Source organism: Bradyrhizobium sp. 31Argb (assembly GCF_043638955.1).
In the GTDB taxonomy this organism is placed as follows: Bacteria; Pseudomonadota; Alphaproteobacteria; order Rhizobiales; family Xanthobacteraceae; genus Bradyrhizobium.
Genome location: NZ_JBEGDB010000035.1, coordinates 1 through 47330, shown reverse-complemented (window position 1 = coordinate 47330; position 47330 = coordinate 1). Strand labels below are relative to the sequence as shown.

Annotated in this window: 42 protein-coding genes, 1 tRNA gene and 1 pseudogene; 27 read left to right on the top strand and 17 right to left on the bottom strand. The window is 63.3% G+C overall.

Annotation, left to right across the window (positions count from 1 at the left end; genetic code table 11):
- From AAFX91_RS09910 to AAFX91_RS09895, 4 genes are all read right to left on the bottom strand, one after another.
- A partial coding sequence (locus tag AAFX91_RS09910; protein WP_394566324.1) for a molybdopterin-dependent oxidoreductase occupies positions 1-1236 on the bottom strand: 1236 nt, incomplete at its 3' end.
- An 11-nt stretch (positions 1237-1247) separates the two neighbouring features.
- Complete coding sequence (locus AAFX91_RS09905; RefSeq protein ID WP_130580499.1) at positions 1248-1475, bottom strand: formate dehydrogenase; 228 nt, start codon at positions 1473-1475, stop codon at positions 1248-1250.
- 199 nt (positions 1476-1674) lie between these two features.
- On the bottom strand, positions 1675-2841 hold the full coding sequence (locus tag AAFX91_RS09900; RefSeq protein ID WP_130580498.1) for a cytochrome P450: 1167 nt from the start codon (positions 2839-2841) through the stop codon (positions 1675-1677).
- An 85-nt stretch (positions 2842-2926) separates the two neighbouring features.
- Positions 2927-3703 (bottom strand): helix-turn-helix transcriptional regulator, encoded by a 777-nt coding sequence (locus tag AAFX91_RS09895; RefSeq protein ID WP_394566323.1) that lies wholly within the window; start codon positions 3701-3703, stop codon positions 2927-2929.
- 231 nt (positions 3704-3934) lie between these two features.
- On the opposite strand from AAFX91_RS09895, the gene AAFX91_RS09890 reads away from it, so the two are divergent.
- From AAFX91_RS09890 to AAFX91_RS09875, 4 genes are read left to right on the top strand one after another with little or no spacing between them, the layout of a single operon-like run.
- The gene (locus AAFX91_RS09890; protein WP_130580496.1) at positions 3935-5083 is read left to right on the top strand and encodes an ABC transporter substrate-binding protein; all 1149 of its coding nucleotides are present in this window, start codon (positions 3935-3937) and stop codon (positions 5081-5083) included.
- A gap of 23 nt (positions 5084-5106) precedes the next feature.
- Positions 5107-6321, top strand: a complete 1215-nt coding sequence (locus AAFX91_RS09885; protein WP_394566322.1) for a cytochrome P450 — start codon at positions 5107-5109, stop codon at positions 6319-6321.
- An 11-nt stretch (positions 6322-6332) separates the two neighbouring features.
- The gene (locus tag AAFX91_RS09880) at positions 6333-6656 is read left to right on the top strand and encodes a 2Fe-2S iron-sulfur cluster-binding protein (protein ID WP_394566321.1); all 324 of its coding nucleotides are present in this window, start codon (positions 6333-6335) and stop codon (positions 6654-6656) included.
- Between the two features lie 39 nt (positions 6657-6695).
- Positions 6696-7907: an ABC transporter substrate-binding protein gene (locus AAFX91_RS09875; protein ID WP_394566320.1), complete on the top strand. Its 1212-nt coding sequence runs from the start codon at positions 6696-6698 to the stop codon at positions 7905-7907.
- An 80-nt stretch (positions 7908-7987) separates the two neighbouring features.
- On the opposite strand, the gene AAFX91_RS09870 is transcribed toward AAFX91_RS09875, so the two are convergent.
- A tRNA-Arg gene (locus AAFX91_RS09870) sits at positions 7988-8064 on the bottom strand.
- Positions 8065-8363: 299 nt separating this feature from the next.
- Here AAFX91_RS09870 and AAFX91_RS09865 point away from each other — a divergent pair.
- Together AAFX91_RS09865 and AAFX91_RS09860 are read left to right on the top strand one after the other, a co-directional pair.
- Positions 8364-9713, top strand: coding sequence for a protoglobin domain-containing protein (locus tag AAFX91_RS09865; RefSeq protein WP_394566319.1), 1350 nt, complete (start codon positions 8364-8366; stop codon positions 9711-9713).
- Positions 9714-10075: 362 nt separating this feature from the next.
- Positions 10076-10693, top strand: a complete 618-nt coding sequence (locus tag AAFX91_RS09860; protein WP_282530515.1) for a hypothetical protein — start codon at positions 10076-10078, stop codon at positions 10691-10693.
- 115 nt (positions 10694-10808) lie between these two features.
- Here the strand turns inward: AAFX91_RS09860 and AAFX91_RS09855 are convergent, their stop codons facing one another.
- Both AAFX91_RS09855 and AAFX91_RS09850 read right to left on the bottom strand, forming a co-directional pair.
- Positions 10809-11027, bottom strand: a complete 219-nt coding sequence (locus tag AAFX91_RS09855; protein WP_282530516.1) for a hypothetical protein — start codon at positions 11025-11027, stop codon at positions 10809-10811.
- A 60-nt stretch (positions 11028-11087) separates the two neighbouring features.
- A complete protein-coding gene (locus tag AAFX91_RS09850; protein WP_394566318.1) occupies positions 11088-12092 on the bottom strand; it encodes a 2-dehydropantoate 2-reductase in 1005 nt (334 codons plus the stop codon).
- 146 nt (positions 12093-12238) lie between these two features.
- On the opposite strand from AAFX91_RS09850, the gene AAFX91_RS09845 reads away from it, so the two are divergent.
- Together AAFX91_RS09845 and AAFX91_RS09840 are read left to right on the top strand one after the other, a co-directional pair.
- A complete protein-coding gene (locus AAFX91_RS09845; RefSeq protein WP_394566317.1) occupies positions 12239-12844 on the top strand; it encodes a YidB family protein in 606 nt (201 codons plus the stop codon).
- A 50-nt stretch (positions 12845-12894) separates the two neighbouring features.
- Complete coding sequence (locus tag AAFX91_RS09840; RefSeq protein ID WP_394566316.1) at positions 12895-13173, top strand: GlsB/YeaQ/YmgE family stress response membrane protein; 279 nt, start codon at positions 12895-12897, stop codon at positions 13171-13173.
- Positions 13174-13302: 129 nt separating this feature from the next.
- On the opposite strand, the gene AAFX91_RS09835 is transcribed toward AAFX91_RS09840, so the two are convergent.
- Positions 13303-14085 carry an SDR family NAD(P)-dependent oxidoreductase gene (locus AAFX91_RS09835; protein WP_394566315.1) on the bottom strand — a complete coding sequence of 261 codons (783 nt, stop codon included), beginning with the start codon at positions 14083-14085 and terminating at the stop codon, positions 13303-13305.
- Positions 14086-14350: 265 nt separating this feature from the next.
- Here AAFX91_RS09835 and AAFX91_RS09830 point away from each other — a divergent pair, with 265 nt between their 5' ends.
- The 3 genes from AAFX91_RS09830 to AAFX91_RS09820 are packed head-to-tail and all read left to right on the top strand — an operon-like array spanning position 14351 to position 17434.
- A complete protein-coding gene (locus tag AAFX91_RS09830; protein WP_394566314.1) occupies positions 14351-15418 on the top strand; it encodes an acyl-CoA dehydrogenase family protein in 1068 nt (355 codons plus the stop codon).
- A 15-nt stretch (positions 15419-15433) separates the two neighbouring features.
- Positions 15434-16594 (top strand): acyl-CoA dehydrogenase family protein, encoded by a 1161-nt coding sequence (locus AAFX91_RS09825; protein WP_282530521.1) that lies wholly within the window; start codon positions 15434-15436, stop codon positions 16592-16594.
- 39 nt (positions 16595-16633) lie between these two features.
- Positions 16634-17434 (top strand): enoyl-CoA hydratase/isomerase family protein, encoded by an 801-nt coding sequence (locus tag AAFX91_RS09820; protein WP_394566313.1) that lies wholly within the window; start codon positions 16634-16636, stop codon positions 17432-17434.
- A gap of 104 nt (positions 17435-17538) precedes the next feature.
- On the opposite strand, the gene AAFX91_RS09815 is transcribed toward AAFX91_RS09820, so the two are convergent.
- From AAFX91_RS09815 to AAFX91_RS09805, 3 genes are all read right to left on the bottom strand, one after another.
- On the bottom strand, positions 17539-18291 hold the full coding sequence (locus tag AAFX91_RS09815; RefSeq protein WP_394566312.1) for a hypothetical protein: 753 nt from the start codon (positions 18289-18291) through the stop codon (positions 17539-17541).
- Between the two features lie 2 nt (positions 18292-18293).
- A complete protein-coding gene (locus tag AAFX91_RS09810) occupies positions 18294-19088 on the bottom strand; it encodes an enoyl-CoA hydratase (RefSeq protein WP_394566311.1) in 795 nt (264 codons plus the stop codon).
- Positions 19089-19233: 145 nt separating this feature from the next.
- The gene (locus AAFX91_RS09805; RefSeq protein ID WP_394566310.1) at positions 19234-20442 is read right to left on the bottom strand and encodes an ABC transporter substrate-binding protein; all 1209 of its coding nucleotides are present in this window, start codon (positions 20440-20442) and stop codon (positions 19234-19236) included.
- A 518-nt stretch (positions 20443-20960) separates the two neighbouring features.
- On the opposite strand from AAFX91_RS09805, the gene AAFX91_RS09800 reads away from it, so the two are divergent.
- Both AAFX91_RS09800 and AAFX91_RS09795 read left to right on the top strand, forming a co-directional pair.
- Positions 20961-21701, top strand: coding sequence for a hypothetical protein (locus AAFX91_RS09800; RefSeq protein ID WP_130579260.1), 741 nt, complete (start codon positions 20961-20963; stop codon positions 21699-21701).
- 145 nt (positions 21702-21846) lie between these two features.
- Positions 21847-22881: a LysM peptidoglycan-binding domain-containing protein gene (locus tag AAFX91_RS09795; RefSeq protein ID WP_394566309.1), complete on the top strand. Its 1035-nt coding sequence runs from the start codon at positions 21847-21849 to the stop codon at positions 22879-22881.
- Between the two features lie 138 nt (positions 22882-23019).
- Here AAFX91_RS09795 and AAFX91_RS09790 read toward each other — a convergent pair whose 3' ends face one another.
- Genes AAFX91_RS09790 through AAFX91_RS09780 form a run of 3 tightly spaced genes read right to left on the bottom strand, consistent with a single transcriptional unit; the run spans position 23020 to position 25265 of the window.
- The gene (locus AAFX91_RS09790) at positions 23020-23646 is read right to left on the bottom strand and encodes an isoprenylcysteine carboxylmethyltransferase family protein (protein ID WP_130579256.1); all 627 of its coding nucleotides are present in this window, start codon (positions 23644-23646) and stop codon (positions 23020-23022) included.
- Between the two features lie 25 nt (positions 23647-23671).
- The gene (locus tag AAFX91_RS09785; RefSeq protein ID WP_394566308.1) at positions 23672-24721 is read right to left on the bottom strand and encodes an NAD-dependent epimerase/dehydratase family protein; all 1050 of its coding nucleotides are present in this window, start codon (positions 24719-24721) and stop codon (positions 23672-23674) included.
- Between the two features lie 25 nt (positions 24722-24746).
- A complete protein-coding gene (locus AAFX91_RS09780) occupies positions 24747-25265 on the bottom strand; it encodes a DUF962 domain-containing protein (protein ID WP_130579252.1) in 519 nt (172 codons plus the stop codon).
- 212 nt (positions 25266-25477) lie between these two features.
- Here AAFX91_RS09780 and AAFX91_RS09775 point away from each other — a divergent pair, with 212 nt between their 5' ends.
- Complete coding sequence (locus AAFX91_RS09775) at positions 25478-26272, top strand: thermonuclease family protein (protein ID WP_394566307.1); 795 nt, start codon at positions 25478-25480, stop codon at positions 26270-26272.
- Positions 26273-26456: 184 nt separating this feature from the next.
- Positions 26457-27953: a M48 family metalloprotease gene (locus tag AAFX91_RS09770; protein ID WP_245476150.1), complete on the top strand. Its 1497-nt coding sequence runs from the start codon at positions 26457-26459 to the stop codon at positions 27951-27953.
- A gap of 171 nt (positions 27954-28124) precedes the next feature.
- On the opposite strand, the gene AAFX91_RS09765 is transcribed toward AAFX91_RS09770, so the two are convergent.
- Positions 28125-29441, bottom strand: coding sequence for an MFS transporter (locus tag AAFX91_RS09765; protein ID WP_394566306.1), 1317 nt, complete (start codon positions 29439-29441; stop codon positions 28125-28127).
- Positions 29442-29627: 186 nt separating this feature from the next.
- Between AAFX91_RS09765 and cyoA the strand changes: the two genes are divergently transcribed.
- From cyoA to AAFX91_RS09705, 12 genes and pseudogenes are all read left to right on the top strand, one after another.
- Positions 29628-30794 (top strand): ubiquinol oxidase subunit II, encoded by a 1167-nt coding sequence (cyoA, locus tag AAFX91_RS09760; RefSeq protein WP_394566305.1) that lies wholly within the window; start codon positions 29628-29630, stop codon positions 30792-30794.
- 10 nt (positions 30795-30804) lie between these two features.
- Positions 30805-32814 (top strand): cytochrome o ubiquinol oxidase subunit I, encoded by a 2010-nt coding sequence (gene cyoB, locus AAFX91_RS09755; protein ID WP_394566304.1) that lies wholly within the window; start codon positions 30805-30807, stop codon positions 32812-32814.
- The gene (gene cyoC, locus AAFX91_RS09750) at positions 32811-33440 is read left to right on the top strand and encodes a cytochrome o ubiquinol oxidase subunit III (RefSeq protein WP_394566303.1); all 630 of its coding nucleotides are present in this window, start codon (positions 32811-32813) and stop codon (positions 33438-33440) included. Before cyoB ends, cyoC begins: the two co-directional genes overlap by 4 nt.
- Positions 33437-33832, top strand: a complete 396-nt coding sequence (gene cyoD / locus AAFX91_RS09745) for a cytochrome o ubiquinol oxidase subunit IV (RefSeq protein ID WP_394566302.1) — start codon at positions 33437-33439, stop codon at positions 33830-33832. Before cyoC ends, cyoD begins: the two co-directional genes overlap by 4 nt.
- Positions 33829-34653: an SURF1 family protein gene (locus tag AAFX91_RS09740; protein ID WP_394566301.1), complete on the top strand. Its 825-nt coding sequence runs from the start codon at positions 33829-33831 to the stop codon at positions 34651-34653. Before cyoD ends, AAFX91_RS09740 begins: the two co-directional genes overlap by 4 nt.
- A complete protein-coding gene (locus AAFX91_RS09735; RefSeq protein WP_394566300.1) occupies positions 34625-36016 on the top strand; it encodes an ATP-binding protein in 1392 nt (463 codons plus the stop codon). Before AAFX91_RS09740 ends, AAFX91_RS09735 begins: the two co-directional genes overlap by 29 nt.
- The gene (locus tag AAFX91_RS09730; RefSeq protein ID WP_394566299.1) at positions 36006-36539 is read left to right on the top strand and encodes a response regulator transcription factor; all 534 of its coding nucleotides are present in this window, start codon (positions 36006-36008) and stop codon (positions 36537-36539) included. Before AAFX91_RS09735 ends, AAFX91_RS09730 begins: the two co-directional genes overlap by 11 nt.
- 148 nt (positions 36540-36687) lie before the next feature.
- Positions 36688-39192: pseudogene (locus AAFX91_RS09725) on the top strand (GAF domain-containing protein).
- Between the two features lie 2 nt (positions 39193-39194).
- Complete coding sequence (locus AAFX91_RS09720; protein WP_394566298.1) at positions 39195-39584, top strand: response regulator; 390 nt, start codon at positions 39195-39197, stop codon at positions 39582-39584.
- The gene (locus AAFX91_RS09715) at positions 39581-40831 is read left to right on the top strand and encodes an adenylate/guanylate cyclase domain-containing protein (RefSeq protein ID WP_394566297.1); all 1251 of its coding nucleotides are present in this window, start codon (positions 39581-39583) and stop codon (positions 40829-40831) included. Before AAFX91_RS09720 ends, AAFX91_RS09715 begins: the two co-directional genes overlap by 4 nt.
- Positions 40832-41091: 260 nt before the next feature.
- On the top strand, positions 41092-42759 hold the full coding sequence (locus AAFX91_RS09710; RefSeq protein ID WP_394566296.1) for a GMC family oxidoreductase: 1668 nt from the start codon (positions 41092-41094) through the stop codon (positions 42757-42759).
- A gap of 377 nt (positions 42760-43136) precedes the next feature.
- Positions 43137-44474, top strand: a complete 1338-nt coding sequence (locus tag AAFX91_RS09705) for an ABC transporter substrate-binding protein (protein WP_394566295.1) — start codon at positions 43137-43139, stop codon at positions 44472-44474.
- Positions 44475-44539: 65 nt separating this feature from the next.
- On the opposite strand, the gene AAFX91_RS09700 is transcribed toward AAFX91_RS09705, so the two are convergent.
- Positions 44540-45874: a TAXI family TRAP transporter solute-binding subunit gene (locus AAFX91_RS09700; RefSeq protein WP_394566325.1), complete on the bottom strand. Its 1335-nt coding sequence runs from the start codon at positions 45872-45874 to the stop codon at positions 44540-44542.
- A 251-nt stretch (positions 45875-46125) separates the two neighbouring features.
- Positions 46126-46884: an outer membrane beta-barrel protein gene (locus AAFX91_RS09695; protein WP_394566294.1), complete on the bottom strand. Its 759-nt coding sequence runs from the start codon at positions 46882-46884 to the stop codon at positions 46126-46128.
- Between the last annotated feature and the right edge of the window lie 446 nt (positions 46885-47330).

Genomic DNA, 47330 nt, shown 5'->3' with positions numbered 1-47330 from the left:
CGTCGTCACATCGAGGCCGAGATCGGTCGCGCCCTGCACGTTGGTGTGGCCGCGGAAGATGTTGGCGCCGGCGCCGGGCATGCCGACATTGCCGGTGGCAAGCAGCAACAGGCAACTGGCGCGGACATTGGCGGTGCCGGTGGCGAACTGGGTCTGCCCCATCGCCCAGATCAGCGTCGCCGGCTTCTGCTTGGCGAACAGTTCGGCGATATGCTTGACCTGCGCCTCGGGCAGGCCGGTGACCCGCTCGACCTCCTTCGGATTCCACTTCGCCGCCGCCTTGCGGATTTCATCGTCGCCGTAGACGCGCTGGCTGATGAATTCCTTGTCCTCCCAGCCGTTCTCGAAAATGTGCCACAGCATGCCGTAGATGGTGGCGATGTGGGTGCCCGGGCGCACCCGGACATATTCGGTCGCATGCGCCGCGGTCCGCGTCATCCTTGGATCGACCACGATCATGTTGGCGCGGTTGAGCTCCTTGCCCTCGAGGATGTGCTGCAACGAGACCGGATGCGCCTCGGCCGGATTGCCGCCCATCAGCAGGATGGTCCTGGCGTTGCGGATGTCGTTGTAGCTGTTGGTCATCGCGCCGTAGCCCCAGGTATTGGCTACGCCGGTGACGGTCGTCGAATGGCAGATGCGGGCCTGGTGGTCGGAATTGTTGGTGCCCCAGAACGCCGCCAGCTTGCGGTTGAGATAGGCGGCCTCGTTGGTGAACTTGGCCGAGCCGAGCCAATAGACTGAATCGGGACCCGCCTTCTGGCGGATATCCATGAGCTTGTCGCCGATCTCATTGATCGCGGTCTCCCAGGAGATGCGCGTCCACTGGCCGTTGACGAGCTTCACGGGATAACGCAGGCGGCGCTCGCTCAGGACGTCGTCGCGCACCGCGGCACCCTTGCAGCAATGCGAGCCGCGATTGATCGGGCTGTCATAGTCCGGCTCCTGCCCGATCCAGACGCCACTGGCGACCTTGGCGATGACGGAGCAGCCGACCGAACAATGGGTGCAGATATTCTTGCGGGTCTCAACGGGCGCGCTCGCAGGCGGCGGCGGGCCGGCCTCCACCTTGCGCACGCCGTTCAGCGCGAGCTCGCCGAGCGCCGCGAGCGTACCGGCAGCGATGCCCGAACGCTGCAGAAAAGTGCGGCGATCCAATCCGCCGCCTGGCCTGTCCGCTTGCGCGAGAACAGGCCTTGCACTTCCTCGACGACGATCCGACTTCCTGATCAGCACGAACGCCTCCTCTAGCGGGCGCCGGGGTAGCTGTTGACGCGGTAGAAGTCTCGAACCTCAGCGGAATCGGCCTGATAGCGCGCCCTGCGCTTGTCCTTCATATCGACCGATTGCGTGGCTGCCGGCAGTGACAACAGCGCGCCGACGGCGGCCGCGCCGCTACCCGCGATGGTCAGGCGAAGCAAATCACGCCGAGGAATTTTTCGCTCAGGGTTTTCCTTCTCAGGATATTCCTTCATCGCGGCGCGCTCCCAAAACCAGGTTCGCTATTCGCTACGCTACTCCGCGCGATGCCGGACTTCAATTGCGAACCGATCACCTCGCAGTGCAGCAAGCGTTACCATCCGCGCACCGCGACAGCCGGTCGCATCCAGTCGGAAAAAACCTGGACGTGCCGTTCTCTGTAGCTATCCGTTGAAAGCGAATCTCTTGAGGTGCCTAACCCCATGCAATAGGTAAATTGAGCAACCCGCGAAACGCCCAGCCGCCGATCCGCACAGGCTCGTTCTCGACGATGCGGAGGTTCTTCAGCCTGGCAAAGATAGCCGGAAGCGCAACATCGGCGACCATGGCGCGCGAGGCCCAGGCGCCGGCGCAAAAATGCGGGCCGGCGCCGAACGCGATGCTTTTGCTGGTGTCGCGGCCAAGGTCGAACTCATCAGCGCGTTCGAAATGTTTTTCGTCGCGGTTGGCCGAGCCGAACATCAGGAACATCCGATCCTCGGGCTCAAAGGCAACGTCACGGATTTTCCACGGCTTGGCGATGCGGCGCGGCGACATGCCGATCGGCGAGATCCAGCGGGCATATTCCTCGAATGCCTGCATCCAGGGAATCTTGCCATCCATGACCGATCTCAGTTGATCGGGATGCGTCAGCAGCGCCCACGCGGTACCGGCGATCGCGTCGCGCGGTTCGTTTTGACCACCGCTGATCGAAAGCTTGATGTTGGCGCGCACGCTCTCCATCGGCATGCCGGATGCGAGCATCACGCCGAGCAGGCTTTGATCGGGCTTCTTGCTGAGCACCGGCAGCATGTCGTCGATGGCCGCATCGATGCCCGAAGTCGCAGCGTGACAGCGCGCCTCCACGGCGGGGTCTCCAATATAATTGGCGATGCCGTCAATCATCCCCTGCGACCACGCGTTCATGTCCTGAAAGCGCATGTTGGTCAGCCCGGTGATCGATTTCAAACACTCCGCCGAGAACGGCAGCGCGAAGTCGCGCACGAAATCGCATGCACCCGCGGGCTCGAGCTCGGCGATGATGCGGTCGGCATGGGCCTGGAATTGCGCCGTCCAGTGAGATTTGACGGTCTTCGGAGACACGGCAGGAAAGATTGCCTTCCGCTCTTCGAGGTGAGCGTCGCCATCCTTGCGCATCATGTTGTGGCCCATCAGCCTGTTCATCAGGCCTGCGGGCTGGTGCGATGAGAAGACGTCGATCTGCTTTTCCGAGATGAAGATGTCCTCGCGACTGCAGAGCAGCGTGCTGCCGAGCTGCGGCACTAATGCGATCGGGGCATCCCGACGCAAATTCGCAAGCATCGGATAGGGATCGCTCCAGAATGCCGCGACGTCGATATCGATACGAGGCGCAGTGCTCACGGTTTGGCCCTCCGGGTATTCCTCAAAGGGTACCCGAGGAGTCGGAGGGACGTCTGTCCCGCTGGTTGGGGACAGGAACTCCCGGCTAATGCGCGGAGCGGGGCAGCGCCATCAGGCGCAATGCAATGCTGAACAGTTCGTTTTGCGAGGAGATGCCGAGCTTCTCGTAGGCTCGCTTGCGATAGGTGAAGGTCGAGTGCAGGCTGATCCCGAGATCCGCCGCGATCGCCTCTGACCCATAGCCCGACAGGATCCGCAGGCAGACGTCCTTCTCCCGGCCGGTCAGCCTGAGGAACGGCTCGCGGGTCGCAAACAGCGTCTGCAGTTTTGTCGGAGCCTCCGCGACAACCTCCTCCTGACAGTGACGCGCCACGATCGCGGTGATGGCCGGCGCCATGTTGCAGAGACGTGTGGCCTCACTGCGCGTAAACCGGCCTTGCTCCGTGGTCCGGTAGAAGTTCACGTAGAAGCAGGCGCTGTCGACCCAGATCGCGGCAGCGATCTTGTCCACGATCTCCGCATCCTCAAAAAACATCTTCCTATAGCTGTCGCTATACATGCGGCGGGAAAAGCTCGGCAGGACGATCGGGCGAGGCACTGCTCGCTGGTGCAGGATCGTCTCCCGGTTCGGATCGGCCAGATGAAAGTGCTCGGAATACGCGGCGCCGAGGTCCGGCCCGATGCCGATGTTTCCGATTCCCAGCGCGCAACGCGCCGTCCGCTCCGTCTCAAAGGCAAACACCATGCAATGGCCGACACCGGCCACGGCCCGAACCGTATCCATCAGGACCTGCGAGAACGAAGGTCGACCGATGGCAAGCACCATCGGCGCAAGGACGCCTGACGAATCTCCCGGTTCCATCGCTCCTGTCCCCATCGCGTCCTCCGAATTTTTCTTCAAGCCTATCAGCAACATCCGCGGGTTTGAAGCGTCTCCTGCGACATCCCGCACCCCTTTTCGGCCGGCATGTGTCACCAATCAGGGGGACAGACGCACACCGCGAGACAGGCGATAATTGCAGAGCGCGGATGTGCCTGACGTCCTCGGCGTATCCGCGCGCCTTGAAAAAGAATTCTTGCGGGAGGGACTACAATGAGGCTGGGCCTTGCCGGGCTTTGGATCTTCGTGACCGCGGTTCTCTGCGCCTCGGACGCGAATGCGGACATCAAGGTTGGGATCGTTGTCTCCGCGTCCGGACCGGGCTCGGCGCTCGGACAACCACAGATGCGAACGGTTGCGGCACTGCCGAAGGAGATCGGCGGCGAAAAAGTCGTCTACATCCCGCTCGACGATGAATCGGATACCACCAAGGGCGTCCAGAACGCCCGGCGCCTGGTGATCCAGGACGGCGTCGACATCCTGATCGGATCGTCGCTGACACCCGTGACGATGCCGATGCTCGATATCGCCATGGAATCGAAAACCCCGATCATCTCGCTGGCGGCTGCTACGGCCATCGTCCAGCCGATGGACGACCGCCGCAAATGGGCGTTCAAGGTCGTGCCGAACGATGACCTGATGGCGGCGGCCATTCTCAAACATATCGCGAAGTCGGGCATCAAGACGCTGGGCTATATCGGGGTTTCGGATGGATATGGCGAAGGCTATTACAAGGAGGTCAGCCGGCTCGCTCCGACGCTTGGCCTGACGGTGACGACGCATGAAGTTTATGCGCGCGCCGACACCAGCGTCACGGGCCAGGCTTTGAAGGTGATGGCGACCAATCCGGAGGCGGTGTTCGTCGCATCCGCGGGCACGCCGGCCGTATTGCCCCAACAAGCCCTCCGCGAACGGGGCTATGCCGGCAAGATTTTCCAGACCCACGGCGTCGCGACGGAAGAGTTCATCAAGCTCGGCGGCGCCAATGTCGAAGGCGCCGTGTTTACCGGGGAAGCGTTCACCATCGCGGAGGACCTGCCGGCGAACGATCCGTTCCGGCTGGCGCGAGAAGAGCTTGTCTCTGCATATGAGAGGGCGAATGGCCAGAAACCGAACATCTTCGCCGCGCATTTGTGGGATGCCGTCGCGCTGTTCAAGAGGGCGGCGGCAAGCGCCTTGAAGACCGCCAAGCCGGGTACGCCGGAATTCCGGGCGGCGCTGCGCGACGAGCTTGAGCGTGGCAAGGACGTCTATTTGAACAACGGGCTGTCCACCATGAGTCCGACCGACCACAATGGCTACGACGAGCGTTCCGCCTTTCTCATCAAAGTGGATGGTGGAAAATTCCGGTTGGTGCGATAGGGCAAGCAAGAGGGAGGACTTGAATGAGCACACTCGGCTCCTCTTCCACGACCAGCACCGTTCCGCATCTGGACGTTGATCCCTTTGCGATCGAGTTCTTCGCTGATCCTTTCCCGACCCATGAGGTCCTGCGGGAGGCGGGGCCGCTCATCTATCTCGATAGGTGGAACGTCTATGGCGTTGCACGCTACGCCGAAGTCCATGCGGTGCTGAACGATCCTGCGACCTTCTGCTCCAGCCGCGGCGTCGGCCTGAGCGATTTCAAGAAGGAGAAGCCATGGCGGCCGCCGAGCCTGATTCTCGAAGCCGATCCGCCCGCCCATACCCGGATGCGCGCCGTGCTCAGCCGCGTGCTGTCCCCTAGCGTCATGAAGCAAGTGCGCGACGGCTTCACTGCTGCCGCCGAAGCGAGGGTCGACGCGCTATTGGACAAGCGCAGTTTCGATGCGATCGAGGATCTTGCGGAAGCCTATCCGCTCTCGGTCTTCCCGGATGCGCTCGGACTGAAGGCCGAGGGCCGCGAGCATCTGCTCCCCTATGCCAGCCTGGTGTTCAACGCGTTCGGTCCGCCGAACCAGTTGCGGCAGGAGGCGATCGAACGTTCGGCGCCGCACCAGGCCTACATCGCCGAGCAATGCCAGCGCGAAAACCTCGCACCCAGCGGCTTTGGCGCCTGCATCCACGCGCGCGTCGACGAAGGCGAGATCACCGCCGCCGAGGCGCCGCTCCTGGTGCGCTCGCTGCTGTCGGCCGGCCTCGATACGACCGTCAACGGCCTCGGTGCGGCGATCTATTGCTTGGCCCGCTTTCCGGATCAATGGCAATTGCTGCGCGATAATCCGACACTGGCGCGCAACGCCTTCGAGGAAGCGGTGCGCTTCGAAAGCCCGGTCCAGACCTTCTTCCGCACGACCACGAGAGAGGTCGAACTCGGCGGCGCGCCGGTCGGCGAGGGCGAGAAGGTGCTGATGTTCCTCGGCGCGGCCAATCGCGATCCGCGGCGCTGGGACCAGCCTGACAGCTACGACATCAACCGGCGCACCAGCGGCCATGTCGGCTTCGGCTCGGGCATCCACATGTGCGTCGGCCAGCTCGTGGCCCGCCTCGAAGGCGAGGTGATGCTGTCGGCCTTGGCCCGCCGCGTCGCAAAAATCGAGATCACGGGCGAGCCGAAGCGCCGCTTCAACAACACGCTGCGCGGGCTCGACAGCCTGCCCGTTACCATCACTCCGGCCTGACGAGAGGCGCGATGACTGCGATCACCTTCATTCATCCCAACGGCCGAAGCGATCGGGTCGAGATCAGCGACGGCGAGAGCGCGATGCAGGCCGCGACCCGTCACGGGCTGGATGGCATTCTGGCCGAATGCGGCGGCAACGCCATGTGCGCCACCTGCCATGTCTATGTCGACGATGGCTGGCTTGTGCGCCTCCCGCCGATGGGCGACGAGGAAGACGCCCTGCTCGACGGCACAGCCTGCGACCGCCTGCCGAGCAGCCGTCTATCCTGCCAGATCAGGATCACGCCCGACCTCGACGGACTGGTGCTGCGCCTGCCGGAACGGCAGGTCTGAGCAACGATCGGCTGCGAAGACATGACCGGGGAGAGGATGATGAAGCGGCTGGGCTGGACCCTTGTGCTACTCGGAAGCCTGACGGCGAGCGCAGCGAGCGCCGAGATCTCCGACAACATCGTGCGCATCGGCGTGCTCAATGACATCTCCGGCATCTTCCAGGACACCAATGGCATGGGCTCGGTGGAAGCTGCGCGGATGGCGGCGGAGGATTTCGCCGGCGGGGGCAAGAACATCAAGGTCGAGATCGTCTATGCCGATCATCAGAACAAGGCGGATGTCGGGTCCGCGATCGCGCGCAAATGGCTCGACGTCGACGGGGTCGACGCGATCGTCGACGTCCCGAATTCGGCCGTCGGCCTCACCATCAATTCGCTGCTTCGCGGCACGCGAATGACCTTCCTGGCGTCCTCGACGGCAAGCTCTGACCTGACCGGCAAGGCCTGCTCGCCCAACACCATTCAGTGGGTCAACGACGCCTGGGCCACCGGCAACACCACGGCCGCGGCCATGATGCAGCGCGGCGGCAAAGACTGGTACTTCGTCACGGTGAACTATGCGCTCGGGCGAGGCATCGAGGCGGAAGCGACCAGCTACATCGAAAAGCACGGCGGCAAGGTGCTGGGATCGAGCAAGCATCCGCTCGGCACCTCGGACTTCGCGTCGTTCCTGCTGCAGGCCCAGAACTCCAAGGCCAAGGTTATCGGGCTCGCCAATGCCGGCGGCGACACCATCAACGCGGTCAAGCAGGCTGCCGAGTTTGGCATCCAGGAAGGCGGCCAGACACTGGTCGCGTTCCTGCTGTTCATCAATGACGTGCACGGCATGGGACTGAAGGTCGCGCAGGGACTTCAGCTCCTGGAAGCCTTCTACTGGGACATGGACGAGGACACCCGCGCCTTCGCCAAGCGATTCGCCGCGCGACCGGGCATGAACGGCAAGATGCCCAGCGGCAATCAAGCCGGCGTCTACGCCTCAACTCTGGCCTATCTCAACGCGGTCGCCGCAACGGCAAGCGACGATGCCAAACAGGTCGTGCCCCAAATGAAGAAGTTCAGAGGCAAAGACAAGCTTTTCGGCGACGTCGCCATCCGCCAGGACGGCCGGGTCATCCACCCGCTCTATCTGTTCGAGATCAAGAAGCCCGAGCAGTCCAAATACCCCTACGATTACTACAAACTGATCGCGACGATCCCGGCCGAAGAGGCATTCCGGCCGATGGCGGACGGCGGCTGTTCGCTGGTGAAGTAGGAGAGGTCCTGAAATCGGCGGAAGGGATGCAGTACGTCAAGAACTGCCCGTCTTTATCGGGTTTCCTGCGTCCGGAAGAATGGCGATCCCGGGAAGACTCGAACTTCCGACCTACGGTTTAGGAAACCGCCGCTCTATCCGGCTGAGCTACGGGACCGCGAACCCCTCTCTCGGAGCTTCGGCACCTCATAGCAGACTGAAAGTCCGATCGCCAGACTCCGCGGCGGTCGGCGCCGCTCGCGGCTGATCGCGTGAGAAAGGGTTCCGGCGCGCTGTCCGTACCTGGTCGAAGGGCCGCTTCCGCGAATACGCGCGCGCCAGATGTGAACAACAAGTTAACCGGCTGACCTGCCTTGCTTGAGCCAGATCAAGGTCATCTGGCTCGAATCGCGCAAGAATCGGGAGCGGCCGCTTTCGGCCGTCCCCACCTCACTCCTTCCCCATCCGGAGCACTCTGTGAATAGCGCCGGCAGCTTTGCCACCCGTCTCGCCTTCCATCGCATCGACCATCACACCACTGCCTTGTTGCGCGAGGCGCGCAGCCTTGTCATCGACGCGCTGCCCGGGATCCTTGACCGCTTCTACGATCACGTCAGTCGCTTCGCGCAGACCGCGCGCTTCTTCCGCAGCCGCGAGCACATGATGCATGCCAAGCAGATGCAGGTAAAGCACTGGTCCATCATTCTGGAGGGACGCTTTGACGCCGACTATGAAGCATCCGTGACGCGGATCGGCGAGATTCACAACAGGCTCGGGCTCGAGCCGAGCTGGTATATCGGCGGCTACAATGCGCTGTTGTCGGATCTCGTGAGCGAGGTCGCGATCCGCATGCCGGTGCGCATGCTGAGTCGCGGCTCCGCAGCGAAGCAGGCCGCGATGCAGCGCGCGATCGTCAACGCGGCGCTGCTCGACATGGATATTGCGCTTGCCGTCTACACCGAGGCCGAACGCCGCGACCGGCGGCAGATGCTGGACCGGCTGGCGACGGATTTCGAGACCGCGATCGGCGGCGTCGTCGGCATTGTCGCCTCCGCATCCGCCGAGCTGCAGGCGGCGGCGCAATCGCTGCAGGGCGCGACCGATCGCACCTCGGCGAAGTCGGGTCTGGTCACGGTGGCCTCGCGCGAGGCAACGACGAATGTCAACGCGGTCGCCGCCGCGGTCGAGCAACTCACCAATTCGATCCGCGAGATCGGCGCGCGCGTCACCGATTCGGCCCGGATCGCGACGGAGGCGACTGCGGCAATCAATGCCGCCGGCGACAAGATGCAGAAGCTCTCGGCCGCCGCCCAGCAGATCGGCACCATCGTCCATCTCATCACCGACATTGCCGGCCAGACCAACCTGCTCGCGCTCAACGCCACCATCGAGGCGGCGCGCGCCGGCGACGCCGGGCGCGGTTTTGCCGTGGTTGCGCAGGAGGTCAAATCGCTCGCCGAGCAGACCGCCAAGGCGACGGCCGACATCGCCGCGCAGATCGGCGACATCCAGCAATCGACCACGGAGTCGGCAAGCGCCATCGGCGATATCGTCGGCGTGATCCGCTCGATGGGCGAAGTGTCGACCGCGATCGCCTCCGCCGTCGAGCAGCAGGACGCCGCCACCAGCGAGATCTCGCGCAACATCCAGCAGGCGGCCGTCGGCACCAGGGACGTGTCTGAGAATATCGAGGACGTCACGCATGCCGCCGAGGAGAGCGGCGGCAGCGCATCGAATGTGCTCGATGCGGCGGGCGAATTGTCGCGGCAGTCGGAGCTGCTGCGCAATGAAGTGTCAAAATTCCTCGCGACCGTGAAGGCCGCCTGAGAACGTTCCGAGCAGACGCCGCTGTGGTTCTGCATCCTGGGCGGGGCGGAAAACGGTGGCGGCCGGGCGAGGTAAGCGAAATCCTCGTCGCTGTCGCGTGGGTTCCATCCGGACCCAAGCCCATTGTGTGAATCGCGGCGACAACGACCGCGGCCAGCTTGCGTGCCGTCCTTCGCCTTGAAATTTCTTGAAAATTTTAATCGAAGCCAAGCGTGACCGGGTGCGCTATGAGACCTCGCCCACACCCTGTGGACGCACGGTTCCACCGTGACAAGCGCCATCAAAATGACGACAATCCGCCCAACTCTCTCGCCCGTCCGAATCTGGCTGGGAATGCCTCTGTGATCGCCTCGCGTTTGCTAATGCTCAGTGTTGCCGCCACCGCCGGTGCAGCCGTGCTTGCGCCCGCGCGCGTCGACGCGCAATGGTGGCGCGGCACGCCGAGGGATTTCGAGGAATGCGCCGACGTCGCCGAGAAGGCGAAGACCAAGGAAGACAAGACCTCGCAGCTTGGCGACTGCAACGCGAAATTCGCCGGCCGCCGCAAGCCCGGCGGCGGCTACACTTATTATGACTTCCTGCAGGACCGCTCATTCGACATCTCCGGCCCCAACCCGACGCCGGAGGAGCAGAAGAAGATCGACCAGGAATATGCACGCTATCTGGAAAAGCAGCGCCGCGAGAGCATGACCGCGGCGCTCGCCTTGAAGCAGCAGCAGGAAGCGCAAGCGCAGCAACCGCCAATGCAACCGCCCGCGCAGCCGGACGTCCAGAAGGTGACATTGCGGACCGAGACGGTGCGGGTGCCGGTGCCGGTGGCAAGCCCGGTCAAGCGGGCCGAGCGCATCAGAGCCGCAAAATGCGCCAAGGACTCGTTTTCCTGCGACTGGCCGCGGGTCTCCGCGAGCTGGAACGAGTTCAAGAAGATTTTCGCCCCGCAGCCGCCGGCGCCGCCCGCCAAGGCGAAGCAGCGGAGCTGATCCATTCGGAATTGTAGTAGCCCGGGTGAAGCGAAAGCGTAACCCGGGGCCGCCCCCGCCTAAGGCAAAGATCCCGGGTTGCGTTTCGCTCCACCCGGGCTACGACGTGCCCTAACTAGCGCGGATGGGTCCGCTTGGCGCGGTGCGGCGCGACCGGCTTGCGGGCAGGCGCAACCGGATCAAAGGTCGGCGCCCGCGATGCCGCGCGGCTCTCCTGCAATCGTGCGTCATAGCCTGGGGATGGGACGACCGTCGGCGGCGCGGCATGGGAGGCCGCGACTGAACCTAGAGTCAGGGTCACAACCGACCACAGTGCGGTGGCGATCCGTCTCATCGATCCTCCTTCATCATGTCCTCATTGAAAGTCGTGCGGGACCGACGCCGTTTCAAGGCATCAGCCTCGGATCTGCTCGACCGTCAACCCGGGCGAGCCCTTGCCCGCCGCCTCGGCCTGCTTGACCAGTTCGACGATACGCCGCGACAGCGGCGCCTTCAGGCCGCGCCGGTCGGCGATATCTGTGATGACGCCCTGCAGATAATCGATCTCGGTGCGGCGCCCGCGCTTGAGATCTTCCCACATCGAGGAGCGCGCCTGCGGATCGATCTTCATGGTGCGCCCGAGCAGTGCCCCGAAGATCATATCGGGTAGCCGCAACAGCGGCGGCATCAGCCCAGGCGGAATCGGCGTCGGCGACACCGGCCTGATGCCTTCCGCCTTGATTACCGCGAGCCCCTCCGCCATCTGGTCGGCGAACAGCTTTCGCCAGCTTCGCTGCGCGAGCTGCCGGCGCAGCGGGACGTCGGAGAGCGCATTCAGCGCGTTGTTGAGATTGACGATCAGCTTGCCCCACTGCACGCGGTCAATATTGTCGGTGGCGCGCATCGCAAGGCCCGGCACCGATAATCGCTGCGCCGTGGCCGCCGCATCCCGTTCGACGACGATCGCGCCTGATGTCGAGCGGTGAAACCTGCCCTCGCCGAGCCCGACCACGTTGAACGGCACCATCCCGCCCAGCACCTTTCGCCCGGGCAAACGCTGGCGCAACAGGCCGACATTGCCGACGCCGTTCTGCAGGCTGACGATATCAGCGTCTTCAGGCGCGTGGCCGGCGATGATGTCGGCCATATCAGCGGTATCCGCGCTCTTGACCGTGACCAGCACCGTGCCGGCGTCGTCAAAAATCGAGGGATCGTCCGACAGCGTGATTTCATTCGCGGCAAGCCTTTGCTCCGACCCGTCGAAGCCGGTCAGCCGCAGCCCGTTACCCCTGATTTCATCGATCACGCGCGGCCGCGCCAACAGCGCCACCTTGCGGCCGGCGGCAGCCAGCATGCCGCCGACAAAACAGCCGATGCTGCCGGCGCCGGCGATCCCGATCGGTCGATCTAAAGCATTCATCCGCCGTTCAACCTCGTGACCATAATCGATAGCAGAGTTGGTATTTTGTGCCTACCGAACGGAAGCCGCAGCTTGCGGCCGTGCCTTGTAACCGTCATGGGCGGCCGTTATGTTTTCGGCGCGGGGCAGATACGCGGGAGAAGACGATGGGTTTACTCGACGTACTCAACGGCATGCAGAATGGCCCGCGCGGGCCCAGCACGCCGAGCGCCGAATCCGACAAGGGCGGCATGTCGCCAATGACCATGGCCATCCTGGCACTACTGGCCTGGAAGGCGGTCAAGCATTTCACCAACCAGCCCGGCGAGGCCCCACGGCAGGCGCCGACGCCGACGCCACCTCAGACACCGGCTCCCCCGCCCGGCAACGTCGTGGCCGCAGGCCTTCCCGGCGGTCCCGCCGGCGGCGGGCTGAGCGACCTTCTCAAGGGCGGCCTTGGCGGACTGCTCGCGGGTGGTGCGGCCGGCACCGTCCTCAGCGGCGGGCTCGGCGATCTCCTCAAGCAACTCCAGGACAAGGGCCTTGGTGACCACGCCGATTCCTGGGTCAGCAACGGCCCGAACAAGCAGGTCGCGCCGGGCGATCTCGCCAATGCGCTGGGTGCCGACCAGATCGACCAGATCTCCGCGCAGAGCGGAATGTCGCGCGACGACCTGCTCCGCGGCTTGAGCCAGTATTTGCCCAACGCCATCAATCATCTGACGCCGGACGGCCGGTTGCCGAACGACGATGAAATCTCGAGGCGGATCTAATTGCGACCGTGTGAAGCGGTGATCTCTCGTTTCAGGAAAGGACGACCGCCATGACCGGCATTCTCTGGATCATTATCGTCGGCTTTGTCGCCGGCATCATCGCGCGGTTCCTGTCGCCGGGACCGAACAACCCGAGCGGGTTTATCCTGACCACGGTGCTCGGCATCGCCGGCGCGTTCCTCGCAACCTGGATAGGTCAGGCCATCGGCCATTACAGCCCCGACCAGGGCGCCGGCTTCATCACCGCCACGATCGGCGCGCTGGTGGTGCTGTTCATCTGGAACCGGCTGGTGGCGAGCGGCGTCATTCCCGATCCCGGCAGGCGGTAGTCGTTCGCCGCTTTGAGCGCGCACGTAGGGGTGGGCAAAGCGCAGCGTGCCCACCTTTCTCGTACGGTCCGTGGATGGTGGGCACGCTGCGCTTTGCCCACGCCACCGCAGTGCTCTCGCAATCGACGATTATGCGATCAGATGCATCCCCGCATCCATGCGCACGCACTCGCCGGTCATGTTGCCCGAGGCCGGCGTCGCCAGGAAGCAGACGAGCTGCGCGATATCTTCGGCCGTTGAGGCGACCTTCAGCGGCACCCTCGCCACGACAGCATCGCGCACCTGCTTGGCGCCGGCTTCGCCGCGGCCCTTGGTGAACCAGGGCGTATCGATATAGCCGGGACAGACCGTGTTGACGCGAATGAGCGGCGCGAGCGCACGCGACAGCGACAACGTCATGGTGTTGAGCGCGCCCTTGCTTGCAGCATAAGCGATCGAGGAGCCGACGCCGGAGATGCCTGCGACCGACGAGACATTCACCACCGCCGAGGCGCGCCCCGACGCGTTCGCGGCGGCTTCAAGCAGCGGACGGGTCGCGCGCACCATCTGGAACGGCCCGATCGTGTTCACCGCGTAGATGCGCTGGAAATCTTCCGCCGAGAGCCCGTCGAGATTGTCGTGCGCGACATGCTTGGTGGTGCCGGCATTGTTGATGAGCGCATCCAGCCTGCCCCAGGATGCCGCCGCAGCGGCGATCTTCCGACAATCCTCGTCGCGCGACACGTCGCCCTGCACCACCATGACCTCGGCGCCGGCGCTGCGGCAGAGATCGGCGGTCTCCTCGGCTTCCTTCTTGCTGTTGGAATAGTTGACGACGACGCGCCCGCCGCCCTTGGCCAGGATCTGCGCGGTCGCGGCCCCAAGGCCGGACGCCGAGCCCGTTACGATTGCATACAAACCATCCTTCGACATCCGCACTCCCTCTTTAGCTTTTGCGCTCAAACCGTTCCGGCGCTGGCATACCATATCGCGCACCCAGCGCGACAAGCCAGAACTCCGTTGCGTGGAATTTCTCTTTCCGCACTATGGCTCGCATGCCGCCGCCGCAGGCGGCCCTGCGGACAGCGCTTGTCACGGCTATGGCTTTTCCGCATCATAAAGCGCAAGAACGGAACGCACTCGGCGCGACAGTTTGGCGCGTCCGAGACGTGCCAAATTCGATAACTTGAGGAACGCCGTGGCGGAGAGTGAGAATATCGTCGTCGAGACCGCAGAGAAAATCTTTGCCGATCTCGCCGACGCCCAGACCATCAACAGTGACAAGACGGGAAGCTGGAAAGCGCCACTCTGGCAGGCGCTGAGCGAGGCCGGCCTGCCGCTTGCCTGGGTGCCGGACGATCTCGGCGGCTCCGGCGCGAGTCTGGCCGATGGCTTTGGCGTGCTCAACGCCGCCGGCCGGTTCGCGATCGCGGTCCCGCTCGCCGAGACCATGCTGGCGGGCTGGCTGCTGGCGCAAGCGAAGATCGCTTGTCCCGACGGCGAAATGACGGTGATCCCCGCGAGCCCGAAAGACCGCATCACGCTCAATGCTGATGGCCGCCTGTCCGGCCGCGCGCGCGGCGTGCCGTTTGCCAAAGCGGCAAAGCATGTCGCGGTGCTGGCGCATGGCAACAATGGCGGCATCTCGATCGCATTGGTCGACGCTGCCAAAGGCCGGATCGAGGCCGGCCTCAATGTCGGCTACGACAATTCGGATACCGTGACACTGGACAAGGTCGAGCCAATCACGATCAAGCCGGCGCCCAAGGGGTTTGACCAAGCCACGCTGATGCTGATGGGCGGCGTGGTCCGCAGCCTGCAGATCGCGGGCGCGCTGGAAGCGATGCTCGACATTTCCGTGCGCTATTCCAATGAGCGCGTCGCCTTCGAGAAGAAGATCTCGAAATTCCAGGCGGTGCAGCACAATCTCGCACGCCTCGCTGGCGAATCGGCCGCCGCGCTCGCCGCCGCTACCTCTGCCGCCGACGCCATCGCGAACGCGACCTCCTTCGACGACGCGGTGTACCTCGAAGCAGCGTCCGCCAAGATCCGCTGCGCGGAGGCGGCGGAGAAAGGGGGCGCCATCGCGCACCAGGTGCACGGCGCGATCGGCTTCACCATCGAGCACATCCTGCACCGCTATTCGCTGCGCGCGCTGGCCTGGCGCGACGACTTCGGCTCGGAAAGCCATTGGGCGGTTGAGCTCGGCAAGCGCGTCGCCGCCAGAGGCGCCGACGAATTGTGGCCGCTGGTGGCCTCGCGCTGATTTACGGAAAGAGCTATGACTGCAGCCCTACGTTTCGATCCGATCCGCCTGCCGCCCGAATGCGAGCGATTGCGTAAAGAAGTGCGCGCCTTCCTTGCCGAAGAGATCGCCGCCGGCACCTTTGATCCGAACAAGCCCAACCGCGAAGACACCGACGCACCGGAATTCTCGCGCCGTGTCGGCGCCAAGGGCTGGCTCGGCATGACCTGGCCAAAGAAATATGGCGGCCAGGAGCGCTCGTTCCTGGAGCGTTATGTGGTGACCGAGGAAATGCGGGTCGCCAACGCGCCGACACGACGCTTCTTCGTCGCCGACCGCCAGAGCGGACCGGTGCTGCTGAAATATGCGCCCGAGCATGTCAAGATGGACATCCTGCCGCGCATCTGCCGCGGCGAGCTCTGCTTTGCGATCGGCATGAGCGAGCCGAATTCCGGCTCGGATCTGTTCGCGGCGAAGACGCGCGCGACCAAGACCGATGGCGGCTATCTGATCAACGGCAGCAAGATCTGGACCTCCTCGGCGCATATCGCCGACTACATGATCGCGATCTTCCGCACCTCGCCGCCGACCAAGGAAAATCGCCGCCACGGCCTGACCCAGTTCCTGGTCAAGATGAAGCAACCAGGCATTCAGGTGAATCCGATCGGCCAGATCACCGGGCAGTACGAATTCAACGAAGTCGTCTTCACCGACTATTTCGTGCCCGACGATCACGTGCTGGGCGAGATTGACGGCGCCTGGAAGCAGGCGACGAGCGAGCTCGCCTATGAGCGCAGCGGCCCCGAGCGCTTCCTCGAGACTTACTACGTGCTGACCGAACTCGTGCGCGCCGTCGGCGACAAGCCGGACACCCGCAGCGCCGAAGGCATCGGCCGCCTGGTGGCGCAGCTACACACCATGCGCCGCATGTCGGTCTCGGTCGCCGGCATGCTGCAGGCCGGCAAGGAGCCGGTGGTGGAGGCGTCCATCGTCAAGGACATCGGCACCGTATGGGAGCAGCAATTGCCGCACCGGGTGCGCGACCTCGCCGCCTTCGTCGAGGAGACCGCATCCAACCGCGAGACGCTGGAGAAGCAGCTCGAGTTCGCGATCAGGACGGCGCCGAAACTGACGATCCAGGGCGGCACCACGGAAGTGCTCCGCGGCATCATTGCGCGCGGACTTGGTTTGCGCTAGGCGCGCGGCCGGCCTGCGCTAGTTCAAAGGGGAACGCTCATGAGCAAATATACCGATATCGGCGTCGAGAAGCAGGGCCATGTCGGCCTGATCGAAATCCGCAAACCGCCGTTGAACTTCTTCGACGTCGCGCTGATCAATCAGATCGCGGATGCGCTCGAGGAATTCGACCGCGACATCGAAATCCGCAGCAGTGTGCTCGCCGCCCAAGGCAAGGCGTTCTGTGCCGGCGCCAATTTCAGCGATCCGGCACGGCAGGAGCAGGAAGCGCGCGCGGAGTCCGATCCGGCCGCCAATCTGCCGATCAACCATCTCTATGTGCAGGCGGTGCGCATCTTCCGCAACAAGAAGCCGATCGTCGCCGCCGTCCACGGCGCCGCCATCGGCGGCGGACTCGGACTTGCCGTCTCCGCAGACTTCCGCGTCACCTGCCCCGAGGCCCGCTTCTCGGCGAACTTCACCAAGCTCGGCTTCCATCCCGGCTTCGGATTGACATTCACGCTGCCTAAGTTGATCGGCAAGAACAACGCGGAATTGATGTTCTACACCAGCCGCCGCGTCACCGGCGAGGAGGCCTATCGCTGGGGGCTCGCCAATGTGCTGGTGCCGCAGGACCAGGTGCGATCAGAGGCGCTCAAGCTCGCGCAGGAGATCGCCGAATGCTCCCCTCTCGGCCTCATCTCCACCCGCGCCACCATGCGCGGTGACCTCGCCGACCGCGTGCTCGCAGCCACCAACCATGAACTGATCGAGCAGACCAGGCTGCGCTCCACGGAAGATTTCAAGGAAGGCGTCAAAGCCAGCGCCGAGCGCCGCGTCGCGAATTTCAAGGGGCGGTAACGCCGCTTGCGCCGACGCGTAGGGTGGGAAAAGCGCAGCGTGCCCACCTTCTCTTGCACAGACCGTGAATGGTGGGCACGCTGCGCTTTGCCCACCCCTACAAGTCAGTGCATCAGGCGGAACGTTACCCCACCCAACGAGAATTCATCGCCGGCGACGTTCAGACCTTTCTTCCCGGCAGCGTCGCGGACCTTCGCGACATCGGCGACCTTGAACGTGAGCGCGCTCATGATCTCGCTTTCGCCGTTGACGAAGCGGAAGCTGCAATTCGGCAGGCGTAACTCGGCCTCGCCGTTCACCGGCCAATCAAGAATCCGCCCCCAATGCTGCGCCAGCGCTTGCGGCTCCGGGCTCTGCATCTCGACTTCTGTCAGCGCCTGCGTCACATCTTTTCGGATGTGTTTCTGCCACTCCGGCCCGGCCGGGGGATAAGGCCCCAGAACATCGTCGCTGCCATCGGTGTGGTTGAACTCGATGAAGGCAGCGCGGCAGTCGCGCGGGTGGAGCTGCACGCCGTGATAGAGTGCATGCGTGATGACGTTCGCGGTGCGCACGCCGATGGCATTGGCATGCGCGCCACGCGCGTCGGGATCGTCGCAGCAGAAGATCGCCATGTAGCCGCCGCGGCCGCCGGTCTTCTCGATGAAGCGGCCCGCGGCCGTGCCCGGCTGGAACGGCGCCACCACTTCGAGCAGGATGGTGTCGACCGGCAGCAGCGCGTTCTCCAGCCCATATTTCGCGACATTGCCGTCGCGATAGCAGACGCTCAGGCCCATGATGTCGGCGATGTCAGAAATCACGGGCGCGAGCTGTGGGGCCACCAGGCAGATCTGGCGCAGCCTGAGATAGCCGGCCATCCCTACTCGCCCTCGAAGACGGGCTTGCGCTTCTCGACGAACGCCTTGGCCGCTTCCTTGTGGTCGGCGGTCTCGCCGCAGCGGGTGTGATGGATCGCTTCGCCATCGAAACAATCCTCGAGCGACAGATGCTCGGCATTGTTGATGTTGCGCTTGATGAAGCCGAGCGCGATCGACGGTCCCTGTGCCAGCGACATCGCAAGCTCGCGTGCGGCGGCGTCAATCTGCGCATCCGGCACCACCGTGGTCACGACGCCAAGCGCATGCGCCTCCTGTGCGGTGAGGACCGGCGAGCTCAGATAGAGCTCGCGCGCCTTCGCGCTGCCGAGGAGCTGGGTCAGGAAATAGGTCCCGCCATAATCGCCGGAGAAGCCGACCTTGGCGAAGGCGGTCGTGATCTTGCATGACTCGCTCGCCACGCGCAGGTCACAGGACAGCGCGATCGAGAGCCCGGCGCCGGCCGCCGCGCCATCGAGCTGCGCCACCACCGGCTTTGCCATCTGATGCAGGATCCGCGAGACCTCCATGCCGCGGCGCAGATTGGCAAGCTTGGCCTCGAACGGCAGCGGCGCCCGGCCCTCCGCCATCGACTTCACGTCGCCGCCGACGCAGAAGGTGCCGCCGGCGCCCTTGATCAGCACCGCGCGCACCTCGTGATCCTCGGCCGCCCGACGCGCCGCCTCGACAAGTCCGCGCGTCATATCCGGGTTCAGCGCATTGCGCCGCTCCGGGCGATTCATGGTGATGGTGAGCAGGCCGTTGTCGAGGTTTTGCAGGACGATGCTGTTTTCAGTCATGGGATTCGCTTTCTTGGTTGTTGGTTCTCGATATCATATCCCCCGCCGTCATTGCGAGCGCAAGCGAAGCAATCCATCTCGCCGCTTGCGGAGGCATGGATTGCTTCGTCCGCTACGCTCCTCGCAATGACGACCACGTTTCGCGTCACTTCTTCACCAGCGGGCAGCGCGAGTTCTCCAACGATTGGAACGCCTCGTTGCCCGGAACGGTCGCGAGCAGCTTGTAGTCGTCCCAGCGTCCCTTCGACTCGGACGGCTTCTTCACCTCGAACAGATACATGTCGTGCACCATGCGGCCGTCCTCGCGGATCCTGCCGTTCTTGGCGAACATGTCGTTGATCGGGGTCTGCTTCATCACCTTCATGACAGCCGCGGAATCCGTGGTGCCCGCGGCCTTCACCGCCTTCAGGTAATGCGTGACGGACGAATAGACGCCGGCCTGCGCCGAGGTCGGCACGCGCTTGGTGCGCTCCATGAAGCGCTTGGTGAACGCGCGGGTATCGTCGTTCAGGTCCCAATAGAAGGCTTCGGCAAGCAGCAGCCCCTGCGCTGTGTCGAGCCCGACGCTGTCGATGTCGGTGACGAAGGCGAGCAGCGGCGAGAGTTTCTGGCCGCTCTTGGCCAGGCCGAATTCGGCCGCCTGCTTGATCGCGTTGATGGTATCGCCGCCGGCATTGGCAAGCCCGACCACCTTGGCCTTCGAGGCCTGCGCCTGCAGCAGGAAGGACGAGAAATCCGATGTGTTGAGCGGATGGCGCACGCTGCCCAGCACCTTGCCGCCGGTCTTGACCACGACATTGGTCGTGTCCTTCTCGAGATCCTGCCCAAAGGCGTAGTCGGCGGTCAGGAAGAACCAGGTGTCGAGGCCGGACTTCACCGCCGCGAGACCCGTCACATTGGCCTGCGCGAAGGTGTCGAACACATAGTGCACGGTGTAGGGCCCGCAGGCCTCGTTGCTGAGGCGGATCGAGCCGGGGCCGTTGAAGATGATGATCTTGCCCCGCGCCTTGGCGATCTCGCCCGCGGCAAGCGCGGTGGCGGAAGCCGCGACGTCGAAGATCATCTCGACGCCCTGGTTGTCGAGCATATCGCGCGCGATGTTCGCGGCGAGGTCGGCCTTGTTGAGATGGTCGCCGACGACGACTTCGACCTTGCGCCCCAGCACCTCGCCGCCGAAATCCTCCACCGCCATCTTGGCGGCGGCTTCGCTGCCGGGGCCGGTGATGTCGGCGTAGAGGCTCGACATGTCGAGGATGCCGCCGATCTTGAGCGGCGGCGGCTTGCTTTGCGCCAGCGCCGCGGTGGCCGAGACCGCCAGCATGCAGGCGAACGCGCCTGACAGAATTCGTTTCATGAAGCCCTCCCGGTTCGTCAGCCACATTGACTGTGGTCTACCATTTTGCGGCGCGATCATGCCGCATGGGATTGATGGCAGCAAGCCGCGGCAACGCATGAATCCATCTTTGGTTTTCCGCTAAGCGGAATGATCTTCGGCGTTGTCAGCCGCACGAAATATCTCGATGTTCATCGAAGTTTGTGGTCGCGGCGGCCGGACCAGGCAGCGCTTTGACCGCGGATCGCCGCCCCAAGCAGCGGCTTGCAAATCGAGCCCGTAAGCGCGCCGGATATGCCGCAATCAAAAGCGCGTGCCCGGCCGCTAATTTCGTTTGCCTCCCGACGGTCGCCATGTTCTCGCCAAGTTCCCGCCATTCCCCTAGCTCACGACAAACATTAACGAATCCCGCAGATCGTGTTGCTCCCGAGACACGCCGCAACAGTAAAGCCACGCTACGCGTACCGCTTTTGTTGCGGTTGCGAGCGCGCCGGGGTTACGGTCATCGGCAATATCCGGTAGCGCTTCGAGGAGGAGCCATGAACGCATATCGCGGCCACACTGGACTGGTCGGCCGGCATTTGTCTCCGCGGCTGCGCGCCATCGCGACCGCGCTGTTGCTGCTGCTTCCGGTCGTCGCAAGCCCGGCGCAGGCTGCGCCGGAATCGGCGGCCGCTCGCGCCTCCACCGCGCACGTCTATATGCTCCGAGGGGTGTTGAACATCTTCTCGCTGGGACTGGATCAAATTGCCGCCAAGCTGCAGGGCCAGGGCATCCAGGTGACCATCAGCAATTACGTATTCTGGTCGTCGCTCGCCAACGAGGCCGCGGCCGAATACCGAAGCGGCAAGACCAAGACCATCATCCTGGTCGGCCACTCCTCGGGCGCGACCTCCCTGCCCGACATGGTCGCGAGGCTGGACCAGCTCGGCGTTCCCGTGAAGCTCGCAATCGGGCTGGACTCGGTGTTCCACACCAGCCTTTCCGGACGCGTCGGACGATACGTCAATTTCTACGTCGCCAACGGCGCCGGCACGCCGGTCGAAAGGACCAGGGGCTTCCAGGGCACGCTGGAGAACGTCAATGTGGCGAGCGTGCCCGGTGTCGGGCACCTGACGATCGAAAAGAACCAGATCATGCAGCAGAAGGTGATCGGCGAGATTGACGCCGTCGTCTTTGGTCGACCGAGTCCGGCATCGCCGACGAGGCGACGGCAGCCGAGTGAGGCAAGCGTCGCCGCACCACCACGGGCGGCCAGCGCGGCTGCTGCTCGCAACTGATCCTGGGCCGATCGAATTGCGGCGCATTGGTTGCGCCGCAATTCTGCCAATTCCTGCGCGATAGTCCATCCTGAACGCGGGCAAGTGGCCTGCCGGCGATCGAGAGCCGGCGTATCTGCGCGCCGAAACCACAGGCGGAAGGCGCATGATCAATCCGAAGCCGGTTATGGCCATTGTGTTCCGGGCGATGCTTATCGCCTGCGTCTGGTCGGCTGGTTGCAATTTCACACTCGCGGCTCCCGCCGCAAAGCAGGCCAATACCGCCGCTGCGGTGGCGGCACCGCCGCCGCCTGCCCCGGAACAGCCCCCGCCGACTCCACGCGTGCGCGCCTATCTGTTTCGCGGCGCAATGGGCCCGATTTTTTCGCGCGGCATGGATCAACTGACCAGCCGCCTCGAGGAGGTCGGCGTCCAGGCCGACGTCTACGAGTTTACCATCTGCCGGCTCATCGCCGCGAAGGCGATCCGCGAATACAAAAAGGATCCTCTTCCGATCGTCCTGATTGGGCACTCGATGGGCGGACTCTGCTCCGTGATATTCGCGGAGGTCCTGCAGCAGGAAAATATCCCGGTCAACCTGATTGTCGCCATCGATCCGGCGCACGCAACGGGGAAAGTGCCGCTCAATGTCGAGCGCTTCATCAATATCTTCATGTCCGACAGCGTGCTGGGGGGCGGCGATGTCGTCGCGGAGACAGGCTATCAGGGCCACTATGCAAGCTACGACTTGAAGGATCACTCGGAAGTCACCCACATCAACATCGACAAGATGGACACCATCCACGACCAGTTGGTGAATGCGGTCGTGCAACTCGGGACGACACCGATGCAGGTCAAGGGCGAGACGGCGCCGCTGCGCTACATCGTTCCAGCGGACGCTCCGCTGGAGCTATGGGATAGCGGCATTCCGCAATTCGCCCGCGCAGGCGACACCTTGCAGAGCCTCGCCACGGCGAACCACGTCCCGCCGTGGGCGCTCACCCAGGCCAATCAGCTACCGGATAACGCCCCGCTGACCGCCGGTCAGCGCATCGTCATTCCGCGTCACCTGATGCCGGTCGCACAGCAGCCCGCCACGACAGCGACGGCTGCGGAGCCGGCAAAGCGACCGACAAGTCCCGCTCCCCGCTCTTCGCGGGGCCAGGCTTCGGGCGAGAAGTCCTCGCCGCGACCACGGTGACGGATTTCTGCACGTAGCCCGGGTGGAGCGGAACGCGCAAACCCGGGGCCACTCGCAAACGCTGAAGCAGATGTCCCGGGTTACGCCGACGCTCCACCCGGGCTACGGCACACCGATTTAGGCAGAAACCATCCTGCGCTAGCCGGCCGGCATGAACGGGATCAGCATCGGAACGCGCCGGCGATAGGCGCCATATTCCTCCGCGCCGAGTTCGGCGCTGAGGAATACCTCCTCCATGCGGGCCTTCTGCGCCATGCCAAGCGAGATCAGCACTGCCCCGAGGATCGCCGTCACCGTCCCGACGGCAATGCCGGTGACCAGCATTCCTGCGATCAGGCCGGTATAGATCGGGTGGCGCACAAGGCCATACGGCCCGGTGTCAATGACGTGGTGGCCCTCCTTGTGCGTGATAGCGTTCGACCAGAACCGTCCGAGGTGGATTCGCGCCCACCACGTGAAGGAGATTCCGGCAAGCGTCAGGACCGCCATCACATAGATGCCGAGGCTGCCGAACTGCCACAGCGGCTTTTCACCCAGGATCCTTCCGGTCCACGGCAGGAACAGGATCGCGCCCAGGAGGATGGGGATGCGGTACCTCAGCGACTCCGAGGTCATGACATGCTTCTTGGTCTGGCCGGACCACACCGACGCCACGACCCAGCTCGTGACCCACAGAATCCAGATGATGGCGAGCAATTGGGTGGGCCAGGTGGCGGTCCACCCGCTCCAGACAAACGCGAACCATTGACCAGGGTCTTGCGACATATTGCAACCGTATCAGGCGATTGGATCAGACGCCAAATCGGCGCGTGGTATTGAACGATTGGGCGCCCGGGCTCGACGCCGGTTCCCATTCCGCCTGATTGTGACCGGAGCCAAGCAGATGCGCAATGGTTTCGCGAAGCACGGGCTCGACTGGCCCGGGCGCATAGCCGAGTTCACGCTGCGCTTTTTCGATCGACAGCGCCTCTGCCCGCCGCGCGATCCGCACCCCTTCAGCGGTGCCAGATGGCGGCCGATGGGTCACGCGATCGGCAACGAACTCCAGAAGGCCCGCGGTGATCTCGGCGAGGCGGCCATTCATCGCAAGGCGCGGCGTGCGGCGGCCCCGGACATGCGACATGATCCGCAGCACCTGCTTCAGCGCGATGCCTTCGCCGCCGAGAATGTAGCGATGTCCGAACTGCCCGCGTTCCATGGCGAGGATCAGCCCTGCCGCGACATCGCGCACGTCAACCAGGTTCACGACGAAGTCCAGATAGAGCTGCACGCGCTGGTTCAGGAACAGCCGGAGCATCTCCGTCGGCGGCGTGAAATTGTGGTCGTGGGTCCCGATCGGCATCGTCGGGCAGCCGATGACGACAGGATATCCGGATGTCGCCTGTTGCATCGCGTAGCGTTCGGCGAGCATTTTCGAGCGCGTATAGGGCCCCGGCATGTTGTCGGGCAATAGCGCATCGTCGGCCAGGCGATCGTCCGATCGCGAGGCGCGGAACAGGATTGATTCGGTGGAGCAGTGCAGGAGCCGCTTCACGCCACGCTTGCACGCGGTCCCGATCACGACCTCGGTGCCACCACAGTTGACGTCGTGGAAATCGGCCTTCCGCGGCAGCCACATCCCGGGCAGCCCGGCAAGGTGATAGACCTCGTCGACGCCGTCGATGGCGCTGTGTACGAGGTCGCGGTCGAGCACCGATCCCTTGACATACTCGACCTTCGGCAACGCTCGCGACGGCGGCTGCAGATCAAGCACACGCACGTCGCTGCCTTGCGCGACAAGCGCTGCGACCAGGTGCTTGCCAATGAAGCCGTTACCGCCTGTAACCAGGATTCGTGTCATGCGGTGGGACGCAGTACGGCTGGAGCTACTGGGAATACGACAGGGAATCTTGCGGAGGCTGGATAATACTCGCGAGATCGCGCCGGAAGCCCAGCGCGATGAATAATTTCGCCATCACGAACATCGGTCCGAGCAGAAGGTGCGTGGGGTGGTCGGCCATCGAGGCCTTCCTGCGCTCGAACACCTGGTGTCCAATGACCTGCGAGGCGACTCCTACGACCAGGAGGACCGCCGTAAGCGACCACAGGCCGGTGGTGGTCACATGACCGACGATCCAGGCGGCCAGTGACAGCAGAGCGACAGCCCCGCAAAAGATTCCGGCGCCAAGCGCAAGATCGAGCAAAAACCAATAGAACAGGACCGGCAGCACGGCGATCACGGCCGCGCTGACCTCAACTCCGAACAGGGTGAAGGACAACAGGCTGAGGGGGAGAATGGCCGCCAGAAACAGGAACACGATGCCGAACACATGCATCACGCAATTCCAGGGGTCACGATGGTATTCAACGTAATCGGTCAACTGCCGCCGAAAAAACGAGTTCATGCAGCACTTATCTTTCCTGTTGTGCCGGGACGCGCGGCAAGACTGGCTTGCGCGAAACCCAGCGCTCCGGCTTCATTGCTGGTCCCCGCCGATGGGGTGCTACTTATGCTCGCAATCGGCCTCAAGTCAAAATGCCCCGGGGATAGTGTCGGACGGAGACCGACGTCGTTGCGGAAAATCATGTCCTAATTCAGTCGGCTAGCAGCGGCGTCATGACACGGGGCCACAAAGTGACAGCGCATCACACGAAATTTTGCGCACAAATGTTGCTGTTGTGCCTCATCAGTACAGTGGTAACCGATTCGGCCCGCGCGGCGGGATGCGCTTTCGAAGCCCAGGGCGAGGGCCGGGTCGTGTCCGTGACCGACGCGCGCAGCTTTCGCCTCGAAGACGGCCGCGAGATCCGCCTCGCCGGCATCGAGATTGCGGACCGGCAGAAAGGGGCCGCAGCCCTGTCGGCGCTGGTGATGGGACGCGACATCTCGCTGCAGGGCGAGGACGACGTGCCGGACCGCTATGGACGCCAGGCGGCCTTCGTCTTTGTCTCGGGGTCCGACGCGGCCGTACAAAGCGAACTATTGAAGCAGGGACAGGCGATGGTATCGCCTGATGTCTCGAACCAGGATTGCGCCACCCTGTTGCTTGCGGCCGAGGCCGAGGCGAGGCAGGCCAAAAGGGGAACTTGGGCCGACGCCTCCGCCATAAAAAACGCGGAAAGTCCGGGCGATATTTTGGCGGGGATCGGGCGCTTTGCGGTGGTCGAGGGGAAGGTTTTGTCCGTCCGTCAGGCGGGAGCAACCACCTACCTCAACTTTGGCCGGAACTGGACACGGGACTTTGCTGTGACTATTCCAAGGCGCATGATCCCCGCGCTCGAGGCGGCCGGGCTTGCGCCTAAGTCCCTGGAAAATCGACGGATTCGTGTCCGCGGCTGGGTCGAAGCGCGCAACGGGCCACGGATCGAACTGCTCCGGGTGGGGCAGTTGGAAGTGCTTGGCGGGAACTAAGGGCATGAAAAGGGGAAGCGGTTCTCCGAAAAGATCGTGCTCAAGCAAACAGATGAGAGCATGATCCGGGACGTGGAGGCTCGTTCTTCCAAGAGATCATGCGCAAACAGGGCGCAAACAGGGATGGGGTCATGATTCGGCCGGTCGGACCATGATATCTTCCGGCAGCTTGAGAGTAGCTGACGTGATTGAGGGTGTGGGACGGCGGGACAGGACGGGCCGCGGCCTTTCGGCTGCGCTGGCGCTCCTGTGCGCGGCGACCCTTCTGTCCGCCTGCGGCAACCTCGGCATCGGCCGGTTCGAAACCGCAGCTCCGGTCGCGACGCCCCAACCGGCAAAGCCGAAGCCCACGGTGGCGCAGACGCCGGCGAGCGAACGCGAGCATGAGCGGATCCTTGCCACCTATGGCGGCGCCTATGACGACCCAAAGCTGGAAGGCCTGATCAGCAAGACAGTCGATCGGCTGGTCGCCGCGTCCGACCGTCCCGACCAGGGTTACAAGGTGACGATCCTCAATTCCGGCGCGGTGAACGCTTTCGCGCTGCCGACCGGACAGCTCTATGTCACGCGTGGCCTGATCGCGCTCGCCAGCGACACCTCGGAGTTGTCGTCCGTGCTGAGCCACGAGATGGCGCATGTGCTGGCTAAGCACGCCTCCATCCGTGAAGACCAGGCGCGGCAGGCGGCGGTGGTGACGCGTGTCGTCACCGACATGAGCAACGATCCCGACCTCACTGCGCTGGCCCTGGCCAAGACCAAGCTCACGATGGCGAGCTTCTCGCGCCAGCAGGAATTCGAGGCCGACGGCATCGGCGTCGGCATCGCCGCGCGCGCGCATTTCGACCCCTATGGCGCCTCGCGCTTCCTCACCGCGATGGAGCGCAATGCGGCGCTGAAGGTCGGCAAGACCTCGTTCGATCCGCGCGCGCAGGATTTCCTGTCCTCGCATCCGGCAACGCCCGAACGCGTCTCCAATGCGCAGGCCGCGGCGCGGCAGTATACGGCGCCCGAAGGTGCCGAGCGCGACCGCGAGACCTATCTCGCCGCGATCGACAACATCGTCTACGGCGAAGATCCGAGCGAAGGTTTCGTCCGCGGCCGCCGCTTCCTGCACCCCAAGCTCGCCTTCACCTTCCAGGCACCCGAGAACTTCACGCTCGACAACACTGCGCAGGCGGTGATCGGCGTGCGCGAAGGCGGCTCGCAGGCGATGCGGTTCGACGTGGTGCGGGTGCCGGCGGAGCAGTCGCTCGGCGACTATCTCAACTCCGGCTGGATGGAAGGCGTCGACAAGGCTTCCACAGAGGATATCACCGTCAACGGCTTCCCGGCGGCGTCCGCCACCGCGCGGGGCGACCAATGGCAGTTCAAGGTCTACGCGCTGCGCTTCGGCAGCGACGTCTATCGCTTCATCTTCGCGGCCAAGCAGAAGACGACCGAGAGCGAGCGCAATGCGCGCGAGACCGTCAATTCGTTCCGGCGCCTGACGCTCGAGGAAATCCAGGCCGCGCGCCCGCTGCGCATCAAGGTCATCACCGTGCAGCCCGGCGACACCGTGGAATCGCTCTCGCACCGCATGGGCGGCGTCGACCACCCCGCCGAGCGCTTCCGCGTCCTCAACGGGCTGGACGCCCACGCCCAGGTCAAGCCTCGCGATCGCGTGAAGATCGTGGTGGAATAGCGAAGCGTTTTCGAGCGAAGCATGCCCTCGGACTTGATCCGAGGGTGGATCCCGGTTCGCGTAGCAATCAAGTTTACGCAGATTGCGTACACTTATCTGCGCAGAAAACGCGTCAAAACAAGGGTCTGGAGCTTCGGTTCTGATTCAATCAGAACCGAAATGCGCTTCCCCTTACTCGATGATGTTTTCGCGCAGCCCGCTCAGCCAGAGCGCCAGCAGCGTCCACACCGCGCCGGACAAGAGATAGGCGCCAGCGGAGATCAGGCCGAAATGGGTCGCGAGCAAGAGCGCGGCCAGCGGCGCAAACCCGGCGCCGAACAGCCAGGCGAGGTCCGAGGTCAGCGCCGAGGCGGTGTAGCGGTACATCGGCGCGAAGCTGGAGGCGATCGCTCCCGAAGACTGGCCGAAAGACAGGCCCAGCAGAATGAAGCCGAGCACCATATAGATCGTTTCACCGACGGCGCCGGCATCGAGCAGTTGCGGGGCGAAGCCGCTATAGACCGCGATCGCGATCGCCGAACCGGTCAGCAGTAACTTTCGGCCGACGCGATCGGCGATCACTCCCGAAGCCACGATCGCGACGACGCCGAACGCGGCGCCGATCATCTCGATGATGAGAAACCGCACCGGGCTTTCGCGGGTGAACAGGAACACCCAGGAGAGCGGAAACACCGTGACCATGTGGAACAGCGCAAAGCTCGCCAGCGGCGCGAAGGCGCCGAGCAGGATATTACGGCCCTCGTCCCGAACCGTATCGACGATGCGGGCCGGCTGCAGTTCGCGGCTTTCGAATGCCGAATCATATTCCGGGGTCGCCACCATGCGCAGCCGCGCGAACAGGGCGACCACGTTGATCGCGAACGCGACGAAGAACGGGTAGCGCCAGCCCCAGTCGAAGAAATCTTCCGCGGACAGGTTGCCGGCAAAGAACGCGAACAGGGCGCTCGCCACGATCAGTCCAAGCGGCGCGCCGAGCTGCGGCACCATGGCGTACCAGCCGCGGTGATGCCGCGGCGCATTGATAGCGAGCAGCGAGGCAAGACCGTCCCAGGCCCCGCCCCAGGCCAGGCCCTGCACGGCGCGCGCCAGCGCCAGCAGCCAGATCGCGGCCACGCCGATCGTGTCGTAGCCGGGCAGGAAGGCGAGTGCGACGGTCGCAGTCCCCAAGAGGAACAGCGCGATGATCAGCTTCGCGCTCTTACCGTAGTGGCGGTCGATCGTCATGAAGATGACGGTCCCGAGCGGACGCGCCACGAAGGCAAGCGCGAAGATGCCGAAAGAATAAAGTGTCCCGGTCAGTTCGTTCGCAAATGGGAACACCAGGCGCGGAAACACGATCACTGACGCGATCGCATAGACGAAGAAATCGAAGAATTCGGACGTGCGGCCGATGATGACGCCGATGGCGATCTCCCCGGGGCGCGCCGGTTCGTGACCTGCCGTCATCGGGTGGCCGTGAGCCATTGCAGGGGCCTGTGTCATCGCCATCGCGCCTTATGCCTTATGCCGTTCTTGATTGAGGCGGCCGCCAGGCGGTCTTGCCGTTAGCGACCTCAAAGGCGCTGTTTGAGCCGCCATTGCGCACTGCAACATTGGACAAATTGTCCAATGTCCTCCTTGTTGCATCGCAGCTACCCCCTGTTTCACATAGGAAATTTCCAACAAGGTTCCACCGTGCGTGTCTTGAGGATTCTTGCGTTGCTGCCACTCGCAGCCGCTCTTTCAGGTTGCGATTTTGTCGTGCTCGCCCCGGCCGGCGACGTGGCCGTGCAACAGCGCGACCTGGTCGTGATCTCCACCGTTCTGATGCTCTTGATCGTCCTGCCGGTGATGGCGCTGACCGCGCTGTTCGCCTGGCGCTACCGGCAGTCGAACACATCAGCCCGTTATGAGCCCGATTGGGACCATTCCACCCAGCTCGAGCTCGTCATCTGGTCGGCGCCGCTCCTGATCATCGTCTGCCTGGGCGCTTTGACCTGGATGGCCACCCACCTGCTCGACCCCTACCGCGCGCTTGGCCGCATTGACGCCGATCGCCCGATCGAGGCCCAGGACAAGCCGCTCAATGTCGAGGTGGTCGCGCTCGACTGGAAATGGCTGTTCATCTATCCGGAGTACGGCGTCGCGACCGTCAACGAGCTTGCAGCCCCCGTCGACCGCCCGATTCGTTTCCGCATCACGGCCTCCTCCGTGATGAACTCCTTCTACATTCCGGCGCTGGCAGGCCAGGTCTACGCCATGCCGGGCATGGAGACGAAGCTGCACGCCGTGACCAACAAGCCCGGCGTCTACAAAGGCTTCTCCGCCAACTACAGCGGCGCTGGCTTCTCCGGGATGTACTTCTCGTTCCATAGCCTGACGACGGCCGACTTCGACAAATGGATCGCGAAGGTGAAGGCAAGCGGCGACATGCTCGGCCGCAACGAATATCTCGTGCTCGAACGTCCGAGCGCCAACGAGCCGGTTCGCCGCTATGGCTCGGTCGATGGCGACCTGTTCAAGGCCATCGTCAACATGTGCGTCGAGCCCGGCAAGATGTGCGCGAGCGAGATGATGGCGATCGACGCCAAGGGTGGGCTTGGTCGCGAAGGACTGAACAACACGCTGCCGCTGACTTACGACAAATATGCCCGCCGCGGCGCCGTGTTCGGGCCCGAGCCGACCTACGTGGCGGGCATCTGCTCGGTCGACGAATTGAAGGGGCAATCCGAGCCGGAGAGCACCGTCCCGTTCGACACGACGCCACTGCGCGGGGCCGGCCTCAAGCGTCCGCTGTTCTCGCCCGCCAATCCATCCTCAAGTTCCCTTCTTCTCGGACCGCGTCCGAAATCAGACTCCTAAAGAGCGCCGCATGTTCGATACTTCCTCCCTCGCCAAAGCGATTTTCGGCCGCCTGACACTGGAATCGCTGCCGCTGCATGAACCGATCGTCGTCGGCACCTTCGTCGTCGTGGCGCTGGGCGGCGTCGCCCTGCTCGGCGCCGTCACCTATTTCCGGCTGTGGGGCTATCTGTGGCGCGAGTGGTTCACCACCGTCGACCACAAGCGCATCGGCATCATGTACATGATCCTCGGCATCGTGATGCTGCTGCGCGGCTTTGCCGACGCCATCATGATGCGCCTGCAGCAGGCGATCGCCTTTGGCGGCTCCGAAGGCTATCTCAACGCCCACCACTACGATCAGATCTTCACCGCCCATGGCGTGATCATGATCTTCTTCGTCGCCATGCCGCTGGTCACCGGGCTGATGAACTATGTGGTGCCGCTGCAGATCGGCGCGCGCGACGTGTCATTCCCCTTCCTGAACAATTTCAGCTTCTGGATGACGGTGGGCGGCGCGGTGCTGGTGATGATTTCGCTGTTCGTCGGTGAATTCGCCCGCACCGGCTGGCTCGCCTATCCGCCGCTGTCGAATATCGGCTACAGTCCTGACGTCGGCGTCGATTACTACATCTGGGGGCTGCAGGTGGCCGGCGTCGGCACGACGCTATCAGGCATCAACCTGATCTGTACCATCGTCAAGCTGCGTGCGCCCGGCATGACGATGATGAGGATGCCGGTGTTCACCTGGACCTCGCTGTGCACCAACGTCCTCATCGTCGCCTCCTTCCCGGTGCTGACGGCGGTGCTGGCCCTGCTGTCGCTCGATCGCTACATCGGCACCAACTTCTTCACGAACGACTTCGGCGGCAGCCCGATGATGTACGTGAACCTGATCTGGATCTGGGGCCACCCCGAGGTCTACATCCTGGTGCTGCCGGCGTTCGGCATCTTCTCCGAGGTGACCTCGACCTTCTCCGGCAAGCGCCTGTTCGGCTACACCTCGATGGTCTACGCCACCGTCGTCATCACCATCCTGTCCTATCTGGTCTGGCTGCATCACTTCTTCACGATGGGCTCGGGCGCCAGCGTGAATTCCTTCTTCGGCATCACCACCATGATCATCTCGATCCCGACGGGAGCGAAGATGTTCAACTGGCTGTTCACGATGTATCGCGGCCGCATTCGCTTCGAATTGCCGATGATGTGGACGGTCGCGTTCATGTTCACCTTCGTGCTCGGCGGCATGACCGGCGTGCTGCTGGCGGTACCGCCGGCCGACTTCGTCCTGCACAACAGCCTGTTCCTGGTCGCGCATTTCCACAACGTGATCATCGGCGGCGTGGTGTTCGGCGCATTTGCCGGCATCGCCTACTGGTTTCCGAAGGCGTTCGGCTTCAGGCTCGATCCGTTCTGGGGCAAGCTGTCGTTCTGGTTCTGGGTGACAGGCTTCTATTTCGCCTTCATGCCGCTCTACGTGCTCGGCCTGATGGGCGTCACCCGCCGCCTGCGGGTGTTCGATGACCCAAGCCTGCAGATCTGGTTCGTCATCGCCGGCATTGGCGCCTTCCTGATCTTCCTCGGCATCATCTCCTTCCTGGTGCAGATCGCAGTCAGCGTGCTCAAGCGCGAAGCGCTGAAGGACGTGACCGGCGACCCCTGGAATGCCCGCACGCTGGAATGGGCGACGTCGTCGCCGCCGCCGGCCTACAACTTCGCCTTCACCCCCGTCGTCCATGACAACGACGCCTGGTGGGACATGAAGCGCCGCGGCTATCGGCGTCCGCTCACCGGGTTCAAGCCGATCCACATGCCCAGCAACACCGGCACGGGCGTCATCCTCGCCGCGCTGGCCACGGCGATGGGGTTCGGCCTGATCTGGTACATCTGGTGGCTGGCCGCGGTGAGCTTCATCGGCCTGCTCGCGGTCGCGATCGGCCACACCTTCAACTATCACCGCGACTATCACATCCCGGCCGATGAGGTCGTCCGGGTGGAGGATGCGCGCACGCACGTGCTTGCCGCTGGAGCCAAGTCATGACACTCGCCGTCGTCCCTCCACAAAGCTCCGAACCGGTCTTCTACGTCGTCGACGAGCACGATCATCCCGAAGGCGCGAGCACTATGCTCGGCTTCTGGATCTACCTGATGAGCGACTGTCTCATCTTCGCGATGCTGTTCGCCACCTTTGGCGTGCTCGGCGGCAACTACGCGGCGGGTCCGGCGCCCAAGGATCTGTTCGACCTCCCACTCGTGGCGGTCAACACGTCGATGCTGCTGCTGTCGTCGATCACCTATGGTTTCGCGATGCTGGCGATGGAGAAGTCGCGCGTCCGTGCGATGCAGGCCTGGCTGGTGGTGACCGGGCTGTTTGGCCTGGCGTTCATCAGCATTGAGCTGTTCGAATTCGCCCACATGATTCACGAGGGCGCGACGCCACAGCGCAGCGCCTTCCTGTCGTCCTTCTTCACGCTGGTCGGCACCCACGGCCTGCACGTCACCTTCGGCCTGGTTTGGCTGGTGACATTGATGGTGCAGGTCGCCCGCTATGGCCTGATCGAGGCCAACCGCAGGCGGCTGATGTGCCTCAGCATGTTCTGGCACTTCCTCGACGTGGTCTGGATCGGCGTGTTCACCTTTGTCTACCTGATGGGAATGCTCCGATGAAAGCCGATACTCACTCCCTGCAACCCGCACCCAACGCACATCCTGCAGACGGACAGGGCGAGCACCATGCCGGCGGCTCGCGCGAAAGCTACCTGATCGGCTTCGGCCTCTCCGTCATCCTCACCGCCATCCCGTTCTGGCTGGTGATGAGCGGCGCGCTCGGAGACAAGCAGCTCACCGGGCTTGCCATCACGGCGCTGGCGGCGATCCAGATCGTGGTCCACATGGTGTATTTTCTGCACATGAATACCCGCTCCGAGGGCGGCTGGACCATGATGGCGCTGATCTTCACCATCATCATGGTGGTGATCGGGCTGACCGGAACGCTGTGGGTCATGCATCACCTCAACGTCAACATGATGCCGGGGCATGACATGAGCACCATGCAGTGACGGCGCGCCCATCTGCCCTCTCGCTGCTGCTGGTCGCCCTCGCGGCGCTGGGCGTCGTCGCGCTGACCGCGCTCGGCGTGTGGCAGCTTGAGCGCAGGACGTGGAAGCTGGCGCTGATCGACCGGGTCGAGCAGCGCCAGCATGCAGCCCCTCAGCCGCTGCCCTCGCCCTCGTCGTGGCACGCGATCACCGCGTCAAGCGACGAATACCGGCGCGTGACCGTCAGCGGCCATTTCCTGCATGAGCGCGAGACGCTGGTGGCGGCCGTGACCGACTATGGCCGCGGCTTCTGGGTCCTGACGCCACTGCAGACGACGGACGGAGCCACGGTCCTGGTCAATCGCGGCTTTGTTCCCCCGGAGCGGCGAGATCCTTCAACGCGGCGCGAGGGAAATCCGCCCCGCACGGTGGGCATCACCGGCCTGCTGCGGATCACCGAGCCAAAGGGGGCCTTCCTGCGCACGAACGACCCGGCGGCAAACCGCTGGTACTCGCGCGATGTCGCTGCGATCGCCACAGCGCGCGGACTGTCGCAGGTCGCGCCATTCTTCATCGATGCCGACGCGGCCCCCAATCCCGGCGGCTACCCGATCGGCGGGCTAACCGTGGTCAGGTTCCCGAACAACCACCTGATTTACGCGCTGACATGGTTCGCCATGGCCATTATGCTGGCGGCTGCACTCCTGCGCGCTTTGCGCGGCAGGGACCATGTCCGCGACTTCGATGCGCGGCGCGATGCCGTGCGGAGCCTGGTGGCCGCCGCACGCAATTTATCTCGCAAGACGGGCCCAGATGCTCGAGCGCATATCGGATCAGCATGACCACGGGAAAACGGCGGACGAGGCCATGACGCTGCCGGCCAGGGCCGGCGCCGGCACGGCCCCGGTCGCGCTGGATGCTCCAAAATCGACCGACGACACGACCAACCGCAAGAACATGGCGCTGCTGATCCAGCTCCGCTGGACCGCGGTGATCGGCCAGATCGTGACGATCGCGTTCGTCGACCGGTGGCTGGGCATTGCGCTGCCGATCCTGCCGATGGCCGGCGTGATCGCAGCCCTCGTGGCGCTCAACCTGTTGAGCCTGGTCTGGGTACGGTATCGGGCGGAAATCAACAATCGCGAACTCCTCCTCGCGCTGATGCTCGACGTCGCCGCACTGACCGGCCAGCTCTATCTGAGCGGCGGGGCGACCAATCCGTTCACATCGCTCTACCTTCTGCAGGTGACCCTCGGCGCGGTCCTGCTCGACGCCCGCTCGACCTGGTCGCTGGTCGGACTGGCCTGTTTGAGCTTCGCCGGGCTGACCGTCGCCCATCGCCCGCTCGGGCTGCCGCAGTACGGCTTCAGCGATCCGTTCAGCCTTCATGTTGCCGGCATGTTCATCGGCTTTGCGCTCAATGCCGTCCTGCTCGTGGTGTTCGTGACGCGCATCAACCGCAACCTGCGGAAACGCGATGCGAATTTGGCCGCGCTGCGCCAGCATGCCGCCGAGCAGGATCACATCGTCCGGATGGGCCTGCTTGCGTCCGGGGCGGCGCATGAGCTCGGCACCCCGCTGGCGTCGCTGTCGGTGATCCTGAGCGACTGGCGCCGCATGCCGGCCCTCACATCGAATCCGGAGCTCTCGGACGATCTCTTCGAGATGGAGACGTCGCTGCAACGGTGCAAGTCGATCGTCACGGGTATTCTCGTCTCGGCCGGCGAGGCGCGCGGCGAAGAATCGTCGCCGACCACTGTGACTGCATTTCTCGCGGCGCTGGTCCAGGAGTGGCGCACCACGCGCCCGTCCGCCACGCTGTACTTCCGGAACGAGTTCGGCGCCGACCTGCCTGTTGTCTCCGAGGTCGCGCTCAAGCAGGCGATCTTCAACGTCCTCGACAATTCCGCCGAGGTGTCGCGCGACTGGATCGAGCTCGCGGCCGAGCGCGCCGACGACCGGCTCGTCCTGTCGGTCACCGATCGCGGACCGGGCTTTGCGCCGGAAATGCTGGCGCAATTGGGCAAGCCCTACCAGTCGAGCAAGGGACGCCCGGGAAGCGGCCTCGGCCTGTTCCTGGTCGTTAACGTCGTGCGCAAGCTCGGCGGGGTCGTGACGGCGCGAAACAATGCAGAGGGAGGCGCAACCATCAGCCTCGAACTGCCCCTGGCAACGCTTGCGATCGGAGGCAGCCTTGACGGATGAACGGCTGCTTTTGATCGTGGAGGACGACGAGGGCTTTGCCCGCACCCTCAAACGTTCGTTCGAGCGGCGCGACTATCAGGTCGTCGTAGCGGCCTCGCTCGACGAGGTCCGGGAAGTGCTTGAAGAGAAAACGCCCGGCTATGCCGTGGTCGACCTCAAGCTGGGCGGCGCCTCGGGGCTGGCCTGCGTGGAAGCGCTGCATGTGCACGATCCCGAGATGCTGATCGTGGTGCTGACCGGATTTGCCAGCATCGCCACCGCGGTGGAAGCCATCAAGCTCGGCGCCTGCCACTATCTCGCCAAGCCGTCCAACACTGACGACATCGAAGCCGCCTTCCGCAAGGCCGAGGGCAACGCCGATGTCGAAGTGGCCGCGCGTCCCACCTCGATCAAGACCCTGGAATGGGAACGCATTCACCAGACCCTGATCGAAACCGATTTCAACATTTCCGAAGCCGCAAGGCGGCTCGGCATGCACCGCCGGACCCTGGCCCGAAAGCTGGAAAAACGCCAGGTGAGGTGACCGGAGCGCTTTCGAGCGAAGATGCCGGCACGCCGCGGGCACTGGCCCCCGGCCGGGCGGGGTGTGATAATGCGGCAACCTTGGCTGGCCGGCCTCCGTCGGCCGTGCAGTGCGCCAGCTTGCGCAGCGGTGCTGAACCGGATCACGAATGACCGCGCTTTCCCAGGATATGACCGCCGAGCTGAGGCGCAGGATCGACGAGCTGGAGCAGCAATTGCGATCCGGCACCGCCGAGAATGCACGCCTGCAAAGCGAGCTTGCGGTTGCGCGTGATCGCCAGAGCGCGGGCGCCGCGATCCTGCGCACCATCGCAGCCTCCCCCTCCGATGCCCGGCCGGTGTTCGAGGCCATCGCGTCCAGCTCCAAGCGCCTGCTCGGCGCCTTCTCCGCGACCGTGCTCCAATTCATCGGCGACGAGCTTCATCTGGTGGCGTACACGCCGATCAGTCCCGCAGCGGACGAAGGATTGAGATCATCATTCCCGCGACAGATCGCGGACTTTCCGACCTTTGCCCTGGTTCGCGGTGGCAAGACGGTTCAATTTCCGGACAGCGAGGCCGACGACGTCCCGCAACTGAACAAGGAGCTGGCAAGGCTGCGCGGTTTCCGCAGCGTCTTGTTCATGCCGCTGATGAACAGGGGAGCGCCCGTCGGCATGATCAGCGTCACGCGTGCCGAGCCGGGCGCGTTTGCCGCCGATCACGTGCAGTTGCTGCAGACCTTCGCCGATCAGGCCGTGATCGCGATCGAGAACGCGCGTCTGTTCAACGAGACACGGGAAGCGCTGGAGCGGCAAACCGCCACCGCCGATATCCTGAATGTGATGGCAAGCTCGCCGTCCGACGTGCAGCCGGTGTTCGAGGCCATCGCGGCCAACGCCAACCGGCTGATCGGCGGCTTTTCCACCGCGGTGCTTCGCTATGCGAGCGGCGCCGCCCATCTGGCGGCCTTCACCCCGACCGATCCCGCCGGCGACCTTGCGCTGCAGGCGGCGTTTCCAATGCCCTTCGCTCAATTCCCGCCCTACCAGCTCGTGGCGGGCGGTACGGCCGCGCAACTGCCCGACACTGAGCTCGAGCCGGCCGCACGGGACATCGCGCGTGCACGCGGCTATCGCAGCATGTTGTTCGCCCCGCTGGTGAGCGAGGGCGAGGTCATCGGTATCATCATCACCACGCGCCGGGCGACCGGCACGTTCGGCGCGCACCAGGTCCGGCTGTTGCAGACCTTCGCCGACCAGGCCGTGATCGCGATCAAGAATGTCGGGCTGTTCAACGCGACGAGGGAAGCGCTGGAGCGGCAGACCGCGACAGCCGAAATTCTCAACGTCATCGCGAGCTCGCCAACCGACGTGCAGCCGGTATTCGACGCCATCGCCGAAAGTGCGAGGCGGCTGCTCGGGGGCCAAACGGGGCTTGTCACACGCGTTGTCGGCGACATGCTTCATCTCGCAGCTCGTACTGCTGGAAGCGAAGCCGGAGACAGGGAGATAGAGAATTCATTCCCCACCCCGCTTACATCATCGGGAATTCACAGCCGGGTCGCGCAGAGCTCTACCATCGCGTTTCGCACCGATATCGAAACCGAACCCGATGTCCCCCAGATCGTCAGGGACATGGCACGCGCCAGAGGATATCGAAGCATCATTGTCGTGCCGATGCTGCGCGAAGGCGTTGCGATCGGCACGATCGGTGTTTCGCGCGCCGAAGCGGGCGCGTTCGCCGACAACCAGATCGCCCTGCTCAGGACATTTGCCGATCAGGCCGTGATCGCGATCGAAAACACGCGGCTGTTCAACGAAGTGCAGGCCAAGTCCCGCGATCTGCAGGAAGCCCTGACCCATCAGACCGGCAGCGCCAACATCCTGAAGGTGATTGCCTCCTCGCCGACAGATGTCGGTCCGGCATTGAAGGCAATCGTCGAAAGCGCCTGCGAGCTTTGCCGCACTTTCCACGGAACTGACGGGCGAGCTGAGCGATATGCTGGCATCAGCGTCACTCGCTGACAGCATTCGCGGCGAGATAGATGAACTGAGCGGGCTCCTGAAGGACAATCTGCAAAAAATCGTGCAGCACGGCAAACGCGCCGATTCCATCGTCAGAACATGCTCCTACATTCGCGAGAGGGCGGCGGCGACCACCGGCCGACCGACGTGAACGCGCTGGTCGAGGAGAGTCTCAACCTCGCCTATCACGGCGCGCGCGCCGAGAAGCCGCAGTTCAACGTTACCCTCAGGCGCGACCTCGATCCGGACGCCGGCACGATCGAGGTGTTCCCGCAGGAGATCACTCGGGTGCTGCTGAACCTGATTTCCAACGGCTTCTATGCGGTCGCCAAGCGCGGCAGCGAAAATGGTCCGGGATTTGAACCGAAGGTCAGTGCCAGCACACTCAGCCGTGGCGAATACGTCGAGATCCGGATCCGCGACAACGGCGTCGGCATTCCGCCCGAGGTAAAAGAGAAGATGTTCAACCCGTTCTTCACGACCAAGCCGCCAGGGGAAGGCACCGGCCTCGGACTTTCCATGAGCCATGACATCATCGTGAAGCAGCATGGCGGCACGATCAATGTAGAGACCGAGCCCGGCGAGTTTACCGAGTTCACCATCCTGCTGCCGCGCAGAAGCAATTTTTCGGATAGTAACAGAGGTTAGCCGTGAGTGTGATGGTTCTGGTGGTGGATGACGAGCCCGATGTGGAGGCCTTGTTCCGCCAGCAATTTCGCCGTGATCTTCGCGCCCAGCGCTTTGTGATGGATTTCGCCGGGTCGGCGCCGGAAGCCTTGAGGCGCATCACCGACGTCGGCGAGCACTCGCTGATTCTGATTTTCTCCGACATCAATATGCCCGGGATGAACGGGCTCGAGATGCTGCCGGAGGTCCGCGCCCGGCGGCCTGACGTTCCCGTGGTCATGATCACGGCCTACGGAGACGCCGCGACGCGCAAGAGGGCGCTGGAGCGAGGCGCGGAGGGCCTGTTGACCAAGCCGATCGACTTCGGTGAGGTCCGCCAGGAGATCGACGCGAGGCTGGGACAATCCGCATGACCGCCACCATTCTCGTAGTCGACGATGAGCCGGATCTGGAGGCGCTCGTGCTCCAGAAATTCCGCCGGCAGATTCGCGACGGGCTGGTGAACTTCGTCTTCGCGCGTGACGGCCTTGAAGCCCTTCAGTCGATCGAGCAGCATCCCCATGTTGATCTTGTGGTTTCCGACATCGCCATGCCGCGCATGGATGGCCTGTCGCTGCTGGCGAGACTGCAGGAGGCAGAGGACAAGAAGTCGACCATCATCGTCTCGGCCTATGGCGACATGAGCAACATACGCACCGCGATGAATCGCGGTGCATTCGACTTCCTGACCAAGCCCATCGATTTCGTCGACCTGGAAACGACGATCGATAAGACGATGCGTCACATCGAGATCCTGCGCGAGGCACGCCGCCGTCAGATGGAAGCGGAGCGCGCCCACGCTTCGCTGTCGCGCTACTTCTCGCCCGAACTCGCCAAGCGCCTTGCCGCCGGGGACGCCGGCAACGACATGGAGGTGCGCTGGCGCGAGGTCGCCGTGATCTTCACCGATATCACGGGCTTTACCTCGCTCGTCGAGACGGCCGCACCCGAGGTGCTGGCGGAACTGCTCAACGAATATGTCGGCGGCCTGACGGATGTCGTCTTCGCGCATGAGGGAACGGTGGCGAAGGTGATCGGTGATGCAATCCAGGTGCTGTTCAATGCGCCCGGCGACCAGCCCGACTACGCCACCCGCGCCATCGCCTGCGCACAGGCGCTCGACGAATGGGCGGAGGCGTTTCGCGGGCGTTGGAAACAGAGAGGCGTGAATTTCGGTGCCACGCGGATCGGCGTGCACGCCGGCCCGGCGCTGGTCGGCAATTTCGGCGGCAACCGCTTCTTCGATTACACGGCCTACGGCGACACGATCAACACCGCCGCCAGGCTGGAAGCGGCGAACAAGGCGCTGGGCACGCGGATCTGCGTCAGTGGCGCGGTCGCAGGCGCGGCACAGGAATTCAAGGGACGCCCCGTTGGCGATCTTGTGCTGCGCGGACGCAGCGAGCCGTTGCGCGCCCACGAGCCCTTATCGGCGGCGGAATTCGATGCGCCGGCCGCCGCGCAATATGCGACCGCCTTTGCCAAGCTCGAGTCGGGCGACGCCGCCGCCATGCCGGCTTTCGCCGCACTGGTCGGAACGCATGCCAATGATCCGCTCGCCAGCTATCATTTGAGGCGGCTGCTCAATGGCGCCAAAGGCGTCCGCATCGAGCTCCATTGATCAGCGCTCGTTATGCGCCGGTAGTTTCCTCCATTTCGTCATCTCGACTGACCGGCGAGCGGTCGTTCCTCTTATGGACGGCTTGTCCGAGGAGCTTTCCGTTTCGGCGTCCGGAACCAAGCTCCGTTACATCTGAAACGTAACCTGCAAAGTGGAAATCGATCCGAATGACGATTCACATAGGACGTCGCATTCAACGCTACGGCATCTGGCTTGTTGAGTCTTGATGATCGATTACTTCTGACGACAGGGCCATTGCATTGCTTTGTGCGAGCATCGCGCTCTGGAGGGTCGAAAAATTGAAACGACGATCGTACGATTATATCGTTGTTGGAGCAGGCTCCGCGGGCTGTGTATTGGCGAGCCGTCTCTCCGAGGATGCTAATTCAACTGTTCTCTTGCTCGAGGCAGGTGGATACGACCGAAATCCGCTGGTCCGCATTCCGATCGGACTAGGAAAGCTTCATGAGTATGGGATCTACGATTGGGGCCTGATGGCCGAGCCTGATGCCGGGCTCAATGGCCGCGTGATTCCCGCAAAGCGCGGGAAAGTGTTGGGCGGATCTCACTCGATCAACGTGATGGCATTCACGCGCGGCGATCGTGCCGACTATGACGGCTGGGCTCGCGCGGGCGCCCAAGGATGGTCCTACAGCGATGTTCTCCCTTACTTCAAACGTTGTGAAACGTGGCAGGAAGGAGGAAGCGTCTTGCGCGGCGGATCGGGGCCGATACACGTCGAGTTCTCGCGCTCAAGCGATCCGCTGTTCGACGCCTGGCTCGCCGCTGCGCGCGACCTCGGCTTCACATTCACGAACGACTTCAATGGAGAAACGCACGAGGGGTTCGGGATAATCCAAAATACCACATGGAAAGGCCGTCGAGAGACGACAGCCTCAGCCTACCTTCGATCCGCGCTGAAGCGCGCAAATCTGGTACTTCATACCAGAGCGCAAGCGACTCAAATCGTTTTTGAGGGTACCCGAGCGGTGGGAGTGCGGTACGGCAGCGGTGGGCGAAGCGCCTACGTGATGGCGGATCGAGAGGTCATACTGTGTGCGGGCGCGTATCACACGCCACATTTGCTCATGTTGTCGGGTATCGGGCCGACGAAGCATCTCGCCTCTCTTGGGATCGAAACGCTTATCGATCTGCCGGTAGGCCAGAATTTGCAAGATCACCTTGCTGCATGGTTCAACTGGAGCCGCCCCACGCCGGGTGCCTTCCACAGGACGATGCGCCTTGACCGAATTTCGCTAGCCCTGGTCCGAGCTTATCTATTTGGGACCGGACCTGGGACAATGCTTCCCAGGTATCTCTTCGGGTTCGTCAAGACCGATCCTTCGCTCGAGGCGCCGGACATCGAATTCATGTTTCGGGGGACGGCCGCTCAGCCCTACGTCTGGTTCCCGGGGATTCGTCCGGCTTTTGAAGACGGCTTTGCGATCCGTCCAACATTGCTGCATCCAAAAAGTCGCGGCGAGGTCGCGTTGCGATCGACCAACCCGCTTGATGCACCGAGGATCCGCAATGGATTCCTCCAGCACCCGGACGACCTCGCGACGTTGCTGCGCGGAGCAAAAATCGGTCTCGAATTGGCCGCTCATCCGGCGGTTGCCGCGCTGGCGGGAAAATCAGCCGGACCTTCGCGCGTCCAATCGGACGGCGACGTTGAACAGTGGATTCGAAGCACGGCGATCACCGCAAACCATCCGTGCGGCACCTGCGGAATCGGTCGCGTCGTGGACAGCCAGCTTTCCGTCCTTGGCGCGACCTCGCTTCGGATCGTCGACGCGTCAGTCATGCCAACAATCGTATCTGGGCACATAAATGCATGTGTTCTCATGATAGCCGAGAAGGCCTCTGATCTGATCCGGGGCCAACAGGGACAGGTCCTGGAAAGGCATGGCTTGACCCCGGCACAATAGTCGCCCGGGCGCAGCCGCCATGGCAAGGTTCCCCGTTATCTCGACTGGCCGGCGAGCGACCGTTCCTCCAGAACGCGGCGCAGCCCAATCGGAGCTGTAAGTCTTTCGCTTCTTGGTTTTGCAGCGATCCGATGACGGAAAGAAACGTTGGGACAGAGTGGCTGTCGGATTATACAGCTTGCTCCAATACAACTTTAGGCATTGAATTCCGCAATAATGCGCTGCTGCCGCGGGTCGTTTAGCGATGCAGTGTTTTGATCAATCAATTCTGTTCAATCTCACGCGAAGCAAGTCACCATAGGCTTGCGCGCTCGCTTTTCCGCGCATTGCGACGAAGCGCAAAAAACAAACACCAATTGGCCAGCATGGAGGGAACAATGTCACGAAAGCTTTCGCGACGACAATTTGTAAGTGCGACTGCCATGTCGTCCGCAGCGCTCATCACTGCACCATATGTGCGCGGCGCTTACGCCGCCGGCAAACTATCGATGGGTTTCTGGGACCACTGGGTGCCGGGCGCTAACAAGACCTTGACCGATCTCGTCAATGAATGGGCTGCGAAGGAAAAGGTCGAGGCTCAGATCGACTACATCACGAGCCAGGGCAACAAGATCCTCCTGACCGTCTCCGCCGAAGCGCAAGCAAGATCCGGCCACGATATCCTGGTTATGACGACTTGGCTGCCGCATGCGAATGCCGAACTCCTCGAGCCCGTCAACGACATCATGGCGCCGATCGTCAAGCAGAACGGCGCGGTCAACTACACAGTAGAATATCTCAGCCAGGCCAACGGCAAGTGGCTCGGCGTTCCGTCTTGCGTCGGCAGCCAGATCAAGGGGCCCTGCTCGCGTATCGACCTGATGAAGAAATACGCCGATATCGACGTGCAGGAAATGTATCCGGCCGGCAGCCCGCCGAAAGCGGACAACTGGACCATGGATACGTTCCTCAAGGCGGCCGAGGCCTGCCAGAAGGGCGGCTTCCCCTTCGGCATCGGTCTCGGCGAGACCGCGGACAGTACCGATACCGCCGGGGCCGTCTTCCAATCGTTCGGCGCAGAACTCGTCGACGCCAAGGGCAACCTGACTGTCAAGACGGACGCCGTTCGGCAGGCCCTCGATTTCTACAAGAAGCTGATCGCCTTCCTGCCATCAGACGTCGCGGCGTGGGACGACGCCTCCAACAACAAATGGCTGATTTCCGGCAGGGGCGCGCTGATCATGAACCCGCCGAGCGCCTGGGCGGTCGCCAAGCGCGACGCTCCGCAAGTTGCCAAGCAATGCTGGACCCACGGCTTTCCGTCCGGCCCAAGGGGCCGCTTCGCGCCTTACGTGCCTTTCTTCTGGACCATCTGGCAATTCTCGAAGAACAAGGCGGCCGCCAAGAGCCTGCTGGTACATCTTTCGCAGCCGTCATCGATTGAGAGGCTGGTGGTCGCCAGCGGCGGCTATGACCTGCCGGCCTACGCGAACCTCACGACGCTGGAGGTTTGGGCGGAAGCGGAGCCGCCGAAGGGCACGCTCTATCATTATCCAAATCCCTATAACCATCAAAAGCTGTCAATTGCGGCCTCGCCAGCACCGCCCAAAGTCGCGCAGCAAATCTACTCGCAGGCGACGCTGACCAAGATGGGCCTACGCTACTCGCAAGGTGAAGCGATGGAGAAGACCCTCGCATGGGCGGAAGCCGAGTGCGAAGGCTTCATGAGAAGTTGAAGACACGCACGCACCGTCTCCAATGCAATCCATGGCGACGAACTCCGACCCGGTTGCCAAAACCCTCACGACCTGGCTTTCGACCCAGGCTCTGGGCTTGCTGCAGCCAGCGCTGCCTTGCGATCATGGATGAGGTTCTCAAGACGATGGGCGGCGACATTGAGGGTAGCGGCATCAAGCGTGCCTTCGTCGTCGGTCCCCGCTCTGGCACGCTGCGCACGCAGGACTTCGTCGATTTGATTTTCAATCTCGAACAGCTCCGATTCCGTTTCAGCCTTTCGAATCCTTTGTCCCAGCGCGTATAGCGAATCCAGCGCGGTTTCTTTGGTCTCGAGTTCGCCGGATTTGAGAAATTTCCAGGCCGCCGCCAGGATTGAGGCAAGCGCGCCAAGTGCCATTGGAGTGAGAAAAATCGCATTGCTCCACTTGTCCAGGAAGCCTTGCTGGGTGCCGTTGTAGAACTCTGCGGCGCCTGGATGAACCGGAAGATAGGCGCCGGGATCGGTGTCAGGTGCCTTCATCTGCGCCAGGATCGGCAGTTCGCCCGACAGGTCTCTTCGCGCGTTCGTAAAGGCTTGCGTGAATTCAGCAATCAGGTCGTTATCAAGCGACTTCTTGGCAACCAGGTAGAACGAAACTTTCAAGGTCGTGACATCATCTGCCGGAATCGGAGGGGAGCCCCGCAACGTACCCTTGGGGATGTCGAAGCTCTCGTACGCGCGTTCCTTCTCGGCAATTGCTCCCGCAGCGTCGATCGGGATCAGAACCGGGGCGGCTTTCCCGCTCTGGGTGAAGAGCCCTCGCACCAGCGACAAATACTTCTCGGTCACGGGTATCACGAACAGGACGGCGCGCACCTCCTTGCTATCGACCGCCCGGCGCGTGTCCGCCGGCGCAAGGTTCTTGAACACGACATTGGCGCGATCGAGGGCGTATTCCTTGGTCAGCACGCTGACGATCTTCTGATTGGTCTCGCCTCCAACCACCCCCACAGTGACGCGCTTCAGGCCGGTCATGTCGGTAATCGACGATCCCGGTGGTGCGACCAGCAACGCCACCGCTTGAGCCAGGACAACGATTGCTTGCGCCTGCGACAAGTCGCCGACGTCGCCGCGGACCACCGCGAGGTCGGTCTTGCCCGAGGCGAACTCGTTGGCCGATTCAAGTGCGCCAGTGGTTTCGACAACCTTGAGCCGGACCGGCGCGTTCACCTCAGTGAGCCGGCTCGCGAGCGCGGATACGACTCTTGGCGCCTCGCCATCCAAAGACCCGACCGCGATCGAGAGTGTCACCGGCCGGACATACCAGCGGTACGCGAACAGACTTGCACCCGCGGCCAGAGCAAGCAGCCCGGCGACCACAGCAATGCGCAGCCAGATCGGCAGCTTGATTGCGTCCATGCCTATTCTCATCGGCAGAACCCGCGTCTCCCCCTGCGCGAACCTCGACAGCCAAGCCGTCACAAGGCAATGAGCCGACGGACCGGCGCCGAGGCCGTCTTCCTTGCAATAGCTTTGTGCGCGAGGCGGGGATGCAATTGATATAGATCAAGATTTTTGTCGTCGCCGGCGCGGGGCAAACAGCGGGCCGGCTCAACAAAAAGCCCCGGGAAATGCCCGGGGCTTAAAGTTTGCTGGAGATTAACAGTCCATCAGTAAGGGGCAGCAACCGGTGGGGCATAGCCGCCCCAGTTGAAGTGGTAGTTCACGCGCACCGTGACCATGTCCACGTCCTGGCTGATCCGATTGATCGCGCCGACAACGATGGGATTGACCACCGAGAACGAATTGTTCGCATTGCCCATGAAAAGGTGGTCGTACTCGACACCGACCGACCAGTTCGGTGCGAAGCCATACTCATATCCGACACCCACGCTACCGCCCCAGCGGGTCGAACTGAACGAGGCAAATTCAAAGGCGGTAAGCGTGTCGAGTACGCTGAAGCGGTTGCTCGTCACCGCCGCGCCGCCCTTGAAGTACAGCAGTGATGTGTTCCAGGCATAGCCGATCTGGCCGGTGAAAAGGCCGATGCCGTCGGTTTTCACGCGCGTCGAGAAAAACGGATCGATGAGGCTGGCGCGCGTGTTCCGGAGATCGGCCCAATCCCCTTGGGCCTCTACGCCGGCCACCCAGCCGCCGCCAAACTGCCACCGATATCCGATCTGCCCACCGACCACGCCGCCGGACCGCTCGCGACACCCGTCACTGAACACGCCACCGAAAGCGTCGATAAAATTCCAGCAATTGCGGCTCTGGGCCCAGCCGCCATTGGCGCCGACGTAGAAGCCGCTCCAGTTGTAAATCACCGGAAGCGGAGCCGGTGGCGCCTTGACCGCCATATCAGCGGCCAGCGCCGGAGCGGTCGCGCCGAGTGCAATCAAACCTACAGTGCCCAGCAAAAACTTCTTCATATCGTTCCCCCTCTTCGGCGTCGCTTAAGGATCGGACGGCCGATGGACTTGTTGCGACGGTTGTGTCTGCATTCCAATTCCACCCGCGAGCATAGATGATTTCACCCGCGAAACTTGTGCCAGAACAGCAACACTCGGTTTTTGTTTCGGGAAGAAGTGGCAGATATTCTGACACTTCGGCTATGCGGTTTGTGCCATCGCCGCCGTGTTTCTGCGGCATCTTCAAGATCACTTCGGCATCCCTGTCGCAGAACGCGCGCGTAGACCTCGGGAAAAAGCTGACCGCGTTATCGATAGAGAAGAGAGCACCATGAAGCCGGTTGATGCCAAGCGACTGCCATTCGTTGCGCCTGTGCAGCTTGCCTCCGCGCTAGGCCGTGTGGACAGTTACCTTATCCAGAGCAGAGTGGCGGCAATGGCGACGACGGCGAAGTAGTTTCGCGCGG

Excerpts from the sequence above, each read along its gene's own strand:
- AAFX91_RS09905 (WP_130580499.1), bottom strand. The coding sequence starts at position 1,475 with ATGAAGGAATATCCTGAGAAGGAAAACCCTGAGCGAAAAATTCCTCGG.
- AAFX91_RS09890 (WP_130580496.1), top strand. The coding sequence starts at position 3,935 with ATGAGGCTGGGCCTTGCCGGGCTTTGGATCTTCGTGACCGCGGTTCTC.
- AAFX91_RS09815 (WP_394566312.1), bottom strand. The coding sequence starts at position 18,291 with ATGGCCGGCTATCTCAGGCTGCGCCAGATCTGCCTGGTGGCCCCACAG.
- AAFX91_RS09875 (WP_394566320.1), top strand. The coding sequence starts at position 6,696 with ATGAAGCGGCTGGGCTGGACCCTTGTGCTACTCGGAAGCCTGACGGCG.
- AAFX91_RS09845 (WP_394566317.1), top strand. The coding sequence starts at position 12,239 with ATGGGTTTACTCGACGTACTCAACGGCATGCAGAATGGCCCGCGCGGG.
- AAFX91_RS09775 (WP_394566307.1), top strand. The coding sequence starts at position 25,478 with ATGACACGGGGCCACAAAGTGACAGCGCATCACACGAAATTTTGCGCA.
- AAFX91_RS09780 (WP_130579252.1), bottom strand. The coding sequence starts at position 25,265 with ATGAACTCGTTTTTTCGGCGGCAGTTGACCGATTACGTTGAATACCAT.
- AAFX91_RS09800 (WP_130579260.1), top strand. The coding sequence starts at position 20,961 with ATGAACGCATATCGCGGCCACACTGGACTGGTCGGCCGGCATTTGTCT.
- AAFX91_RS09860 (WP_282530515.1), top strand. The coding sequence starts at position 10,076 with ATGCTCAGTGTTGCCGCCACCGCCGGTGCAGCCGTGCTTGCGCCCGCG.
- AAFX91_RS09810 (WP_394566311.1), bottom strand. The coding sequence starts at position 19,088 with ATGACTGAAAACAGCATCGTCCTGCAAAACCTCGACAACGGCCTGCTC.
- AAFX91_RS09785 (WP_394566308.1), bottom strand. The coding sequence starts at position 24,721 with ATGACACGAATCCTGGTTACAGGCGGTAACGGCTTCATTGGCAAGCAC.
- AAFX91_RS09855 (WP_282530516.1), bottom strand. The coding sequence starts at position 11,027 with ATGAGACGGATCGCCACCGCACTGTGGTCGGTTGTGACCCTGACTCTA.
- AAFX91_RS09695 (WP_394566294.1), bottom strand. The coding sequence starts at position 46,884 with ATGAAGAAGTTTTTGCTGGGCACTGTAGGTTTGATTGCACTCGGCGCG.
- AAFX91_RS09700 (WP_394566325.1), bottom strand. The coding sequence starts at position 45,874 with ATGGACGCAATCAAGCTGCCGATCTGGCTGCGCATTGCTGTGGTCGCC.
- AAFX91_RS09805 (WP_394566310.1), bottom strand. The coding sequence starts at position 20,442 with ATGAAACGAATTCTGTCAGGCGCGTTCGCCTGCATGCTGGCGGTCTCG.
- AAFX91_RS09765 (WP_394566306.1), bottom strand. The coding sequence starts at position 29,441 with ATGGCGATGACACAGGCCCCTGCAATGGCTCACGGCCACCCGATGACG.
- AAFX91_RS09825 (WP_282530521.1), top strand. The coding sequence starts at position 15,434 with ATGACTGCAGCCCTACGTTTCGATCCGATCCGCCTGCCGCCCGAATGC.
- AAFX91_RS09895 (WP_394566323.1), bottom strand. The coding sequence starts at position 3,703 with ATGGAACCGGGAGATTCGTCAGGCGTCCTTGCGCCGATGGTGCTTGCC.
- AAFX91_RS09715 (WP_394566297.1), top strand. The coding sequence starts at position 39,581 with ATGACCGCCACCATTCTCGTAGTCGACGATGAGCCGGATCTGGAGGCG.
- AAFX91_RS09885 (WP_394566322.1), top strand. The coding sequence starts at position 5,107 with ATGAGCACACTCGGCTCCTCTTCCACGACCAGCACCGTTCCGCATCTG.
- AAFX91_RS09835 (WP_394566315.1), bottom strand. The coding sequence starts at position 14,085 with ATGTCGAAGGATGGTTTGTATGCAATCGTAACGGGCTCGGCGTCCGGC.
- AAFX91_RS09880 (WP_394566321.1), top strand. The coding sequence starts at position 6,333 with ATGACTGCGATCACCTTCATTCATCCCAACGGCCGAAGCGATCGGGTC.
- AAFX91_RS09735 (WP_394566300.1), top strand. The coding sequence starts at position 34,625 with ATGCTCGAGCGCATATCGGATCAGCATGACCACGGGAAAACGGCGGAC.
- AAFX91_RS09795 (WP_394566309.1), top strand. The coding sequence starts at position 21,847 with ATGATCAATCCGAAGCCGGTTATGGCCATTGTGTTCCGGGCGATGCTT.
- AAFX91_RS09840 (WP_394566316.1), top strand. The coding sequence starts at position 12,895 with ATGACCGGCATTCTCTGGATCATTATCGTCGGCTTTGTCGCCGGCATC.
- cyoC (WP_394566303.1), top strand. The coding sequence starts at position 32,811 with ATGACACTCGCCGTCGTCCCTCCACAAAGCTCCGAACCGGTCTTCTAC.
- AAFX91_RS09790 (WP_130579256.1), bottom strand. The coding sequence starts at position 23,646 with ATGTCGCAAGACCCTGGTCAATGGTTCGCGTTTGTCTGGAGCGGGTGG.
- cyoB (WP_394566304.1), top strand. The coding sequence starts at position 30,805 with ATGTTCGATACTTCCTCCCTCGCCAAAGCGATTTTCGGCCGCCTGACA.
- AAFX91_RS09705 (WP_394566295.1), top strand. The coding sequence starts at position 43,137 with ATGTCACGAAAGCTTTCGCGACGACAATTTGTAAGTGCGACTGCCATG.
- AAFX91_RS09850 (WP_394566318.1), bottom strand. The coding sequence starts at position 12,092 with ATGAATGCTTTAGATCGACCGATCGGGATCGCCGGCGCCGGCAGCATC.
- cyoD (WP_394566302.1), top strand. The coding sequence starts at position 33,437 with ATGAAAGCCGATACTCACTCCCTGCAACCCGCACCCAACGCACATCCT.
- AAFX91_RS09820 (WP_394566313.1), top strand. The coding sequence starts at position 16,634 with ATGAGCAAATATACCGATATCGGCGTCGAGAAGCAGGGCCATGTCGGC.